Genomic DNA, 57,671 nt, shown 5'->3' on the forward strand with positions numbered 1-57,671 from the left:
CGGATAATTCCCATCGGTGTATAATTCTAAACCTCTGTAAAAAAGTACTTTTTGGTACGCTAATTTGTTTTCTGGTGATTTATTTTTTTCCAATAAAACTAAGGCTTCTTTGTAGTTTTTAGACGAAATATAAGAATCTATCAATAATTTCTCCACCTCTGAACGGCTTGCATTATCTGGATATTTTTTCAAAAAAGCTTGCAAAACAGCTGGTACACTTTGATACGAATTCCCTAATTCATAACTTAATTTTGCATAATTTAAGCTCGCATCTTCTTGAATAGCCAAATCAAAATCCATTTCAGAAGCGTTTTTGAAAGCATTCAAAGCTTGTTGTTTTTTATCGGTATTCAGGTAACTTTCTCCCAAATGATAATAGGCATTTTGTGCTACAAAATCTTTCCCTCCAATGATTTTATTGAACTGAGAAATCGCGTTTTCGTAGTCTTTTTGTTTGTAATACGCATATCCCAATTGATAGAAATCCGTATTATTCCATTTTCCTTTTTTTCCTTTATAATCTACTAAATATGGAATTGCTTTATCATATTGTTTCAAATTGAAGTAGCTTTCGCCAATGATTTTACTCAGTTCTGATTTTTCCAAAGGAGTTGATTTAGCCATTGCTTTCTGTCCTAAATCAATTGCTTTTTGGAAATTCCCCAACTTAAAATTCATGTCAGCCTGATAATACGAAAGCTTTTCTTTGTACTTTTCTTCGCCTGAAACTTCGTCAAAATATTTTGTAGCTTGCTTGTAATCATCACCTTCATACGCCATAAATCCCAAATAATATTTGGCTTGAGAACCATATTCGGCAGAGTTTACGACTTTATTCAAATACACTGTAGCTTCTTTTTTCTTTTTGGCATTAAAAAAACTATATCCTTTCTGAAAATTGAATTTATCTTGGTCGTTTCTGCTTAAACTGCTTTCGTCCACTTTATCAAACCATTGTAACGCTTGCGGATAATTTCCTTGATTAAAATGATAATGTGCCACTTCAATGTACGCCTGATTTTGTTTTACACTCGTAGGATAATCCGAAACAAATTGCTCCATCAATTCATCCGCATTGGATTGATTGGTTCGAATGGCGCAATTAGCGGCATAATAGGCACAATCTGATTTTAGTTCTTCAGTAGTCGCTGTTTCCTTTACTTTATTAAAAATTAGTTGCGCCGATGCATATTGCGCATCTTTAAATAAAGAAACCGCTTTATTGAAATCTTTTGAATCGTGAGTGTAAATTGTTGATTTTTGTGCCGAAACAGAGGCAGTTATAATGAAAATTGGAATAAAGAAGAGCCAAGAAATTTTACGCATTGTGATTTTATTTTAATAATTCAAATGTATCATATTCTGAAGTCTATAACGAATCGTTATCGGCTTTTATTATGAACATTTTTTTTAACACTGAAGAATTTAACTTTATTCATCCCTTTAAACTCCGCTACTTTCACTTATTATTTATAATTATCAGAATTCTATCTAATTGAATAGAATTTATTTTGAATAGAACCGTTATCTTATTACTTTTACCCAATAAACAAATGCAAATTATGTCACAATCCGTACTGTCTCTAAAAAATGTAAATATTTATCAAGAAGGTAAATCTATTTTATCCCAAGTAAACTTGGAGGTAAAACATGGTGAATTCCTTTATATTATTGGAAAAACAGGCTCCGGAAAAAGTAGTTTAATGAAAACTTTATATGCTGATTTACCTTTAACAGAAGGAGAAGGAAATATTGTAGATTTTGATTTAGCCACTTTAAAAGAAGATGACATTCCGTTTTTGAGAAGAAAGATTGGAATCGTTTTTCAAGATTTCAAATTATTACCGGATAGAACTGTAAAAGACAATATGTTATTTGTTCTAAAAGCTACCGGCTGGATTGACAACGTAGAAATGCAAAACAAGATTGACGAGGTTTTAAATAAAGTAGGGATGAGAGAATTTGGCAATAAAATGCCGCATCAACTTTCTGGAGGAGAACAACAACGTGTTGCCATTGCCAGAGCTTTACTGAACGACCCTGAATTAATCCTTGCTGACGAACCAACAGGAAACCTTGACCCACAAACCAGTGCCGAAGTTTTAGAAGTATTAAAAAGCATCAATGCTAACGGAAAAACCATCATTATGGCCACACACGATTATGCATTATTGATGAAATTCCCATCTAAAACATTGAAATGTGAAGATGCAAAAATCTTTGAAGTGGTTCAGAGAACAGCATAATGCTTTCCATTCTTGTTCCAATATACAATTACAATGTTTATCCTCTTGTTTTAGAGTTGTACAAACAATGTATGGATTGCGAAATAGATTTTGAAATTCTATGTCAAGACGATGCTTCAAAATCAAGTTTGAATGTACTTAATGAAAATGTGAATGCATTATCAAATTGCAGTTTTGTCTCCTTAAAAGAAAATCTGGCACATCGTGAAAACAGAAATTCCCTTGCCGAACAAGCAAAATTTGATTATTTGCTTTTCATTGACGGAGATTCAATTATTATTCATGACCATTACATAAAAAAATACATTGACAATATCCTTGATTTTGATGTTGTTTATGGCGGAAGGTTACATCCTGAAAAATGTCCTTCCGACAACCAAAAACTACGTTGGAAATACGGAAGGTTTATTGAGGATAAATCTGCAATAAACCGAAAGAAAAAACCGTATCAATCGTTACTTTTTAATAATACCGTAATTAGAAAAGACTGTTTCAACAAAGTAAAATTTGACAAAAACAGAAAGAAATACGGTCATGATGACACCCAACTTTCATATCAATTGAGTTTATTAAAATCTAAAGTAAATCACATTGAAAATCCTGTTGAACACGGAGATATTGATAGCAATTTGATTTATTTGAACAAAACCAAAGAGTCTTTAGAAAATTTGATTTCACTGTACGAAGAAGAAAAAATTGATATTGAATTTGTAAGACTGATTCAATTGTATCATTTTTTAAAAAGAACAAAATCCACTTTTATCATTTCAAAAATACATACCTTTTTAGAGAAACATCTATTGCAAAATTTGACTGGAAAAAATCCTGATTTATTTCTTTTTAATTGGTTTCGAGTTGGCTATTTATGTTCGATAAATGATAAAAATCAATCCTTTTTGAGTCCAATAAATAATTGATTCCAAGTTTGCATAATAGCATCTATATTGTATTTTTCGCTGGATAACTTTGCCTTTTTCCCCATTTCTTTTCTTAATGTCGCATTTTCGATTAAAGTCTCAACACCCTTTACACAATCTGATTCATTACCGTTTTCAATTAAAAAACCGTCTTCACCATGAGACAAAATTCCTCTTGGCCCACACGGACAATCATAAGCAACACAAGGCAATCCGGAAGCCATCGCCTCAATTAAAACCATCCCAAAACCTTCAAATCGAGACGTCATCAGATAAAATGAAGCTTCTAAATATTTCTTATCAATATCCTGAACCGGTTCATAAAAAACAACATTGTCTGAAATATTCAGGTTTTCAGCCAACAATTCTAAATCGATATTTTTAGCTGATTTTCCATAAATTTCCAAAGTCCAATCCGGGTGTTTTGCAACAACTTTTTTCCAGATTTGCAACATTCTGTCAAATCCTTTTTCATACGTATGACGGCCAACAGCTATGACTTTTTTACTTTCTAAAGCACTCGATTTTTCTGAAGTAAACCACAAGGGATTTGGAATAACAATTGTATTATCTATATTCCATTCTGCAATGCTTTCGCTCGTTACAACAACAAATCGATCGTATTCCTTTATCCCGTTTTTTTTTAAAGTATGAATACCATTAGACACAACTTTGGTCAAGAAATCATCCTTTAATTCTCTTTCTTCAACAAACTTAGAACTGTGCATTTCTAGAACAAGAGGAACTTTATTTTTTAAAATAAAAGGAATTGAATATGCCTTTAAACCATTATCACAAACAACAACAATATCGGGTTGAATTGCTTTAATTTTACTTTTTAACCCTTTCGCAAAAGAATTAAAAAACTGAAAAAAATTACCTTTCAATGGTAAATCGTGAAAAACAATATTGGAATTAAAAGAATAAAACAAAGGATAGAAACCCTCGTTTTGAGTCAGAATATGAACTTCATATCCCAATTTTTCAACCAGATAATTAGCTTTTATCGAAAGGACTCTGGCTACACCCCCTTCGTTATTTATGTTGGGAACTATATAAAGAAGCTTCATTTTTTTGATTCCAAAAATTCATCAAAATCCCTAATATAATCTTCTTCTTTGAAAACACCAGATGCCAAAACCAAACAAACGGCTCCAGAAGAAAAATTTTGCAATTCTCTCCAAATGCCTGTTGGGATAAGCAATCCAACATTTGGCTTGTTCAATATAAATGATTTTTTTTCTAATCCATCCTGAAGAACAACCTCAAAACTTCCGCTCAAAGCAATCAGCGTTTCTTGCTGCGCAATGTGCGAATGCCCACCTCTGTATGCATTACTCGGCACATCAAAAAGATAATACACACGTTTGAATTCAAATGGCAAAACATCCTCTTGAATAAATGCCAGATTCCCACGTGTATCTTCCACAACAGGGATTTTTAATAATTGTATGGCGTTAAGAGTTGTTTTCATTTAGTAATTTGTAAAAAATCTTCTTTTCCTTTGTTTGCGCTTTTTAGTGCTGCAAAAACTTGGTTTATTTTAATCTTGCTTTGTTTAATATCAAAGAACAACTTCAAAAAAACCCCTTTAAGATAATTATAATTTGAAACTCTGGTCAAGAAAGCACCGAGTACATAATACCTTTGTTCCAAATTTAATTTATCATCTGTTGAAACCGCCGGATGAACTGCTATAACCTTAGGAACAATGATTATGTTTTGTTTTTGATTTTTCAAATCTGACAAAAAAATAGCTTCTTCTCCCATCATAAATGAACTTCCAAGTCCGAAATTAGTATCAAAATTAATCTTTAGTTGATCGAATACCGCTTTTTTTAAACTTATTTCAATCGACAAAATATTAAAAATATCTAGATTATTTAGTTGCAATTTTGTTTGAGAAGGATATTTTTTAAATAACAAACCATTTGAACCTTCAATTGCAAAACAAATGCTGGCTGCCTCAGGATAATTATTGTGGGCTTTAAGAATATTGCTTTCAAAATCTTCCTTGAAAACTTCATCGTCATCGGCTAATAAAACAATTTTTCCATGAGCATTTTGTAAGCCTAAATTCCTGCTTTTCGACAACCCTTTTTCAAATGAATTTACAACTCTAACGGAAGGAAAATCTGAAACCAACAGCTTATTTTCAGAGGTTTGATTGATAATTAAAATTGAAAATTCTGAAAAATGACAGAAAGGAAACATAGGAATCAAAAAATCCAAAGAATCCCTATTCATCGTAGCCATTACTATTTCAAGATCTCCTTTTTTAAATTCTTTTATCAATTTGTTACTATATTTACACAAATATAAATAATTCAGCTTTGTAAATGAAAATACTTTTGATTGGCGAATACAGTCGATTGCATAATTCTTTAAAAGAAGGATTGATAATGCTGGGACATGAAGTTATTTTGTTGTCATCAGGAGATCATTTCAAAAAATTCGATAGCGATTATTCGTTCCATCCAGCATTTTTATCGGGTTATTGGCTGACTCGAAAAATCAAAAATATCCTTTATAAACTCACGGGTATCAATTTAGAGAAAGCTGAAAGAGGTCTTCGATTTTTCCTTTTATTACCACAATTAAAAAACTTTGATCACGTACAGCTCATTAATTCGGACGCAATTGAAACGTTCCCTTTTTTGTCCCGAATACTCTACAAAAAGATATTCAAAAAAATTAAAAACAAGAGCTTATTAATCTGTGGTGACGAAACCCCGGTTATTGATTATTTACTCAAAAAAGAGTCTGCTTACAGTATTCTGACTCCTTATTTCGAGGATAATTCGTTAAAAGAACATTTTGAATATCCATTAAAGTACACCACAAAAAACTATCGAAAAACCTTTGATTGGTTGGTCGAAAACTGCCAAAATCTAGTTGCCTCCGATTTAGATTATAAAATTCCGATGGAGAAAATGGGATATTCCGTTCATTTCATTCCAAATCCGGTTAACACCCTAAAAATTGAATTTCAAGAACAAAAAATTAATACTAAAATTGTTATTTTTCTTGGTATAAATCGTTCCAGTTACATCAAAAAAGGAATTGCTTATTTTGAAAAAGCATTGCAAATTATTCAGGAAAAATATGCTGAAAAAGTAGCTGTAATAATCACCGAAAACCTTCCTTATGAAGATTATATACATTTATACAATAGCGCACAAATCGTTTTAGATCAAATCTATGCTAACGACCAAGGGTACAACGCCCTGGAAGCTATGGCAAAAGGAAAAGTAGTTTTTACGGGCGGTGGAAAAGAATTTATGGATCATTATAATTTAAAGGAACGAATCAATATAAATGCATTACCAGATGTAGATTCTTTGGTAAATGAACTTTCCTTTTTGATTGAAAATCCAGAATCCATTATTACTATTGGAAAACGTGCCAGAGCATTTATCGAAAAAGAGCATGATTATATTAATATTGCGAATCAGTACTTGGCGTCTTGGAATTCAAAAACAATTTCCTGAACATAAATAGAATCAGGACGAACACTATTAAATTGGCAAAAAAATACGCCTGTAAAGCTCCTTCAAAAGAAAAAAGCGGTACTAAACAAAAAGACAATAAAAGATACGCTACATTAAACACTATTTCAAGAATAAAATATTTTTTAATATTGGCTTTAACAACGATTTGATACCCAAAAGCTAATGTCATTATCCTTAAAAAATCACCTAAAAGCTGCCAAATCAACACATCATTCACTTTTAAAAACGCTGAAGTAAAAGCTATGTTCAATATAACTCCTTTCAACAAAAAAACAGCCACTAATGCCAATAAACATAACGGAACAAAAACTTTAAAATAGGATTTCAATTCCGTTTTAAAAGCTGCATCTGTTGTCAAAGAAGCTAATTTAGGCATGTAGTACAATGATAATCCAGAACTAAAAACTAACATATAAAAACTAGAAAATTTATTCGTTGCATCCCAGATTCCAGCTTCTTGAATGGAATGTGTTTCAATAATAAAATTCCGTATCAGCATTAATGTTGCGGGAGCAATTATAGCACTCAATAATGCCATGGAAGAAAATCGCTTGATGACATCCAGGTATTTTTTTTCTAAAATTTTTTGGAGATTGAATTGAAAATAGCTTTTGTCTTTTATAACAAATCCAAACGTTACTAAAACCATTATTAATTCGCCCAAGGCGACAGCAAGTAATCCTCCATTTACAGCATGATTCACAATTAAAAAAGCTGTAAAAACAAAAATCAGCACATTGGAAACAATCTGTAGAATAACAATCCTTTTATACTTTTCTAAGGCGTTGTAGATTGCCATCCAAAATATATTGATAACAATTAAAGGGAGCAGCAATCCAAAAAAACGAATGGGATTGGTAAACGAATTGGTGAAAAATAAAAATTCGGAAATATTATTGGCAAAGAGTAAAATAAGCAACCCCATGACTGATGAAACCAGGAGGAAAAACCAAAAAAAAGTAGAATAAATAATGCCTATTTCTTTCTTATCCTCTTTATTCTCAACAAATAACTTTATAAATGAATTGTTTATACCTAATGTAGTTACAGACTTCATCATTCCTGTAAAATTCCTGAAACTCCCCAATAATGCCATTCCTGAAGTTCCTAAATAAACGGACACAATCTTTGTAGAAATTATTCCCAAAACAAAACTCACCACTACGGAAATAGAATTAAGTGATACTACTTTTAGAAGTGTATTTTGTTTTATGAATTTCAACATTATAAATTTCTTATTACTTTAGCTGGATTCCCTGCTGCAACAACATTTTTAGGAATATTTTTAGTCACTACAGATCCATTTCCTATAACCGAATTATCCCCTATTTCAACACCTTTTAAAATAGACACATTCGAACCAATGAAAACATTTTCACCAATGTACACTGGAAAGGAATCTGGATTTCCCTCATTCCTTTTATCAATATTCAAATCATGTCCATCATTATCAATAATAGTGCAATTACCGCCTATTAAAACATTGTCTTTGATGGTAACTTTAGAAAAACAAACAATAGAAAAAGCATTATTAATAGCAACATTGTTTCCAATGTTAATTTCGCTATTTTCATTTCTGGCTTCTAAATAGGTATAGCCTGAAAAAAAGCAAGGAGAGGAAACTACACCGATTTGAACATTGTTCCCAAAATGAATCTTCCCATTTCCTTTCAACAATAATGGATAGAAAAGATTTGGTTTACCAAAAACTCTTTTACAATCTGAAAGAAATTCATACTTTTTGATTCGAAAAGTAACAAAACACAATTGTTTAATTCTACTAAATAATCCCATCTAATATTTATTTAAAACTGAAACAATATAACTCACTTCATCCATCGTCAAAACTGGGCTTATAGGCAAACTCAACACTTCATTATGAATTTTTTCGGTGATTGGAAAAGATAAATGATTCCATCCCGAAGCTTCGGAAGAAAATGCTTTTTGTTTGTGTGGCGGAACTGGATAATGTATTACGGTTTGAATACCATTTTGGTGTAAATAGTCTTGTAAATCGATTCTGTTTTGTGTTCGAATGACAAACAAATGAAAAACATGGTTATTTGATAAATCCCAATTTGGCACTATTATTTTATCGTTTTTAATTTCAGACAAATAACGTCTGGCAATAGTTCTTCGCCATTGATTTTCAGTGTCTAAATTGGGTAATTTCACGTTAAGGAAAGCCGCTTGCAATTCATCTAATCTTGAATTTACTCCAATATAATCATTATAATATTTTGTTTCCGAACCATAATTACGAAGTGACCGAATGACTTCTGCTAAGTCCGAATCATTTGTGATAACGGCACCGGCATCTCCTAATGTTCCCAGATTTTTTCCGGGATAAAAACTATACGCTACGCTTGATTTTTGATTGCTGATTCTTGATTTCTGATTTCTGATTGCACCATGAGCCTGAGCCGCATCTTCGATAACCAACAAATAATTGGCAACAGCAATCTCATGTATCGCACTCATTTCAGCCAATTGACCATAAAGATGAACGACTAAAATTGCTTTGGTTTTCGAAGTGATTTTTTCTGAAATTAAATCGGGGTTAATGTTGTAAGTTTCCAACTTTGGCTCAACCAAAATAGGAATTAAATCTGCTTGTAAAATAGCCAGAATACTCGCAATATAGGTATTTGCAGGAACAATAACTTCGTCTCCTTTTTGTAATTTCCCTAATTGAATATACCCTTTAAAAATTAAAACTAGGGCATCAAAACCATTTCCCGTACCGATGCAATGCTTTGTACCGCAATAATTGGCAAAACTAGTTTCAAATTCCTTGACTTCATTCCCTAAAATATACCAGCCATTGTCTAAAACCGCTTTCATTTTTTCCTGAAATGCAGTTTCATACGGTTCGTTAATTTTTTTCAAATCAAGAAATGGTATCATATGAGATTCATTTTATAAAAATCCTGACTATAAACAGAGCATCCAAATTCTTCTTTTTGTTTCAAAAGTCCTGCATTATACCCTTTTTCATTGTCATCAGCAACGATACCCATATCAAAAAAAAGCTTTCCTTCGCTCTTGTATTTTTGTATCAAACGAATGAATAAAAAATCCAATGCGCGCAGCTCCTCGCCTTTTTTGGTGGTAGCTCCATATTGCGATTTTACGACAGTTTCTGTCTCGAATAACGTAATACCAGCAATAATAACGCCCTCATAATACACTGAAAACTGTTTGATGTTATTGGGGAACATTTCCTTTAATTTTGTAATTTCCTGTAGGGTATGAACCGGTTTTGCATTATGTTTCTTGAATAGCCTTGGCTTTAAAACCAATTCCCAAAAAGATTCAAATCGATGTTCTTCCACTAGTTTGAGATCGAGCGCTTCAGTTTTTCTGAAATGCTTTAATTTACTTTTTGAAATCGTCAAAGGCATTGCCAAATTTATTGCGAGATTCATTTCTTTTTTCTCCAAAGAAGCGCCTCTTTTAAGTAAAAAGAAGTCGGTTTCATGATTCCCGCCAGAAGAGTAGAAAAATGGAATTGGTTTACAATAAAAAGATTGTATCCCATTTTCTTTAAAAAAAGACAAAAAAGAATCCAAAATTATTTCTACTTTTTCTCCATTTATTTTAGCAGAATAAACTAATCCGCCGTACGTCAAACCTTGATGTGAAAAAACTTTTGCTCCAGCTTTATTTGCCGGCAAAACAGCAATCAGTTTTTCATCCTCAAAAACCATCAAGGAGAAATCCTCAAATCGCTCTTTGTGGTATTCCATAAAATCACGGTGAAATAAAAAGGTAGCGTTTTTGGCTTGACCAATAAAGGCATTCCAATTTGTATAATCGCTTTCCTGGTATTGTTTGACGGAATAATTTTTCACTATTTAGTTTTAGACTTCGTGAAATTAAGCATTTTTTATTTATGTTCTAGAGTGGGCAAATACCATTTGAATTTCACCGCCATCAAACGAACCGAAATGATAACTAAAGAGGTTGTCAGGTATAAAACATCATTTTCTAAATTAAATTCCCGAAGGATAAAGAAAACAATTCCGCCCAAAATACAGATCGTTGCATAAATTTCCCTTCTGAAAATAACGGGGATTTCAGTACACAAAATATCTCGAATAACACCTCCAAAACAAGCTGTCATGGTTCCTAAAGCCACACAAATAACTGGATGAAGTCCAATATTTATTCCTTTTTCGAGACCTATCAAAGTAAAAACGCCCAACCCAATAGTATCAAATAAAAACAAAGAAGTTCGCAATCTGTCGAATTTTTTTCTAAAAATAATGGCTAATATGAATCCGATGATTATAACATAAACGTATTTTAAGTCCAGCATCCATCCCACCGGCGTTCTGCCAATCATGATGTCTCGCAAGGTTCCGCCACCCACGGCAGTTACAAATGCAATAATAAATACACCAAAAGGATCCATTTTTTTATTCATTGCCGTCAAAGCGCCAGACATGGCAAAAGCCATCGTACCGATGATGTCTAATAAATGGAACATACTGTTTTTTTGGATTTAAAAATGGATAAAAAGAATGCTTTTAATTGAATCTAATTCAGGCAAAATTAAAGAAAATACTCGTGTAACCAACTCCTATTGGCTACATTTAATCAACGTACATTACAGCAGATAAATATTCGAATCCAAATATAGAAAACTGAATTTTCTCTATGTATCTTTGTTTTCTATAAATTAAATAGTTGTACCTCTTGAAACAAATCACTTCGATACAAAATCCATATATAAAATCTTTAGTGCAATTGCAAGAAAAAGCAAAAGCACGTAAACAATCCGGAACCTTTTTAATTGAGGGGAAACGCGAAATTTCTATTGCCAGCAAGGGCGGTTACGAAATGGAAACGCTGCTATTTTTACCTGAAATTTGTTCGGAAAACGAAGCCCGTCAATTATCTAAAAATGCCGAGCTTATAGAAATCAATAAAGAAATCTATCAAAAACTCGCTTACAGAGATACCACTGAAGGCATTTTGGCTGTAGCCAAAACCAAATCGATGCAATTATCTGATTTGAAATTATCTGAAAACCCATTGATTCTTATTGCCGAAGCGCCGGAAAAACCAGGGAATATTGGAGCTTTGCTTCGTACTGCCGATGCTGCTAATCTTGATGCGGTAATTATTGCCAATCCAAAAAGCGATTTATACAATCCAAATATTGTGCGTTCCAGCGTGGGTTGTTTGTTTACCAACCAAATTGCAACCGGAACAACATCCGAAATTATTACTTTTTTGAAAGAAAGAAAAATCAATTTTTATTGTGCGACTTTACAAAACTCGACTTCGTATCACACGCAAGATTATACTACGTCAACAGCGTTGGTTGTAGGAACAGAAGCCACCGGATTGACGGAAGAATGGCGAAAAGAAGCAACCCAAAATATTATTATTCCAATGCAAGGCGAGATCGATTCCATGAATGTTTCGGTTGCCGCAGCTATCTTAATTTTTGAAGCCAAAAGACAGAGAGGGTTTTAGATTAACAATTTTTGATTGCATATTTTAAAACAATAAAATATAAATACTATGAAAAATAAACTCTTACTTGTAATCACTTTAATTACTACGACACTTTCTTTCGCGCAAATCAGTTCCACTCAAGTCGATGAATTAGTAAATCGCACCTTAAAAACATTTGATGTACCTGGAATTGCTGTCGCCATTGTAAAGGACGGAAAAATCATTCATGCCAAAGGATATGGCGTAAAATCAATTTTAACAAACGAAAAAGTGGATGCAAATACGCTTTTTGGAGTTGCATCCAATAGTAAAGCGTTTACGAGTGCCGCTTTGGCAATATTAGTAGATGAAGGAAAAGTGAAATGGGATGATAAAGTAATCAAATACCTTCCTAATTTCAAGATGTATAATGAGTACGTAACGAATGAATTTACGATTCGGGATTTATTGACACACCGTAGCGGATTGGGGCTTGGTGCAGGCGATTTAATGATGTGGCCTGGAGGCGGTAACTTTACACCAACAGATATTATTGAGAATTTACAATATTTGAAACCAACTTCGGCTTTTAGAACCAAATATGATTATGATAATTTACTTTATATCGTTGCCGGAGAAGTAATACAATCGGCAAGTGGAAAAAGCTGGTGCGATTTTATAGAAGAGCGTATTATAAAACCATTGGAAATGAATAATAGTGCCGCTTCTTTTGTTCGATTGAAAGACACGACAAATGTAATTGCACCGCATGTACCTATTGATGGGAAACTGCATGTGATAAAACGCTATAAAGATCCAATTTTAGATGCAGCCGGCGGTATTTATTCCAGCGTTAACGACATGAGCAAATGGGTAATCATGCAAATGAACAGTGGAAAATATGGCTCTGCTAATAAGCAACTATTTTCAGAAAAAGAACACAATGAGATGTGGCAATTGCAAACTATAATTCCTGTAACTACGAGAGCACCATACAATACTCATTTTAGCGGATACGGATTAGGCTGGTTTTTGAGTGATGTAAAAGGCTACAAACAAGTAAGTCATACTGGAGGATTAGAGGGTATTGTTACCCAAGTAACACTTTTACCTGAATTAAACCTTGGAATTATTGTTCTAACCAATCAACAATCAGGAGCTGCATTTTCAGCGATTACCAACACTATAAAAGACAGTTTTTTAGGAATACAATCAGAAGATTATGTGACTAAATACAGCACTAGTTTAAAAGAATATGAAACCTCTGCTGATAAAGTAACCGATGATGTTTGGGCTACTGTATCAAAAAATAAAAAAGAGAAAATCAAAATTGATTTCAAAAGTTTCATTGGAACATACAAAGACAATTGGCTAGGTGAAGTAGTACTTTCAGAAAGAAAAGGAAGATTGTATTTTGCTTCAAAACGATCTCCACAACTTACTGGTGAAGTTTTTTTCTACAAAGACACAAATTATGTAGTAAAATGGGATAATACCTATTTTCATGCAGATGCACATTTGTTTTTTGAATGCGACACAACCGGAAAAGCAATTATGATAAAAATGAAGCCCATTTCTGAATTGACTGATTTTAGTTATGATTTTCAGGATTTAGATTTAAAAAGAATAAATTAGAGAGAAACCCTTGTTTCTTTAGCCTTAAATTCAAATATACATTTGCATATCTCCCAACTTATTCTTATTTTTAGGAAATGAACAATGCCGTTATGACAGAAATAGATTTAGAAAAAGAAAACAAGGCAATTGCCCAAGAATATAAAGAATTGCTTCGCATAAGTTACCAAACTTTAACCCCTGAAGACAAAAAATTAATCCGGAAAGCATTTGATGTTTCCGTAGAAGCTCATAAAGAGCAACGCAGAAAATCAGGTGAAGCCTATATCTTCCACCCAATTGCTGTGGCAAAAATTGTTGCTTCCGAAATAGGTTTGGGAGCTACATCCATCGCTGCTGCATTATTGCATGATGTGGTTGAAGATACACCAACTACCATACAAGATATCGAACGTTTATTTAATCCTAAAGTGGCTCAAATCGTTGAGGGATTAACCAAAATATCCATGGTTCAAAAAGATTTGAATGCCTCGTTACAAGCAGAGAATTTCAGGAAAATGATTCTTACACTGAATGATGACGTTCGAGTGATTTTGATTAAACTAGCCGATCGTTTGCACAATATGCAAACTATGGAATCGATGCAGGAGGACAAACAAACTAAAATTGCATCGGAAACTTTATACATATACGCACCATTAGCGCATCGACTGGGGTTATACAACATAAAAACGAAGCTTGAAGATTTAGGATTAAAGTACACTGAACCTGCAGTTTACAACGACATTGTAAGTAAGATAAAAGAAACCAAAGAAGAACAAGATGCTTACATCGCTGATATTACTGCCGTTCTAAAAACAGCTTTGGATGAAGAAGGGATTGAGTACATTATAAAAGGTCGTCCAAAATCTATCTATTCTATTCGTCGAAAAATGAAGGCGCAAAACGTAAGCTTCGATGAAGTGTATGATAAGTTTGCCTTGCGAATCGTTTACAAATCAAATCCCCACGACGAAAAATTTCTAGCCTGGAAGATTTATTCTATCGTAACGGATCATTACAGACCAAGCCCAAGTCGTTTACGCGACTGGATTTCGTCACCAAAATCTACTGGCTACGAAGCGTTACATATTACAGTAATGGGACCAAAAGGACGCTGGGTTGAAGTGCAGGTTCGAAGTGAACGCATGGACGAAATTGCAGAAAAAGGATACGCAGCGCACTACAAATATAAAAATGGCGCTACTGAAGAAAGCGGTCTGGATGTTTGGCTAAATTTACTAAAAGAAGCTCTGGAAAATTCAGAAACTAATGCCGTAGATTTTGTGGAAGATTTCAAAATGAATTTATATTCTAAAGAAATCTTTGTATTTACCCCAAAAGGAGAAATAAAATCATTGCCAAAAGGCGCCACTTCGCTTGATTTTGCTTTCAGCATTCACTCTGAAATAGGAATTAGAACGAGAGGAACACGTGTTAATGGGAAATTAGTTCCTTTGAATTTCGAATTAAAAAGTGGTGACCAAATTGAAGTCATTACTTCGCAACATCAAAAACCTACGGTCAACTGGCTGGATTACGTAACTACATCCAGAGCCAAAACGAAAATAAAAAATGTTTTAAACGAAAACACCAAGAAAATTGGCGAAGAAGGAAAAGAACTCCTAACTCGAAAACTAAAGCATTTAAAAATAACATTGAACGAATCAGTGGTTAACGAATTGGTTAACTTTTTCAAACTAAAAACCAGTTTAGATTTATTTTACAGAGTGGGAATTGGTGCCATTGAAAACCAACAACTCAAGGATTACGCAGCCCAAAAAAGCAATACTTTCATTAATTTTTTCAAAAATAAAATGAAACGTTCGCCAAGCACCGCTGACGAAGATATCCATAAGCCAATCATTAGCAGCAGTTACGACATGCTTGTTTTTGGTAAAGAACACGACAAACTTGATTACAAATTATCACCTTGTTGCAACCCAATACCCGGTGATGATGTATTTGGATTTGTAACCATCAACGAAGGAATAAAAGTGCATAAAAAAGATTGCCCGAACGCGATTGGGATGCAATCCAACTATGCCTACCGAATAATGACAGCTAAATGGATTGACTCTTCACAAGAAGAATTCAAAGCCATCATAAACATAACCGGAATGGATGTTTTAGGACTCACAAACCAGTTAACAAAGGTAATTTCAAACAATATGCATGTTAATATTCAGAGTATTTCTTTGAGTACCGATGCAGGAATTTTTCATGGCCAAGTTGCGGTAATTGTTCAAAACAATACCATTTTGAAAAAAATGATCAACAACATCAAAAAAATTGACGGAATCGATAAAGTAACAAGGGTTTATAAAACATAGAAAAAAATCCAGTTTTTAGTTTCAAATCTCAATTTGTTCAACGTGAAACTAAAAAACTTGAAACTAAACAAACCTTAAACTTTATACTTTAAACTAAAAAATTTATCTTTGCCCGCATATGACACTCATTTCCACAGATAACACCAAAAACCAAGAAATTGTAAAAAATGTTTTTACAATGTATCTTGAAAAAAAAGGACATCGCAAAACTCCTGAACGTTATGCTATCCTTCAGGAAATTTACGATAGCGAAGAACATTTTGATGTAGAGAACCTTTATATCAAAATGAAAAATAAAAACTATCGTGTGAGTAGAGCAACACTTTACAACACGATTGAATTGCTATTGGATTGTGCTTTAGTACGTAAACACCAATTTGGACAAAATCAAGCACATTATGAAAAATCATATTTTGACAAACAGCACGATCATATTATAATGACGGATACTGGCGAAGTAATTGAGTTTTGTGATCCAAGAATTCAAAGTATCAAAAAAACAATCGAAGAAATATTCGACATAGAGATTACCAACCATTCCTTATATTTATATGGAATAAAAAAACAAAAATAGTACGGATAACTTACTAGTTGTCCCTTCAATATATCACTAACTACAAAATAACAGATAGAATGACCGTAGATTTATTACTAGGATTACAATGGGGAGATGAAGGAAAAGGAAAAATTGTTGATGTTCTAACTTCAAATTATGATATTATTGCTCGTTTTCAAGGAGGTCCAAATGCAGGACACACTTTGGAATTTGACGGAATAAAACATGTTCTTAGAACTATTCCTTCTGGTATTTTTCATAAAACTGCTGTAAACATCATTGGAAATGGAGTAGTAATTGATCCTGTTGTTTTTCAAAAAGAAATTGAAGGTCTTGAAAAATTTAATTTAGACATCAAAAGCAAATTAATCATTTCAAGAAAAGCACATTTAATTTTACCAACACACCGTTTATTAGATGCAGCTTCTGAGGCTTCTAAAGGAAAAGCAAAAATTGGTTCTACATTAAAAGGAATTGGCCCTACTTACATGGACAAAACCGGAAGAAACGGTCTTCGTGTAGGTGATATTGAATTAGAAGATTTTGCAGATCGTTACAGAGCTTTGGCTGACAAGCATGAAGCAATGATTAAATTCTACGATGTTGCTATCCAATACAATTTAGAGGAATTAGAAAAAGAATTTTTTGAAGCCATCGAAGAACTAAAAAAATTAGATTTCATCGATAGTGAAGAATATTTACACCAAGCTCAAAAAGCGGGTAAATCAATATTATGTGAGGGTGCTCAAGGTTCATTATTGGACGTTGATTTTGGAACGTATCCATTTGTAACTTCATCTAACACAACTGCTGCAGGTGCTTGTACCGGTTTAGGGATTGCTCCAAATAAAATCAAGGAAGTATACGGAATTTTCAAAGCGTATGTAACTCGCGTAGGAAGTGGTCCGTTCCCTACTGAACTTTTTGACGAAGATGGTGCAACTATGGCACGTGTAGGAAATGAATTTGGATCGGTAACCGGAAGACAAAGACGTTGTGGCTGGTTAGACTTAGTAGCACTTAAATATGCTGTTCAGGTTAATGGTGTAACGCAACTGATGATGATGAAAGGCGATGTACTTTCAGGATTTGAAACGTTGAAAGTATGTACGGAATACAATTATAAAGGAGAGAAAATTTCTCATTTCCCATATAACATCGAACCAGAAAATGTAACTCCGGTTTATCAAGATTTCAAAGGTTGGAAACAAGATTTAACGGGTATGACTACGTATGATGAATTACCGACAGAGTTGAAAGAATACATTCAATTCATTGAAAAAGAAGTTGAAGTTCCTATCAAAATAGTTTCTGTAGGTCCAGATAGAAAGCAAACTATTCTAAAATAAGATTACTAAACGCTCTGAAATTCAGAGCGTTTTTTTTAGTTTAAAAATCAATACAACCGAATGAAAAATCCAGCTATTAAAATCCAAAAAACCGAATTGCTATCAGACAATTGGTACATCTTAAACAAAGTAACTTTTGACTATCAAAAAAAAGACGACTCCTGGATTACCCAAAGAAGAGAAGTTTATGATAGAGGAAATGGCGCCGCTATTTTGCTTTATAACACCCAACAAAAAACAGTTATTCTAACACGACAGTTTCGCCTCCCAACCTATCTTAACGGAAATGAAACCGGAATGATGATTGAGGTTTGTGCTGGACTTTTGGACGCAGACAATCCGGAGCAATGCATTATTCGAGAAACCGAAGAAGAAACAGGATACCGCATTTCTAAAGTAAAGAAGGTAATGGAAACGTATATGTCTCCGGGTGCAGTAACAGAAATTTTATATTTATTTGTAGGTGAATATGATGAATCCATGAAAGTGAGTGACGGTGGTGGAGTAGCACATGAAGAAGAAAATATAGATGTAATGGAAATGTCTTTTGACGAAGCCTATGCTATGATTGAATCCGGTCAAATGCAAGATGCAAAGACCATTATGTTGTTACAATATGCCAAAATAAACAGTCTTATTTAATGAACAACACAACTAAAGGGATTTTATTTGCACTGTTAGCTACCTTTCTTTGGTCCGTAAATATGGTAATCGCCAGTGGAATAAAAGGTCATATTCCTCCTATTGGATTGGCTTTTTGGCGCTGGACAGTTGCTTGTATTGTTTTGGCACCATTTGCCATAAAAAGCACTATTGAAAATTTCAAAATTGTAAAAAAACACATTCGGTATCTTACGCTTACCGCTGTATTAGGCATTACTATTTTTAACACGCTGATTTATTTTGCAGGAAAAACAACAAGTGCTGTCAATTTATCATTAATCGCCATTTCGATTCCGTTGTTTATTGTTGTCCTCTCCAGAATTATTTTTAAAGAGAAAGTTTCCAATGTAAAAATAGTGGGAATTGCAACCATAATTACAGGAGTTTTAGTGCTTATTTCCAAAGGTTCCTTACAAGCATTACTCCATATCAACTTCACAATCGGGGATGTATTGATGCTTGTGGCTTGCTTCTTTTTTGCTTATTACACTATTTTAGTACGTAAAAAACCAGACGAATTAAGCCCAAAAGTATTTTTGTTTAGTGTTTTCGTAATTGGTACAATTTTACTGTTCCCTTTTTATCTGTATGAACACATCTATTATAAAAAAGTGATTTTTGACACTAAAACAGTCTTAGTAACTACATACGTTGGCGTTTGCGCTTCCTTAATTTCTTTTTATTTATGGAACGAAGCCATTCGATTAATTGGAACCTCAAAAACAGCATTGATTTATTATTTGATTCCGGTATTCAGTGGGATTCTGGCGTATTTTTTTCTAAATCAAGCTATTTTGCTAACCCAAATCATAAGTATGGGAATCATTATTTCCGGGTTATTAATTACCAATAAAAAATAAAAATTATGCTTTTTACAAAATAAAAAAGCAGGATGAAGATAAATTCATTCTGCTTTTCTATTTAAAAGATATACTGAAAACCACTATTTATTAGGCTGCGGTGTCATTCTTAAATACGGCTTTACCCTTTCGTAGCCTTTTGGAAATTTAGCAGCAATATCTTCATCTTTAACTGCAGTCGAGATTACTACTTTATCACCATCTTTCCAGTTGGCCGGCGTTGCAACGCTGTAATTAGCCGTCAATTGCAAACTATCAACTACACGCAAAAGTTCATCAAAATTTCTACCGGTTGACGCAGGATAGGTCATCATTAATTTTATTTTCTTGTCTGGTCCAATTATAAAAACCGAACGAACCGTGAAACTCTCACTTGCGTTGGGATGAATCATATCGTATAATTCAGCAATACGCTTGTCTTCATCGGCAATTATAGGGAAATTTACAGTTGTATTTTGAGTTTCGTTGATGTCTTTGATCCACTCCATGTGCGAATCTACTCCATCAACACTCAATGCGATTACTTTTACATTTCGTTTTTCAAATTCAGGATAATAGTTCGCAACTGTTCCTAACTCCGTGGTACAAACAGGTGTAAAATCAGCTGGATGAGAGAACAAAATACCCCAAGAATCTCCCAACCAATCATGAAATTTTATTTTTCCTTGTGACGTTTCTGCTTCAAAATCAGGAGCAATATCGCCTAATCGTAATGTTGCCATAGTAGTTTATTTTATTAATTAGTAACACTGTAAGTTATTGAAATAAAAGCAATAAAGGAGGAAACTAATCTTAAAATTGTACTAATTTTTGTAAAACCCAGAAAGCAATACTTCCCAAAAATGTCATTAGGAAACCAAATGCCCTAGCCCTGATCGTCCCAAATTTCGGGAGCAATCCTTTTGTTTTTTTTCTTAAAAAAACAAAAGATATAGTGTAGAGCAGGACACGAGCGAAGCGAACTGACGAAGTAAAAAGCTCCTGAAAAGACGTCTTATTTTTTCTTTAAATTTGGTAAAAAGAGCGCTATAACCCCTATCAAAGGCAAATACGCACAAAGATAATACACGTACGTTATGCTGGTGTGATCTGCAAGATTCCCCAATAAAGCAGAACCTAAACCGCCCATTCCAAAGGCAAAACCATAGAAAAGACCAGAAACCATTCCGAGTTTTTTAGGCAATAATTCTTGTGCATAAACTAAGATTGCCGGAAATGCAGAGGAGATTATGATTCCTATTAAGACTGATAAAACGCCTGTCCAAAACAAATCGACATACGGCAACAATAAAGTAAAAGGTGCGGCTCCCAACACCGAAAACCAAATCACATATTTTCTTCCGAATTTATCGCCTAACGGTCCTCCGATTAAGGTTCCAATGGCACAAGAAGCCAAAAATAAAACCAAATGAAACTGCGCTTCCTGAACCGATAATCCAAATTTTTCGATTAAATAAAACGTAAAATAACTGGACATACTGGCCATGTAAAAGAATTTTGAAAATATCAAAACCAGCAAAATTCCCACCGAAATTACAATCTTCTTTTGGGACAAATTGGGCAAATCGATTACGGCTTTCTTGGCACTTCTTAAAATCAAATGATTTTGGTACCACAACGCAATTCTACTCAAGACAATCAATCCGATGATGGCAACAACCACAAACCAAATGATGTAATATTGTGAATTAGGAACCACAATTAAGGCGACCAACAAAGGCCCGATGGCAGTTCCGGCATTGCCTCCCAACTGAAAAATGGATTGTGCCAAACCACGCTTTCCACCAGATGCTAAAAAGGAGATTCTGGAAGCTTCAGGATGAAAAATCGAAGAACCAATACCAACCAAAACAACCGAAATTATAATCATTGAAAAACTGGAAGCATACGATAAACACACAATTCCAGATAAGGTAAACAGCATTCCGAAAATTTGAGAAAAAGGCTTTGGCCTTTTGTCCGTATACAAACCAACCAAAGGCTGTAATATAGAAGCCGCCAATTGATACGCCAAGGTGATTAACCCGATTTGTGTGAAGGTTAAATTGAAATTTTCCTTTAAAATAGGATACGCTGCCGGAATTACGGCTTGTAATAAATCATTCAATAAATGGGCGAATGCAATAGAAAATAATATAGAATAAACGGTTTGCTGAGCAATAGGAGTTGTATCTATTTTTGATACAGTATCAAGAGATGAATTCATATTTTTAAAAAAACTATATTACTAATTATTGATCCATATTCGATTAAAAAAATTAAACAAACTGAACCACAAAATACCAAAATAACAAGGTGATAAACGACAATGGGATTCCAAAACCTATCATCATACTGCTTAAACGAGGTTTTAAACCGTGAGTAGAAGCTAAAATACAAGCGGTAATCATGGGTGCCATCGCTGACTCTAATATGGCAACTTGAATAATTTTAGAATGCTGTTGCAAAATTACGACATACAACACGTAAATGAGAGCCGGAGTCAATATTAATTTATACAAAAGTCCGAGTCCTAAAAACTTCCAATGCTGGCTTTTCCGGTCAAAACGCAGTTGCAAACCAACAGAAAGCAAAGCCAAAGGTGTCACTCCACTTCCCAGTTTTTGCAATAAAAGCTGAACGTAATCCTGAAAATCGAAATTAAAAACATTCATCAAACAGGCAATTAAAAAAGTTATAAATGGAGGAAAAAAAAGAATTTTTTTGGCGATTTGAAAACCGCTTGGGTTGCCACTGGAATATAAAGTTGCTACCAGAATTCCTAAGGTAGAAAGTACCACAAAAGAACCGGGCTGATCGACTAGAATAGCCGTTTTCAAACCTTCTTCTCCGTATAATGCTTCAATTATTGGGTAACCTAAAAAGGAAGTATTGCCCAAACCTGCCGTTAAAATCAAACATCCAATGAGTTTTTTAGACCAGCCAAATTTGCTGCCTAAAAAACTAAAAAATAAATAGGATACAACAAATCCAATCCAAGCAACTCCAATTGGGAATAACAATTCATTACTCCATTTTATTTTTGGAATATAATACAAGGCCAGCGCTGGGAGACAGATATAAATAACAATCTTGTTTAATAGCTTGTAAACAGTTACAGGAAACCCTTTTATATTTTGGAATACAATACCTAGGAATAAAAAAACAAAGATTAGGATGAAATTAGTCATAGCTTAATTTGATTACAAAAATACCATTTAAATTTATTTTGAGAAGTAGAAAAAACTGCTTTAGATGCTACAATATGTTAAAAAAGCAACAATAATTGGAAATTACAATTTTAGACGTATACTTGTAATATATTTTATTACAGTATGATTTCAGGTAAATTTGCAATAACAATACATATCCTCACCTTACTCACTAAATTCCCAGATGAATATTTATCTTCAGAATTTATAGCGGGAAGCATGAACTTACATCCAGTTTTGGTAAGGAAAGAAATTGCAAACCTAAAAAAAAATAATATTGTAGAAAGTAAAGAAGGCAAAAACGGCGGTACAAAATTATTAAAATCGGCATCAAACATTTCGTTAGACACTATTTTCAAAATGACTTTGGACACTGTTACTTTGGGATTTTCAAAAAACACACCCAATCCAAATTGCCCTGTCGGAAAAAAAATAAATGAAAATTTAGAAAATTTATATGAAAATATCAATGAAAAAATCAGCTTACAATTAAGCGGTATTACATTGGAAAATTTTTCTAATCAATTTTAAAACTATTTTTTTTAATTAAACTGTAACATTTTTTATTACTTTTAAATACATATAATTATGAAAATCGCAATTATCGGAGCCACAGGATTTGTAGGTTCAGCAATTTTAAATGAATTAGCAAATCGTAATCACCAAATTACAGCAATAGCCAGAAATCCAAAAAAAGATGAAAACACAGCTGTCAAATGGGAAAAAGCAGATATCAATAACGTTGATGAACTGTCTAAAATTATTGCAGGAAATGATGTGATTGTAAATGCTTTCAGCGCAGGTTGGACTAATCCAAATTTATATACCGATTTCCTTGAAGGTTCAAAAGCGATTCAAGAAGCTGTTAAAAAATCCGGTGTAAAAAGATTCATCACCATTGGTGGCGGAGGAAGTTTGTTTATAGGTCCAAATCTACAAGCAGTAGACACTCCGGATTTTCCAAAGGAATATTATGCAGGAGCAACTGCAGCAAGAGATTATTTGAATATTATTAGAGAAGAAAAAGAGTTGGACTGGGCATTTTTCAGTCCTGCATTTGAAATGCATCAAGGCATCACAACAGGAAGAACAGGTAAATACCGTCTAGGGTTAGAAAACCCAGTTTTTGATGAAAATCAGAGAAGTATTTTATCCGTTGAAGATTTAGCAGTTGTTATTGCTGATGAAATTGAAACTCCAAAACACCATCAAGTGCGTTTTACAGCAGCATATTAATTCTGTATGTTTTCTAAAATAAAACAGTTTCATAAGGCAGTTGCTTTTTGAAACTGTTTTTGTTTTCACTACTTTTACTATTCTAAAAAATAGTTTTGTCAAATAAAAAACACCATCCAAGCGCGTTAAACGAAAAACCCGGAATTTCTGCTCCAGAAATTATCAGCACCGTTGCTGTTGAACATATTCAGCAATTTAGAAAGATACAACCTTCGGCAAAAGAACTCGTTAAAGGGATTTTAGAAGAAAATATAACTGCTCTGAGTCGTGCGATTACTTTAGTGGAAAGTACGAATGTAAGTCATTTGGCGAAAGCCAATGAAGTGATAAATGCTTGTTTGCCTTATGCCAACAAATCAGTTAGAATAGGAATTACAGGAGTTCCCGGTGTTGGAAAAAGTACCTTCATTGAAGCTTTTGGAAAATATTTGACTGGTTTAGGAAAAAAAGTAGCGGTGCTTGCCGTTGATCCCAGCAGTACGATTTCGCATGGAAGTATTTTGGGTGATAAAACCCGAATGGAAGAACTCGTTAAAGATGAAAATGCTTTTATACGACCTTCAGCTTCAGGGGAAACATTAGGTGGTGTCGCTCGAAAAACCCGTGAAACCATTACACTTTGTGAGGCTGCCGGTTTTGATACCATCATCATAGAAACGGTTGGCGTGGGCCAAAGTGAAACTGCCGTTCACAGCATGGTAGATTTTTTTCTTCTATTAAAAATTTCTGGTGCAGGTGATGAATTGCAAGGCATCAAACGCGGCATTATGGAAATGGCCGATGCTATTGTCATCAATAAAGCGGATGGTGACAATATAAAAAGAGCTCATCTTGCTAAACTGGAATTTAATAGAGCATTGCATCTTTTCCCTGCCAAAAAATCAGGTTGGACTCCTACAACTGCTGCCTGCAGCGCTATTACCCATGAAGGAATACCTGATGTTTGGGAAACCATTCAAAAATTTCTGGGACTGACTAAAGGCAATAATTACTTTTTTGAAAAGCGAAAAGAACAGAATCAATATTGGATGCTGGAGACCATCAACGTGCAATTGAAAACCAATTTTTACAGCAATGCTGAAATTCAAAAATCATTGGATTCAACTAAAAAAGCGGTGCAAAATGATGAAATTTCACCCTTTGCAGCCGCTCAAAAATTATTGGAAAAGTATTTTAAAAAAGACTAATCTATTCTGTTCTTCTTTTTCCTTCTAAATAAGTTTGGTATCCATACTTTAACATTAAAACACCAAGAGCAATCTTACCAAATTTACCAATAATATATCCTACAATATGTCCAGAATTATAGGCTTCACTTGCGTTTATATTTGATTTAATTTCAAACGGAAAAAAGTTAAAAACCCCTTTAATTATGAGTATTGTGCCAAAAATAAACATGAAATACATAAATAAATTTTTCATTTGGATATAGATTAGGTAAGACAAAAAGTTAACTACTCCTCGTAAAGTTTAATTTCTCTATCATAAAACTCATTGGCAAGAACTATTAATCCTTCCATTTCTGCATTTAATTCTGCTTCGTCAAGATCCTCTGCTTCTTCCATAAACTCTACCTCATCATCTTTCAGATTGATTATAAATCTAGGGTAATCAAGGTGTATGATGAAAATATCCTCAGGGAAATCAGTATTGTCGCCTAGTAAAAATTTTGGTAATTCCATGAATTTAATATTTAAGTATTTATTATTTTATTTGTTATGATTTTGCAACACCAACTTTCTTGTTAATCTCGCAAAGCGAATATACAAAAATAAAGCGGCAGCAGTTAATCCCGCCAGAAGTCCTATCCAGATTCCAACGGCTTTAAGTTCCGTATATTTTCCTAAATAATAGGAAATAGGAAAACCAATAACCCAATAGGCCACAAAGGTAATGTACATAGGGATTTTTACATCTTGCAGACCACGTAATGCTCCCAAAACAACGACTTGAATTCCATCCGAGATTTGGAAAATAGCTGCAATCAATAGTAATTTTGAAGTGATTATGATGATTTCTTCGTTATCCAGCATCTGAGCTGAATCTGTCATATTCAAGAATAAATGCGGTAAAAAATTATGGAATACCACAAAGATTATCGCAAAAAAAGTTTCAAGTATAATCGCCAATAGAAAAATAGATCGTGCTACAACAATCAACTTTTTAAAATCATTCATTCCCTTAGTATGACTCACTCGAATCATTGCCGTAACACTTAAACCCATTGCAACCATAAACGTGGAGGATGCCAGAATAAGTGCAATCTGATTGGCAGCCTGACTATTTTTACCCAAAGAGCCTGAAAGCCAAATTGCAGCGGTAAATAAAGTTACTTCAAACAACATTTGCATAGCTGAAGGCATACCCAGATTGATAATCTTTTTCAAAATTGATTTTCTGATTTCTTTGAAACTGAAATTCTTAAAATATTTTTTCAATGCCGAATTCTTTTTCATTAGGTAATGCATGAAAACCACCATCATTATTCTTGACAAGACCGTTCCTAATGCAGCTCCCAGAATTCCTAATTTTGGAAAAAACCAAATTCCGTAAATCAGTACATAATTAAAAAAGACATGCACTACGTTAGCCATAAATATGGCGTACATGGAGTATTTTGTTTTAGACAATCCATCAGCAAATTGTTTGTACCCCTGATACATAATCACCGGAATTAAAGAAAAAGCAACCCAATCAATATAAGGAGCAGCCATTTCAGCCACTTCTTTGGGTTGGTGCATGAAATACATAATTTGTTTAGACAATACGGTCAAAATAAATAATGCAACTCCTAAAATCGTACATAAAAGCAATCCGTGATGAAAAGTAGTACGGATTTTTTGATCATTTTTTTCGGCATCAGCCTCAGCCACTAATGGAGTAATTGCCGTAGAAAAACCTATCCCTAAAGACAAAGCAATGAATATAAAGCTATTACCCAATGAAACTGCTGCCAATTCAGTTGAACCTAATTTTCCAACCATGAAATTATCAACGATTCCTATTAATGTATGTCCTAGCATTCCCAGAACTACAGGATACGCTAATTTAATATTATAAGAAAACTCTTTGAAGTATTGAGATAAATTCACTTTTGCTTTTTTTTGATGGCAAAGATAATTAGAAGCTTTCAATTGCATCAATACTATTACATATATAACACTTCTTTTTTAGTGCATAATTGCACCCAACAAGGAATTCTATAACAAAACCAAGTAATTCTATAACAAAACAGGCTTATGAGGGCTATACATTTGTAACGTTGTTTAGAATTAAATAAAATCAAGACAACACCAAAAAAAATTATTAATAAAAAATATTACAATTATGAAAACGACAGGAAAAATCAAAATGTTATTTGTATTCGCAATAGCAATGATGTTTGCTAACAATGTACAAGCACAAGAAACAACAACTACAGCTACAAATTACGATCAAGGATTCCGTTTAGGATTTGGTGCAAATGCAGGATATTCAACTAGCGACCCATACAAATTAGCACTAGGAGCTGATGTAAGAGGTCAATACGATTTATCAAAAAGATACTCTTTAACTTTAACAACTGGTTACACTAATTTATTTGTAAGCAAAGCTGATACGTTTCCTGGACAAACAGAAGGAAAAGATTTAGGTATCATCCCAGCTAAAGCAGGTTTTAAAGCTTTCGTATGGAATGACCAATTTTATGTAATGGGAGAAGCTGGTGCAGCATTTGCAGTAAGTAATGTAGACAATACCAGAGATAAAACTTCTTTATTGTTATCTCCAAGTATAGGTTATGCAACGAAATACATAGATATTTCTTTGAACTATACACACTACAATCATTTTGATCGTTTAAATAACAACGGTTCTCTCGGAAAAGGTGTTGGACAAGTAGGTGTTCGTTTGGCTTACGGTTTTGAACTATAAATTTTTTTTGAATTAGTTAAAAAAATGCGCTGAAATTCAGCGCATTTTTTGTTTACTATCGGGAGTACTTTTTATCTGTCAATGTTTTCATAAAGGAGATAAGCTGTTTTTTTTCCAAGTCAGTAAGATTCAGTTTGTCTTCGGGTAACGTTTGATTTTGTAAATTAAACCCCAATCCGTTTCCACCGCCGTCATTGTAAAAATCAATCACTTCTTCCAGTGTTTTAAAAACACCATTGTGCATGTAAGGCGCCGTCAATTCTACATTTCTTATCGTTGGTGTTTTGAAAGAATTACGATGAATTTCGGCTTTCGTTAATTCAAATTTACCCAAATCAGCATCTAATTTTTTATATTTATCAGGAACGCCTAATACTTCACTTTCTGATTTCATAAAACTTGGTGGTACAGTTCCGTTTGTTAATGGAATAAAATGACAGGTAGCACATTTTGCTTTTCCGGTGAATAAATTAAACCCTGCAATTTCATCTAAATCAAATTTTTCCTCTCCCTGCATAAATCCATCAAACTTTGAATCATAATTACTCAATGATCTTATGTAGGATGCTAATGCATTTTTTATTCCAAATTCATCTATTGCTGTTTTAGGAAACGCCTTTTGGAACTTGGCAACATAACTCGCATCTTTTTTTAAAGCTGCTACTGATTTTGCTAAAGAACCGTGCATTTCATTTTCATTGATAATTACCGCTACAGCCTGATCTTCTAGATAATTGACTCTGGAATCTGAGAAGAAAGCACGCTGAAATGCAATATGGGTAAGCGTAGGCGTATTTCTTTTTACCAAAGATTTACCATCCAATGAAACTGATTTCTCCAGACCATCCGTAAATGCTTTGTCTGAATGGTGACAAGAAGCACAAGAACGAGCATTATTTCCCGATAAAACAGGATCATTAAACAATAACTTTCCCAATTCTATTTTTTCAGGCGTTGTTTCATAATCTGGAAATGCGGAGAAAGCTTCGGCATCAAAAGCAGTTGCATCAAAAAGTGTCTGTGCAGTTGTTTTCAGTCCTCTTGTTTCTTTTATAAAAGGAATCTTCAAGCTGACTTGTGTTTTATGCAAACCGATACTTAACGGATTGGCGATTTCTCGAATAAAAAAAGCGCGGTCAAATGCATTAAAGTTGGCATTTGTTTTTAAATATTCCTTGCCTTTTTTAATCGTTTTTAAAACCTTTTGAAATGATTCATCGGCTGAATTATCCGCATAGATTTTATAATATTTCTCGATACTTTCTAATGCTGATGCTGCTTCCGGAATAGATTTTTGAGCAATCGGGGAATCAAATCCGGTTATTCCCAAGGTTATGATTCTAAAAACTTCCAAACGCATGGCATCAAAAACATGGGAATCTGTCAACTCATTCGTTTGTGACACTTTGTCCAAACGCTTTAAATTTGCCGATAGAATACCCATTTCTTTCAGTAATTCCGCTTTTGATTTTGGATTATATCCCGGAAAAATAAATTCTTCAATCACTTGAAATCCTTCGGGAGACAAAGTCTTTCCATCATTTTCTTCAAATTCTGCTAAGGCTGGACCATTTATAGCTTTAGAAACAACCGGAAAATAATATTCACTCATCGTTTCCACTTGTTTGTAACTACTATGCGCCTTTAGAAATTGTTTCTGGAGCTGAACTGTTGAGGAATTCAACTTTATTAAATGCTCCAGTTTAGAAACCTCATCTATGCCTTTTAGAATATCTGATTTGAATATATTATTTACCGTTTCATGCTTAGGAATAGCATTTTGGCAAGAGAACAATACAATTAGAACCAATAAAATGAAACAGTTTTTCATGATAAATGCGAGTAACTTTAAAAAATTATAAAAAACAAAAACCACGGTTCCTACTAAGAAACCGTGGATATTTGTAACTATTTGATTGGGTTTATTATCGTGCTAATCCTTTGATTAAAACAATTTGGCTTGCCTGATCTTCATTTGGACGATTTGTTCCTCCATCAACGCCTTTGTATTTTGTTCCTCTCCAAGTATGAGGCTGAACACTTAGTAAAAAGGTATCATCAATCCCTAATTGTTCTGAAACATCAATCATGGCTCCGTATTCCCAATCCCCTAATTTACTTGTTCCTCCTACATTATATTTAGTAGCATCTGTAGCCGTACGACGGTGGTCTAACTCAACAACCACTTTCAATTGTTTAGTCGCTATATTGTATTGGTAGATGTAAGCATCATGCGTTTCATCACCATATCCATTCGCATCTTCCTGAACATAAACGTAGTTTTTTGTCACACAGATGTTATCCGGATTTTGGAATTTCCCTGCAATTCCGGTACGGTCATCTCCGTCAAGAATTACTTCAAGAGTACCAGCCAAAGGATTATTTGCATCCAAGTTCAATTTGTAAACTCTACCGTATTTTGTTCTTGAAGCATCTGCATTTGCACCAGAAGTATTTTGTCCTGTAACATTAAAATAAATTTCTCTTGCTCCGGCATCTGTACCTTTTTTATAATCCAAATCCTCTACTCTTCCAAATTTTATTCCTTTCAATGTATTTACAGATGCATTTATAGCCGCACCAGTCATTGTAGTGTGGTTCTCAATTTTCACAAAAGAAACACCGTACGATTGATTGACAACCATATCTTTCTCTCTCTGATTATTATCCGTTCTTTTCATCATGTACAAAGAACCGTTCGTTAAATCACCTACAGTGTTTGAAACATACATAAACACTTGGCCACCATACGTTCCTGAATCATCATCTCCAATCACAACCACCGTTTTTCCTGCAAATGCAGACGCTTTTAACGGTAAAGCATTTTCAGCACTTATTCTTCCTAAAGCAGGTAATTCTTTAGAAACTGAAGCAGAAGCAACATCTCCAAAAGGATTTATGGCATGAGTACGCGATTCTTCACCAGATTCTCCACAAGTCAAATACAATGGACCAAAACCATTTTCGGCAACTGTTGCCATTGTAGCACCACATAACCTCCAAGTTCCACCATTAGAATTCAATAAATATTCTCCTTTTGTAGGTTTGAATGTTTTGTCAAAAGTTACTCTTGATACCGCAAAATTATCTTCGTGATTCACCAAAAAAGTAAAAGTACCATCAGCATTTTTCAATAATCCTGATCCATCTGCAGATCCTCCAAAAACAAAATTTGGGCTTCCTGCCAAAACATCGTCAGAACCAATCAATGAAAAAAGCTCTAAGCTTTCAAAACCAGCTTGCTTTTTCAATAACACTGGAGTCGCTGATTGATTCACTAAAACAACACTCGTTGTTTCATTAGAAGATTTAGCATCATTCTCACATGAGATTAAGGATACTAAAAATAACATTGGTAAAATAATTCTTTTCATCTTGGTTGATTGTTTAAATTTCAAGCAAAGTAATGCCGTGAATTTAAACTCTGAATGAATTGAATATTAACAAAAAGCCAAGAGTTGGCTTTATTTTAAAGGCGAGAAAAACAATAATTTTACATACTAACAGTACCGTAATGCAATGATAAACTTCAAGTAACTTTCGCAAGAAAATCTATTACATTAATTCTCTTTCTTCAACATCTCTTTATACATTTCAAAATTAGCTTTAACTTTTTCGTCTAATTGCGGTTCTTTAATATCAGTACGTTTTTGCATTTCTTCCCAAATAATTTTGGCAACAATATAACGTGCCATTTCCTTATCATCCGCAGGAATAATATACCAAGGTGCATTTTCGGTAGCAGTTTTATTAATTGCCTCTTCATAATACTGCATGTATTCCTCCCAATGCTCACGCTCTTTCAAATCTCCGGGCGAAAATTTCCAATGGTGTTCTACTTCTTCCAGTCGGCGTAGTAACCGTTTGCGTTGTTCTTCCTTACTCATGTGAAAGTAAAACTTCAAAACAATCGTTCCGTTTTGCGTGATGTGTTTTTCAAAATTATTGATTTGCTCCATCCTATTTTCCCAAAACTGTGGTGTTATATCAGCCACTTTTTCGATTCCCGGCAAATTTTCATTCATAATATACTCCGGATGCACACGGGTAACCAAAACATTCTCATAATGCGTTCTGTTAAAAACAGCAAATTTCCCTTTTTCAGGCAAAGCCAAATAATGTCGCCACAAATAATCGTGTTCCAGCTCCGTAGAATTGGGTGTTTTAAAACTATGCACCACAACCCCACGCGGATTAAATTCCTTAAAAACTTCCCGAATCAGGCTATCCTTCCCAGATGTGTCCATGCCTTGCAAACAAATCAAAACGCCGTATCGATTATGCGCATACATTACATCCTGCAACTCGCTCAATTTCGTCTGAACCTTATCCAGTTTTTCCTCTTTATCATCTTCACTGGCTCCATTAAACAAGTTCGTAGGGATTTTAGACAAATCAATTTTGCCAATCACTTTAAAATCATCGGGATTTATAGACTTCATAAGAAATATTTTATCTTTGTAAACTCAAATATAACAAATAATGAGGATTAATCCTGATGAATTTCAGGAGCATTTTCCAGCTATTCGTTGCAATCTTTCTAATCCTGAAACAAGTTCAGGACTAGAAAGGATTTCCACTACTATCTGGGCTAGGCACTCGTTTTCAAAACAAATACAATGGAAAAATTTACACTCGAATTACTATTTCAAATCATCGGCATTGGTTCAGCATCAGGGCTTATTTACAAAGACAATTCCCTACTAATTATTGGTGACAACAGCGGTTTCCTTTATGAATATCAAATGGATTCCAAAGATTTAAAACGCCATCCATTACTCGAAAACCCAACAGAAAACACGCTAAAAAAAGACAAAGCTGATTTTGAAGCCATAACCCATTTTGGGGACAGTTTGTATGTTTTTGGATCCGGTTCCACCGAGAAAAGGAACAAAATGATACAAGTCAATTCTATTGATAAAAAGATAATCGCCACAAATGACCTCACCGATTTGTATGCAGTCATGCAAAATTTCGGAGAAATAAAACCCGAAGATTTCAACCTCGAAGGCGCTATCTATAATGGCGAAAGTTGGTTTTTATTGAATCGTGGCAACGGAAGTTCCAATAAAAATGTTCTTTTTACCATCGAAGGAAAAAACCTGACCAATGATTTTACTATTCTTTCTAACGCCTACAAACTCCCTAAAATAAAAGGAGTCCGCAGTAGTTTTACTGATGCTATTTTAGTCGACAACAGCATTTATTTTTTGGCTACAGCCGAAGATACCGAATCTACGTATGATGATGGCGAAGTTTTAGGAAGTCTTATTGGGAGAATCAACCTGAAAACCATGAAAATAGATTTCACTCAAAAAATTAGCAGCACCCATAAATTCGAAGGATTGACTTTGTACACTGATTCAAAAGAAAAAATCGAGTTCCTGCTTTGTGAAGATAAAGACACCGAAGTTTTAGAAACAGATATTTACAAATTGAGTTTGGACAAAAAATAAAATCCATTCCATTAAAAATATTCCTTTTATCCAAAATAACAGAACGTTAAATTTAGATTAAATAGAAAATCAAAATAGATTTCAAATTTAAAACGAGGTACTTTTACAATAAACCAAGCCTTTTATTGGCTTAAATAATTTATAAAATGACAGATTTAAAAAATAAAAATGCCCTAATAACCGGCGCAGGAAAAGGAATTGGAAAAGCAATCGCGATTGCTTTAGCAAAAGAAGGTGTAAATGTAATTTTGGTAGCACGAACTCAGGAGGAAATAGACAGTGTAGCTGCCAAAGTACGTTCGTTACGAGTAAAAGCACTGGCGATAACCGCTGATGTTGCCGACATTAATTCAGTAAACGCTGCTGTTGCTAAAGCCTTAGCAGAATTTGGAACCATTGATATTTTAATCAACAATGCAGGAATAGCTGCTTTTGGGAAATTCTTAGAATTAGAACCAACGGATTGGGAACGCATCATTCAGGTAAACTTAATGGGAACCTATTATGTAACGCGTGCCGTTTTGCCTAATATGATTGAAAGACAAACAGGTGATATCATCAATATTTCTTCAACAGCAGGATTAAGCGGAAATGCGTTAACAAGTGCTTATAGTGCTTCAAAATTTGCTGTTTTAGGATTAACAGAATCGTTGATGCAGGAAGTTCGCAAGCATAATATTCGTGTAACGGCATTAACGCCAAGCACTGTTGCCACTGACATGGCCAAAGAATTAAACTTAACAGACGGTAATCCGGATAAAGTCATGCAAGCAGAAGACATGGCCGAATTAATCATCGCACAACTCAAATTAAACCGACGCGTTTTTATCAAAAATAGCAGTATTTGGTCTACGAATCCGTAATTTTTTTATTTTTAAACATACAAGGCTTAAAAGATAAAACCATTAAGAAATTAAGTTTCATTAAGTTATTCGCTTAATTTTCTTAATTTCTTAATGGTTTAAAAACTTAAATGACTTATATGGTTGAAAAAAACTTACACCAAAGCCGAAGCAAATTCCATTCGTACGCTTCCGTCTTCATCAATTTTTGTCAAATTAATTTCGTGTAGGGTATTCACTAATTCTGGATTCCAGGGCGTTTTCACTTTCACGTAATTTTCGGTAAACCCGTGAATATAGCCTTCTTTATTTTCACTTTCGAACAAAACAGTTCTATTGGTTCCCAATTGACTTTCATAAAAAGCACGGCGTTTTTTAACTGACAAACCGCGTAACATCTTACTTCGTTTGGCGCGAACATTAGCAGGAACAACACCTTCCATCGCAGCTGCTTCGGTATTATCACGTTCTGAATATGTGAATACGTGTAAATACGAAATATTCATTTCATTCAAGAAATGATAGGTTTCCAGAAAATGTTCATCTGTTTCACCCGGAAAACCCACAATCACATCCACACCAATACAAGCGTGTGGCATCACTTCCCGAATTTTATTGACTCTTTCGGTATAAACTTCACGTTGGTAACGACGTTTCATCAACTTCAAAATGTCATTGCTTCCAGATTGCAACGGAATATGAAAATGAGGCACAAAAGTTCTGCTTTTTGATACAAATTCTATCGTTTCATTTTTCAATAAATTTGGTTCAATAGATGAAATTCGCAATCTTTCGATGCCTTCCACTTTGTCTAATTCTTGAACTAATTCCAGAAAAGTATGTTCGTGTTTTTTATTTCCAAATTCCCCTTTACCGTAATCACCAATATTGACACCGGTAAGAACAATTTCTTTAATATTTTGTTTCGAGATTTCTGAAGCATTTTTCAATACATTTTTCAGCTCATCACTTCTTGAAATTCCTCTTGCTAACGGAATCGTGCAATAGGTACATTTGTAATCACAACCATCCTGCACTTTCAAGAAAGCACGGGTTCTGTCTCCTATTGAGTAACTTCCCACATAAAAATCAGCTTCGGCGATTTCGCAGGAATGCACTTCGCCAAAATCATTTTTAGACAAATCATTGATATAATCAGCCAATTTGAATTTTTCTGTTGCACCAAGAACCAAATCTACTCCATCTACACTCGCTAATTCTTCCGGTTTCAATTGCGCATAACATCCTACTGCCGCTACAAATGCTTTGTCATTCAATTTCATTGCTTTTCGCACCACTTGCTTGAACTGCTTATCTGCATTTTCAGTAACTGAACAGGTATTAATCACATACATATCAGCAACTTCCTCAAAATCTACCCGATCAAAACCTTCGTCTTGAAGATTACGCGCAATCGTAGAGGTTTCTGAAAAATTCAGTTTACAACCCAGCGTATAAAAAGCAACTTTTTTTCTATTTTCCATAAGATAACTCAATTAATGAAATCGTTGTCAAAAAATTGAGTGCGCAAATTTACAAACAATATTCTGGAAAATGAAATCAATAATTTTCTATATATTAGCATCTTGAAGGCAAATAATTTAGACTCTAAAAGATGAAAAAAATAATTTCAATTACATTCCTTTTGATTGCAATTCAAGCAAATGCTCAAAACACCATTGAATGGGATGGAAAATACCAATTACAACTTTCCGATTTTCAATCTAGCGCTACTCAAATTGGGAATGTGAAAATCAATAGTATTCATACCGCTTCAAGTCTTAATTTTGCATTTCAAATGAGTAATATTGAGTTCATGTTTACCAAGAATTTTAATTCAAAAGTGACTTCTACATTCAAGCGTGATGCCGCATCCATTATTGCAATTGATACTAATACAGCAAACTATTTAGTGAATTTCGCTCAATATGAATTTGATTTATCCGAACTCTATGCACGAAAATTGCGAAAAGAAATTTACGACCAAAAAGGGACTTTTTCTGACGCCAGTTTTTTACAAGTTCTTTATGATGCCGTTCAGAAACAATACGCGGAGGAACATGCAATAGCTTCAAAAACCACAGACCTTGGACAAAATGAGAAAAAACTTTTAGAAATCCAAACAGATATCCTAAAAAGAATACAAGAATACCCTGATTTTTGTAAAAGTTGTAAACCTCCTAAAAAAAAATCTTAGTTCAAAATAAATCTTCTTGAAGTAGCGAAGGATTTGATCGAGTACCAACATACTTCTATAAACAAGAAAAAGCGTTTGCAACTCGACTACTTTCTAAAAAACAAAAACCATTAAGAAATTAAGTGTATTAAGAACTGCTCTTAAATTACCTTAATTTCTTAATGGTTTTAATTATAATTTGAAAAATATTAGTTCAAGATAAATCGTCTCACCACTTCAGCTACGCCATGATTATTATTTGAGGCTACAATAACATCTCCTTTATCTCTCAATTCTGGCGTTACATTATCAACCCAAACACCCAATCCTGCATATTCAATCATGGTTAAATCATTTCCTGCGTTTCCAACAGCAATAATTTCACTTTGATGTATATCCAGTTTTTCTGCTAAAATTTTTATGCTGGCGGCTTTATCAATCCCATTTTGCGCTACTTCAAGAAAAAATGGCTTTGACATGCTCACACTAAGATGTGGCATAGCGGCTTTCAAATCTTTTTCAACTTCTTTTAAATAACTTGGCTCTTCCAATAAAATACATTTTACAGCGGAAGACTGAACCTCATCTTTAAAACTAAGGACTTTATTGTGTTCTAAACCTGTGATATTTTTTTCGATTTCAATAAATTCCGAATTTGTCTCACTCACAATTTTCCCATCAACATAAGTAATAATATGGGTATTACTTTTTAAACTGTAATCATACAATTCATGAATTTGTTCCTGGGTCAACGTTTGTTCAAAAATGACTTTATCTTCCTTTAAATCTGTAATGACAGCGCCATTATACGATATCATAAACGAATTGTCCAGTTGTAATTCTTTGGCATAAGCAGTCATTGCTGGTGTTGGCCTTCCGGAAGCCAAAATAACATAAACACCCAATTCCTGTGCCTTAAACAACATTTCTTTATTCTCGTCTGAAATAGTATGGTCATCGGTCAACAAAGTGTCATCCATGTCCAAAACCAACATTTTATATTTCATTTTTATTTCTTTTTTTTCGAATGTGTTAAATACTCATTCTGAATTCCTCAATAACTGGGTTCACTTTTGCAAACTCGGTTTCCTGAACGAATAATTCAACTGCTAAATCTGAATTTCCAAATCCTCCCAATCGAGCTGATTGTATGTTGTTTTTCAAAACGGTATCTACTCCTATTGCTTCAATTCTCTCTTGCAACGCTAAAGCTAAAATTTCACTTCCCGAAAACACTTTCATTAATCCCATTTTACTCTTTATTTAATTATTTATTACCGTTTTCTTCATCACCTTCTTGCTCTTCAAAATCATCCTCTTCATCTGCCTCAAAGTTTTCTTCCTCTTCGAAATCTTCATCCTCATCCTCTTCTTCGTCTTCGTCTTCGTCATCAAAATCGAATTCAAAAGGCTCTACTAACATTTTTTCAGCAAGGACTTCTATTCGTTCTGTGAATTGTTCCGAGAAAATAATACGCTGGGTTCTCACAATGCTATTCGAAATACGCATGATTTTAGTTTCATGACGCAATTTCAAAATTGGATCTGCATCATCAAGGATAAACATTTTCAATCGGTTTACATTATAACCGGCAGTAGTGAACATTTCACTTAACTTATTTGGTGTCCCAATCAACACGTCAATTCCGCTGGAAATATAATTTTTATCGTATTCCATATCGCCTTTATCATGAACACCGTAGACTTCTAAATTAGAATTCTTGCCGTATTTTTCAAAAAGTGATTCCATTTCTAATACTTTGGCTTTGTCTTCCACAATAATCAAAGCCCTAGGTGACTCTTCGTTTGCGCCTGCCAATCTCTGAATTACATTCAGCACAATTGTTGTCGATTTTCCGCTTCCTTTTGGCGCAATAACAATACAATCCGAACCACTTTTCATGGTCGAAAATGTTTCTTTTTGCATCGCATTGGCTTCAGTCAAACCGTTTTCAATTAGAGCTTGTTGTAACTCTTCGTTTATTTTTTTTAGTTTCATTTCTTATGATTGAAAGATTAAAAATTAAAAGATTTAAACTATTACCAAATCTTTTAATTTTTAATCATTAAATTAATTTTATTTCGATGCAAATAACTTCACATCATTCTCGGAAATTTCGCTTCCGCCAAGGATAATCAAACGTTCCACTACATTTCTCAATTCGCGGATATTTCCAGTCCAATCGTATTCCTTCAATAAATTAATCGCTGCTGCAGAGAATTTTTTGACCGCATTTCCTTGCTCCGAAGCAATTTTATCTGCAAAATGTGAAATCAACATCGGGATGTCATCACGTCTTTCATTCAACGCAGGAACTTTTATCAAAATTACTGCCAAACGATGGTATAAATCTTCACGAAAACGACCTTCGGCAATTTCCTTTTTCAAATCTTTATTAGTAGCCGCAACCACACGAACATCAACTTTGATGTCCTTATCTGCTCCCACTCTGGTAATCATACTTTCTTGTAAAGCACGCAATACTTTGGCTTGCGCCGAAAGGCTCATATCCCCAATTTCATCCAAGAAAATAGTTCCTTTATCAGCAGCTTCAAATTTTCCTGCGCGGTCTTTTACTGCCGATGTAAACGCTCCTTTTACGTGACCGAATAATTCGCTTTCTATCAATTCAGACGGAATAGCAGCGCAATTCACTTCGATTAAAGGGAAATTAGCTCTTTCGCTTTTTTCGTGTAATTGATGCGCAACGAGTTCTTTTCCGGTTCCGTTTGGACCTGTGATTAAAACTCTGGCTTCGGTTTGTGCTACTTTCTCAATCATCACTTTGATGTGATTAATAGCTTCGCTTTCGCCAATCATTTCGTAGTTCTTGCTGACTTTTTTCTTCAGAATTTTATTTTCAACTACAAGTTGTTTTTTGTCTAAAGCATTTCGAACCGTATTCAACAATCGGTTTAAATCCGGTGGTTTTGAGATGTAATCAAACGCTCCCAAACGCATCGTATTGATAGCCGTTTCCATATCGCCATGACCGGAAATCATCACCATAGGAATTTCGGGTTTGATTTTTTTGACTGCTTCCAGTACCTCAACACCGTCCATTTTTGGCATTTTGATATCGCACAAAACCAAATCGTAATCGTTGTTTTTTATTTTTTCAAAACCTGCAACACCATCTTCGGCTTCTTCAACTTGATACGTATCGTTTTCTTCGGTGAGTATCTTTGTAAGCACTCTTCGAATTGCAGCTTCGTCTTCTATGATTAGTATTTTTGACATATTTTTTGATTCGATTATTTGCTCATTCGGTTAATCGGTTAAACAAATAACCAAATCCACGAATTAACTTCTATTAATATTTTAACCAGCGGTACATTTCACCCCAGGTTGGTTTTTTGCCGTACATGAGTATTCCTATTCGGTATATTTTTGCGGCGAACCAAACTACAAAAAAGAAGGTTCCAAATAATAATGTTACCGATATTGCAATTTGCCACAAAGGTACGCCAAACGGAATTCGCATCAGCATCACGATTGGTGAGGTTAGCGGAATCATTGAAAAAACGACTGCTATTGTTCCATGCGGATCATTGATAACCGTGAAAAAACCAACGTAAACGCTCAACATTAATGGCATAATGATAGGCAACAGAAACTGTTGTGAATCCGTTTGATTATCAACTGCAGCGCCAATTGCCGCGTAAAATGAACTGTATAAAAAATAACCTCCTATGAAATAAATCACAAATCCAATAAGGATACTTACAATGGGTAAATTCCATAATTCCTTAATATACATTTGCGCAGTTCCAGTCATTTCTTGCTGTGCAGAGTGCATCAATTCCGGTGAAACGCTGGCTGTTGGCCCCACATTTACACCAAAAAAAACGGAGGCTGCAAACATTAATGACATTCCGATTATTGCCCAAATAAGGAATTGCAACAATCCTGCCAATGAAGTTCCTATGATTTTCCCCATCATCAACTGAAATGGTTTAACCGAGGAAATTATAATTTCTACTATTCGGCTGGTTTTTTCCTCGATGACACTTCGCATCACCATGTTTCCGTAGATGATGATAAACATCATTATAAGATATCCAAATGCACCACCAATCCCGATTTTGATTTCGTTAAGCCCTTTGACGCTTTCTTCACCAGATGCTTTTGTCAAGCTGATATTCACTTTTGACTGGGCATTTTTAATTGCCAATGTATCCAAATGTGCTTTTTCTAAATTGTTTTTGGTTAGTTTACTTGCAATTACATCCTGAACATTTTCAATGAATGAAATACTTGGGCTGCTGTTTGAAATAAACTGGATTTTACTTTCAAAATCCTTGGAATTACTCGCTTTTGGAATGTATAACAATCCTTCATAGCTTTCATTTGTAATACTGTCTTTGAGGAATTTTAAATCTATTAAAGACAAATCAAGATATTTGTATGCTTTATCTTTATTGTTTTGTGATGTAAATTCCTTTACAAACATACCCGATTCGTCATGAATAGCGATTCGTTTGGTGTCAGCTTTCATGGAACTTAAATATGCTACAAAAACGGCGATTCCCACAAATAGTAACGGACTTAAAAAAGTCATAACAATAAAAGATTTATTGCGCACTTTGGCAATAAACTCTCTTTTTATAATTAATGATACTATAGACATTTTAGATGGTTAGATGGTTAAACTACTTAGACTTTTAGACTTCTTAGATTTTAGATTCGATCTAACCATCTAAGAAGTCTAAAAATCTATTGTGTTACTGTTTGAATAAAAATATCATTGACACTTGGTATTTTCTCTACAAAGTGCGTTACCTGGCCGCATTGCGTCAAGATATTCAATAACTCATTTGGCGTGGCATTCCCGAGTTGAATTTCCAATTTTAACTCGTTGTTCAGTGATTTAAAATTAGCTGGACCAACAGTAAATTTTTGTGTAATAGCATACATCAACCCTTCTACATTCTCCGATAAAATACCCACTTCAAAACTATTGGTTTTAAATTGTCTTTTGACATCGTCCAGTTTTCCTTCAATGAGTTTATTTGATTTGTGAATCAAAGCGATGTGATCACATAATTCTTCTACGCTTTCCATTCGGTGTGTCGAAAAAATTATGGTAGCACCTTCTTCACGCAATGCCAGAATTTCATCTTTGATAATATTGGCATTTACGGGATCAAAACCAGAAAAAGGTTCGTCAAAAATCAACAGTTTTGGTTTGTGCAAAACGCAAACCACAAACTGAATTTTCTGAGCCATTCCTTTAGAAAGTTCCTGGATTTTCTTGTTCCACCAACCTTGAATTTCTAATCTTTCAAACCAATACTCCAGTTGTTTTTTGGCTTCAGCCTTAGAAAGTCCTTTCATTTGTGCCAAATACAAGCATTGTTCCCCTACTTTCATAGTGTTGTACAATCCTCTTTCTTCCGGTAAATAGCCTATATATTGAACATGTTTGGGTTGTAATTTTTCACCATCCAAAATAATTTCACCACTGTCAGGCAATGTAATTTGATTTATAATTCGGATAAGTGATGTTTTTCCGGCTCCATTTGGACCTAAAAGTCCGTAGATACTTCCTTTTGGAACCATTAATGAAACCTCGTTAAGCGCCACATAATCACCGTATTGCTTGACAACTTTATTCACTTCAAGAATATTACTCATGCTCATTTTTTAATTGGTGTAAAAGTAAATAATTAGTATCGAAATACTTAGAATAGTTTCATATATGTAGCATTTAATTTTTTGAGGTCCTATATGTTATCGCCTTATATTTATTGGTGTTTATCTCACAATATTTTATTTTCATCGGAGTTCGATGATTTTCAATTGTTTGTAACAAACAAATTATTAGTGGCGATTTCATAAAAAACCCATCCTTATTTTAACAAGGATGGGAAATATATTTTTAAAACAGCATCGATAAATTGTATCGCTACTTTTTACTATGAAAACATGTCTTTCACTTTCTCAAAAAATGATTTGTCTGATTTTTCAGGATTTGGAATAAAATTCTCATCGGTAAGATTTTTTTCGAAAAACTGTTTTTGCTCTTTGCTCAGTGTTTTTGGAGTCCAAACATTTACATGTACCAATAAATCGCCGTTTCCGTACCCATTGATACTAGGAATTCCTTTTCCTTTTAATCTCAGAATTTTACCGGATTGAATTCCCTCTTCCAGTTTGATTCTTACTTTTCCGTTTATAGCTTCGATGTCTTTGGAAATTCCAAGAACAGCTTCAGCGAAACTGATGTATAAATCGTAGTGTAAATTCTCTCCTTCACGTTTCAAGAACTCATGCTCCAATTCTTCAATAGCAACAATCAAATCTCCCGGGATACTGTTTCCCGGAGCATCGTTTCCTTTATTAGAAACTTTCAACTGCATTCCGTCCACAACACCCGCTGGAATTTTTATTGAAACCGTTTCATCTTCAAGAATCATTCCTTGTGAATCTGCTTCTGATGGTTTTTTATCTAAAATTTGACCTGAACCACTACATGTTGGACATGTAGAAGCAGATTGCATTCTACCCAAAATGGTATTCGTAACGCGCATTACTTGTCCTTGACCGTTACATGTAGAACATGTTTTATAGGTAACTCCAGGTGCTTGAACTTTACGTTTTACTTTTACTTTTTTCTCAACGCCATTGGCAATTTCCTCCAATGTCAATTTTACTTTGATACGAAGGTTGCTTCCTTTAGCACGACGAACGCCGCCGCCACCACCGCCTCCGAAACCACCAAAACCGCCTCCGAAAATATCACCAAACTGACTGAAAATGTCATCCATATTCATTCCGCCGTGACCACCTCCGCCAAAACCGCCAGAACCATCAAAAGCTTGATGACCATATTGATCGTATTTTGCTTTTTTCTGAGGATCGCTTAATACTTCGTAAGCTTCAGCAGCCAATTTAAATTTATCTTCTGCCGATTTGTCTCCAGGATTTTTGTCAGGATGAAATTGTAGTGCGTTTTTTCGGTATGCTTTTTTAATTTCAGCAGCATCAGCATTTTTTGAAATGCCTAATATTTCGTAAAAATCTTTTTTCATTTTTATTTTTTCTTTTGTTGAGTCGCACTGCAGTGCGCTTCTACGCGTGATATAAATACGCGATTAATCGCGAATCTATTACTGCCCTATAACAACTTTTGGAAAACGGATAATCTTGTCTCCTAATTTATATCCTTTTTCAAGAACGTCGACAATTTTACCTTTCAACTTATCTGACGGCGCAGGAATTTGAGTTATCGCTTCAGCAAAATCAGCATCAAAAGCGTCTCCAGCCTTAACCTCAACTTGCTCTAGTCCTTTAGAAACTAATGTACTTTTTAATTTTTCATGGATAAGTTCCACACCTTTAGTCAACAATTCGTCATCTGATTTGTTTATTTCAACCATAGCTCTGTCGAAATCATCCAATACAGGAAGCATCGCTAACAAAACTTCTTGATTAGCCGTTTTAAACAACTCGATACGCTCTTTTGTAGTTCTACGTTTGTAATTTTCAAATTCAGCAAATAATCTTAAATACTTATCTTTCTCTTTGGCTAAGTCTTGAGTCAATTGCTCTTCCAGACTTAATTCCTCAATAATGATTTGCTCTCCATTTGCATTATTTTCTAATGTCACATCATCTATTTCTTGATCAATTTCTGTATTTTCAGTAGTCATATTACTTGTATTTTTAAAAATATTCTTAAACTTCATTTTTATTCTTTTCTTTGGATTGCAAAAGTACTGCCAATTCTCTTAAAATGTCAAATTGTCATCTTTTTATTGAATTTATAATTTTTTTAGACTTTACACTCTTTAAAACAAATTTTACCTACTCAAAATTTTAATATAATTTTAAGACTATCTCGATATAGTTTACATAAATTTGTTTCGATTATTTACAGTTAATTTTCTGTAAATGAAAATTAAAGAATCCCTACAAATTATTAATTCACCATTATTTTATATTAAAAAAAGCTTCGTTTAGTAGACGAAGCTTTTTTTATGCTTTTAAAATAGAACTATACTAACGCGTTTTTCAAACCTTCAAAATCCACTGAAGTCTGTTCTCCGCTCACTAAATTTTTAAGAGAAAAAGAATTGGAAGCCATTTCCTGTTCCCCTACGATTACCGCAAAAGGAATTCCTCTTTTATCTGCATGTTGGAACTGCTTCGCCACTTTCGCATTATCCGGATACAATTCTACTTTTACACCTGAATTTCTTAATTCTTTTATCGCTTTCATCGCATAAAAAGCTTCTTTTTCACCGTAATTAATAAACAACGCTTTAGAAGTTGCCGTTACGGTTTCAGGAAATAAATTTAATTCTTCGACAACCAAATAAATTCGATCCAATCCAAAAGAAATTCCCACACCGCTCATATTTTTCAATCCGAAAATTCCGGTCAAATCATCATATCGTCCGCCACCGCCAATGGAACCCATCGAAACTGATTTTGGCGGAGCCACTTCAAAAATAGCACCCGTATAATAATTTAATCCTCTGGCCAAAGTCACATCCAAATCTAAAATTGCTGTTGTCAATCCGAGTTCCGTAACGTTGTCACAAATAAAACGCAGCTCTTCAACTCCTTTCATTCCTTCATTGGACTCCGCAAGCAAAACAGAAAGTTGGTTTATTTTCTCAGAAATAGTTCCTGTGAAATTAAATAGCGGCTGTACTTTCAGAATCGCTTCTTCCGAAATTCCTTTCTCCATCATTTCTTTTTTCACGCCGTCCTCGCCTATTTTGTCGAGTTTGTCTAATGCTACTGTGAAATCTATTAATTTATCTGATGCGCCAATCACTTCAGCAATTCCAGATAATATTTTTCTGTTATTGATTTTGATGGTTACCCCTTCTAAACCTAAAGCGGTAAAAACAGTATCATACAATTGAACCAATTCTACTTCCTGCCACAATGATTTAGAACCTACCACATCAGCATCACATTGAAAAAATTCTCTGAAACGTCCTTTTTGCGGGCGGTCTGCTCTCCAAACGGGTTGAATTTGATATCTTTTAAATGGAAACTCTATATCGTTTTGATGTTGTACCACATAACGTGCAAACGGAACGGTTAAGTCATAACGCAAGGCTTTCTCAGAAATACTTGACGTTAATTTCGTACTGTCTTTACTTTCTAAATGAGTTGCATTGGCTTTCGCCAAATAATCTCCTGAATTTAATATTTTAAAAATCAAACGATCGCCTTCTTCTCCGTATTTCCCCATTAAAGTTTCGGAGTTTTCAAACGAAGGAGTTTCTATCGGTTGAAAACCAAACTTCTCGAAATTACTTTTTATAATCTGAATGATATATTGACGCTTTGCCACCTCAGTTGGTGAAAAATCTCTGGTTCCTTTTGGAATGCTCGGTTTTGATGCCATTTTTTGATTATTGGATTTTTAGATTTTCAGATTTAGGAATTCTTGAAAAACTCCAAATTCTAATTCTTTGCAAATATCTTATTTTTAAAATAAATCTGTTTACAAATTTCATCATTTTATTGCCCGATGCCTAGCCCAGATTGCAGCGAAAACATGGAAGTGAAAAATAATATTGTTTTCTTGCCTGAAAGAGCGACCAAAGTAAGCTCCTTTTAGGCAATTAAAAACAAATTATTTTCACTGACAGGTTGTAGCGAAAAGCTGGAAAAAGCTCCTAAAAAATAAATTAGGATTTTTGAAAAGGAAATTTGTAACAAAAATTGTATTTTCGTGTCAAACTGCTATGATGTTAAAATTATTCAAAGAAAATATTCGAATTGCATTCGGTTCCATTAGGACACAATTGTTGAGAACCGTTCTTACTGTGTTGATTATCGCTATTGGAATCACAGCTTTAGTTAGTATTCTTACTGTTGTTTCTGCTTTGGAAAACACTATTTCCTCTGATTTTGCATCGATGGGAGCCAATACTTTTAACATTAATCAATACGAAAACACCACTCGTAATCGTGGTGGTGGAGAAAGAGAAATCATAAATCCAATCATTTCTTACCCTGAAGCGGTTGCTTTCAAAAACAAATACAAATATCCTTTTACCGAAACTTCGCTTTCTTTTACCGCAACTTCTGTTGCTGAAGTAAAATATGAGTCTTCTAAGACGGATCCCGAAAATACGGTTGTTGGTGTCGATGAATTTTTCGTTACTAACTCCGGATTAGAAACCAGTTCAGGACGTAATTTCACCAGATTTGACATCGATAATAATGCGTATGTATGTATTGTAGGTTCTGATTTTGAGAAAGGATTATTAAAAGACGTAAACCCTATTGATAAACTAATCTCGATTCGAGGAGCTAAATTTAAAGTTATCGGAGTACTGAAAGAAAAAGGATCAACCTTTGGGAATAGTCAGGATTTAAGGATTTTAATCCCTATTCAAGTGGCCCGTTCCATGTTTACCGCGCCAAGCATAAATTACACCATGAGTGTCATGGTTTCTAAAAAAGAATTACTAGACGAAGCCATAGACAATGCGACAAGCACCATGCGCCGCGTTCGTAAATTAAGTCCGGTAAAAGACAATAATTTTGGCGTAGTTCGCAGTGATGACCTTATCAACAGAATCCTTGGAATCACAAAATATCTTGGACTTGCCTCGTGGCTTATCGGTATCATTACCGTCCTTGGTTCTTCAATTGCTTTGATGAATATTATGATTGTTTCGGTAACGGAACGCACACGGGAAATAGGCGTTCGAAAAGCCTTGGGAGCCAAAAAAACAACGATTGCCTTTCAGTTTTTCATAGAAACATTACTTATTGGTCAATTGGGCGGATTAGTAGGAATAATTTTTGGAATCTTAATTGGTTTTGGTATTGCAACTGCCATGAGTTTTGCATTTGTAATTCCGTGGAGCGCAATTATGGCGGCATTCATAACCAGTTTTATGGTTGCTATCGCTTCAGGATTATATCCTGCGATAAAAGCAGCAATGCTGGACCCAATTGAAGCATTGCGATATGAGTAGTTTGCAGTAATCAACTTCATTGCGAGCAACAAAGCAATCACATTTAATATTTTTCAAAACAATTTGGGCGTGACCACATTAAAAAAAGGGGCTAACTAATCATACGTGTTAGTTGCCCCTTTTTTTAATGCCGTCGGGTCATCCGCGTTACAAGGTAACTCGCTTCTACCCCTCACGCAAACCCCGTAAATCCATAACTTTTGCATACACAATAACCAAAGTTAAATGCGATTGCTTCATTCCTTGCAATGACAGCTAATCATCCTGTCATTTCCGTAAATATCTTTTCGTAATTCAATATTTTTGAAATTCATTTTTTCAAGTAAATCAACCGTTTCTTTGCCTAGATATTGATTAATTTCAAAATACAATTGCCCGTTTTCAGACAGGTTTTTCCGAGCCAATTCGGCTATTTTTTTATAAAAAATCAACGCATCATTATCCTCTACAAAAAGCGCCAAATGCGGCTCATTGTCCAATACGTTTTTCTTGATTTCTTCCTTTTCTAAATTTCGAACATAAGGCGGATTAGAAACAATAATATCAAATTGTTGCCTTAAATCTTCCGTTTCAAGAATGTTTTGATTGATAAAAGTAACTTCCACAGCATTGTGTTCAGCATTTTTTTTGGCTGTAGCCAAAGCCTTTTCAGAAACATCAATGGCAAAAACCTGAGCATTTGGAATATTCTTCGCCAATGAAATGGCAATACAACCGCTTCCGGTTCCAATATCAAGAATCTTTAGTCCCGAAGTTTCGGGATTAGACTTTTGGATTATTAGATTATTAGATAAAATCCATTCGACCAACTCTTCCGTTTCGGGTCTTGGAATCAAGACATTCTCATTGACTTCAAAATCCAATCCATAAAAACTCGTTTTTCCTAAAAGATATTGTACTGGAATTTCCAGTTTCAATTGTTCCAAAATCGAATCCCAAACTACAATTTCTGCTTCCGAAAAAACCAAATCAGGATGCAACGCCAAGTCTATTCTTTTCAATTGATGCTTTTCTTGTAAAATTAAATAGAAAAAACTCTCTGCTTCACCCGCATCATAAATTGGAGTTAGTTCCTGAATAAATTGGATTCTGTATTCTTTAATTTTAAAAGAGCTGTTTTTCATTTAAAATTTATGATTTAAAATTTATAGTTTTTTGAGCATCCAAACAGGACAACTGGTATGACCGGTGCTTCCCATTGGGGAACAAATGTATTCAAAACCTACTTTCTTGTACAGTTTTTGAGCATCAAGCATAAAAGGCATTGTTTCCAAATAGCATTTTTCGAAACCAAAATCTTTGGCACTTTGCAAACATTTGGCCATCATTTGGCTTCCTATTCCTAAGCCTCTGGTTTCCGGCAGAAAATACATTTTTTGCAGTTCACAGATGGTTTCCGCTTCATTTTCAAGTGGTGCAACACCGGCAGAACCAATGATTTTTCCGTCCTTTTCTACAACATAATAAACTGATTTTGGCTTACTGTATTCCTCAAACATTAAATCCAAATACGGATCTTCATAAGCTGTTCCTACTTTTGGAATATTTAATTCGTCAAAAACGGCTCTTATCAATTGCGCAACTGCTTGATTGTCTTCTTTTTTTATTTTTCTAATGCTGTAATTTTCCATTTTTATCAAAAACTAATTTTATATACAAAAGTAGAAATTGTTTATTGTTATTTTAGAAAGTTTCAAAACTAATCCCGAAGTTTCGAGGCTAAACCCAAAATAACTACTTTTGTGTTGTGAAAATACATGAAAAATACATCCGACGCTGCATCGAATTAGCCAGAAATGGTTTGGGAACAACGTATCCAAATCCTTTGGTAGGCAGTGTTATTGTTTATGACGACAAAATCATTGGCGAAGGCTGGCATAAAAAAGCTGGAGAACCACACGCCGAGGTAAACGCTGTGAATTCCGTAAAAGATAAATCGTTATTGAAAAAAGCGACTATTTATGTGAGTTTAGAACCGTGCAGTCATTTTGGCAAAACGCCGCCTTGTTGTGATTTGATAATCAAAAATAAAATTCCAAATGTAGTTATTGGAACTGTTGACCCCAATGTAAAAGTGGCAGGAAACGGAATCAAAAAACTAATGGAAGCCGGAATACAGGTAACCGTAGGAATTCTTGAAGAAGAATGCAATGAACTTAATAAAAGGTTTTTTACATTTCATGAAAAGAAAAGACCTTATATTATTTTGAAATGGGCCGAAAGTCAAGATGGTTTTATTGCGCCAAAGGAAAAATCAGAAAAAAAACCGGTCTGGATTACAAATCAGTATTCAAGACAATTGGTACATAAATGGAGAACGGAGGAACAAGCTATTTTGGTGGGAACTCAAACCGCCATTGATGACAATCCAAAATTAAACGCACGGGATTGGTACGGAAACAATCCGATTAGAGTAGTTCTAGACCAAAATAATCGCATTCCCAAAGACAATCATGTGTTTGATAGTCAAGTTAAAACAATCCTATTTTCTAAATCGAAACAATCTATTGAGAAAGAAAACTGTATCTTTGAGTATATTGATTTTGAACAAAACATAGCAACACAAGTAATACAATCGCTATATAAAGATCAAATTCAATCCATTATAATTGAAGGCGGACGGCAAACTTTACAGACATTTATTGATGCCAATCTTTGGGACGAAGCTAGAATATTTGTTGGGAGTGTCGAATTCAAGCAAGGAACTAAGGCTCCAAATTTTGCTAAAAACCAGTTCAAAAAACAATCTATTGGTAATGATCAATTAATACTATCTAGAAACTATGATTAATACTATAATTTTTGATTTTGGAGATATTTTTATCAACTTAGACAAAGAAGCTCCTATTGTTGCCTTTACTAAATTGGGCTTAAAAGAATGGACTGAGGATTTAGATGAACTCAATCTATCATTTGAAAAAGGAAAAATTTCTGAGCGTCAATTCATTGAAGGCTTCCAGAAACACATGCCTAATGCTTCAATAGACGAGATTAGAAGCGCTTGGAATACCATTTTATTGGATTTCCCATTATACAGACTTGAATTTTTACAAATGCTTTCGCAAAAATACCGCTTGTTCTTACTAAGTAATACAGATGCAATTCACATCGATAAATTTCAGCACACAGCCGGAATGACCTTTTACAGAGAGTTTTATCAATGTTTTGAAAAAGTTTATTTTTCTTTTGAGTTAGGCATGCGAAAACCCGACGCTGAAATTTTCAATTATTTGGTAAAAAAACATGAGTTAACGCCAAAACGCACTTTGTTTATTGATGACAAAAAAGAAAATACCGACGCCGCACTTGCATTAGGATTTCAAGTATGGAATTTACAAGTAGGAGAAGAAGATGTTGTTCATTTATTTGACAAAAAAATAATTTAGAAAAGTAGCTTTTGGAATTTAAAGACACCTACAACACTATTGATTTTCCCTCTTCAGCAGTATTATTCAAAGAAAAAAACAGTAAGTTTTTTGGTTATGCCTTTCCTATTCAATCAGAGGAAGATGTAAAACCAATCATCGAAACCTTACGAAAACAACACCCTAATGCAGGCCATTTTTGTTATGCCTATCAAATAGGTGCTGACATCGTAACCTACAGAGCAAATGATGATGGTGAACCCAGTAATAGTGCAGGAATGCCTATTTATGGACAAATTCAGTCTTTTTCAGTAACCAATGTGCTTATTGTTGTCGTCCGAATATTTGGCGGTGTGAAATTAGGCGTTGGAGGATTAATCACCGCTTACAAAACAACCGCACAAATGGTTCTTGAGACCTGTGAAATTGTCGAAAAAACGATAGATATTCATTTTACAATCACATTTGATTATAAGAATATGAATAAAGTAATGCGGGTAATTAAGGAAAAAAAGCTTGAAATTGTAAATCAAGAAATGGAAATAAATGAAGAATCAGGACTTCCGATAGGCAAAATTGGAATAAAAACCAGAAAAAAAAATGCCGAAATGGTATTCGACATTTTTAATTCAATGTTTGAAATCGATCTAAAACGACTCTAATTTCTACTCAAAATTGCTGTTTTTATAATTTATTCTATTGTTTTTAAGAGTTCTAAAATATAATCCGGCGGAGCGGTAGGACGACCTGTTTTTAAGGACACAAAAACAAGGATAAATTGGGCAGTTGTTAATAACTCATCAGACTCATTATAAATAGCGCAATCAAATTCTATCTTCACAGAACTCTGACTTTTGAAAATCGTATGAACGGTAAGCAACTCATCATAGCGAGCTGATTTTTTATAATTTATATTCATGGAAACTATTGGAAGCGCAATTCCACTTTCCTCCATGCTTTTATACGAAATCCCTTTGTTTCTAAGCCATTCCACTCTTCCTATCTCAAAATAAGGGATGTAATTTCCATGATAAACAACGCCCATTTGATCCGTTTCGGAGTATCGTACCCTAACTTGTATTTGATGATCTTTCATTAATTATGTATTAAAATTTTTAAATTTAAAAAGCTCCTTACAACAATAATTTGGAAAATTATTGTCCAATATATTTTTTTTTACAGAAATTTGTTCACATATTTGTTACCCCGATAAATAATAAAAAAACATCTTTTTTTTTGTAAGATAACAATTACCAATTAAAAATAATTTAACAGAATATATGAACAAAACTGCTCAATCAGTATGGGAAAACTGTTTGTCTTTTATAAAAGACAACATTCAGGATCAAGCTTACAAAACTTGGTTCGAACCAATCAAATCAGTTGAACTTACCGATAACGCATTATATATTCAAGTTCCAAGTAAATTTTTCTACGAATGGCTAGAAGAACACTACGTGAAATTATTAAAAGTGGCGCTTACCAAAGAACTGGGTAAAAACGCAAAGTTACTCTATAAAATCAGAATGGAAAACACTTATGGCAACAAACAACCGTTTACGGAGCAATTGCCAAGTGCCAACAGAGTTCCTATGAAGCCGCAAGAAGTTGATGCTCCATTCAAAAACTTAAATCCAGAATTAAAAAATCCTTTTGTAATCCCGGGAATCCGAAATTTAAAAATTGAATCTCAACTGAATGCAAATTACAGTTTTGATAATTTTCTGGAAGGTGATTCTAATAGATTAGCGCGTTCTGCAGGTATGGCTGTTGCCAATAAACCTGGAGGAACTTCGTTTAATCCGCTATTGATTTTTGGAGGAGTTGGACTAGGAAAAACACACTTAGCACATGCTATTGGTGTGGAAATAAAAGACAAATACCCTGAAAAAACAGTTTTATACATATCAGCTGAGATTTTCACACAACAATATATTGACTCGGTAAAGAAAAACAACCGAAATGATTTCATCCACTTCTATCAATTAATTGACGTTTTAATTATTGATGATGTCCAGTTCCTTTCCGGAAAATCTGGAACGCAGGATGTTTTCTTCCATATTTTCAATTATTTACATCAAAATGGCAAACAGGTAATCTTGACATCAGACAAGGCGCCAGTTGACATGCAAGATATTGAACAACGATTGTTATCTCGTTTCAAATGGGGATTGTCTGCTGAATTGCACCAACCGGATTATGAAACCAGAATTTCTATCCTAAAAAATATATTGTACAGAGATGGTGTTGAAATCCCTGAAGAAATAATAGAATATGTTGCCCGCAACATCAAATCCAATGTAAGAGAACTGGAAGGAGCCATCATTTCCTTGATTGCACAATCTTCATTCAATAAAAAAGAAGTTACACTTGAACTTGCTAAAAGTGTTGTGGAAAAATTTGTTAAAAATGTAAAACGAGAAATTTCTATCGATTACATTCAAAAAATTGTTTCGGATTATTTCCAATTGGATTTAGAAACATTACAATCAAAAACCAGAAAAAGGCACGTTGTTCAGGCCAGACAATTGGCAATGTTTTTTGCAAAAAAATTCACAAAAGCATCTTTAGCAAATATTGGTTCTCAAATTGGGGACAGAGATCACGCTACCGTATTACACGCCTGTAAAACCGTTGATAATTTAGTTGCTACTGACAAACAATTCAAGAAATTTGTTGAGGATATCAATAAAAAATTAACGCTGTAAACGCATCATGCCCGTGAAAATTTTAATGGTTTGTTTAGGCAATATTTGCCGATCACCCTTGGCCGAAGGCATATTGGCCTCAAAGCTCCCAAAAAATAAATTCAAAGTTGATTCAGCAGGAACTGGTTCTTGGCATGTTGGCCATAAACCTGATGATCGATCCGTTGCTGTAGCAAAAAAAAATAAAATAAACATTTCAGATCAAAAGGGAAGACAATTCAGTAAATCTGATTTCGATTCATTTGATTACATCTATGTAATGGATAATTCTAATTACGACGATGTTATTGAACTTGCCGAAAGTCAAGAACATAAACAGAAAGTCCAACTCATTTTGGATGAATTATTTCCAAACGAAAAAGTAGATGTTCCAGATCCTTATTTTGGTTTACCCAATGGATTTGAAATAGTGTATAATATGCTTGATGAAGTTTGCGATGTAATTGCAAAAAAGCTAATAGACAAACATCAATAATCTTTGGATTTAAAATTTTCAGAAGAAACCAACAGGAAATTTACTTTAGAAACGTAAAACTACAGCAATGCAAACAACTACTTTATTAGGAAAACTGTACTTAATCCCTACTACAATGGGCGATTGCGATCCAATGGATGTGTTGCCTCAAACCGTAAAAAGAAGTATTGATTTCATTGATTATTATATTGTTGAAAACGAAAAAACAGCCCGAAAATCTATTAAAGGCGTACATCCTGAAAAGAAACAATCGGAGCTAAAGCTTTTTGTATTAAACAAACATACCGAAACCAAAGAGCATTTAGATTTCATTAAACCTTTATTAGAAGGGAAAAATATGGGATTAATGAGCGAAGCAGGATGCCCTGGTGTTGCTGATCCCGGTGCAGTTATTGTAAAATTAGCACATGAAAAAGGAATTCAAGTTATACCGTTAGTTGGACCTTCTTCAATTCTTTTGGCGATGATGGCTTCCGGAATGAATGGACAAAGTTTTACGTTTAATGGTTATTTACCAATCGAAAAAGGAGAAAAAAAGACAGCTCTGAAAAATTTGGAAAAATTATCTCAGGAGAAAAACCAATCTCAAATATTCATAGAAACTCCGTATCGAAATAATAAAATGCTGGAGGATATCTTACAGGCTATTAATCCCGCGACTCACCTTTGTATTGCTACTGACATCACTTTACCTACAGAATATATCAAAACCCTGAGAGCTTCTGATTGGAAAAAAGTAAAAGTGGATTTACACAACCGCCCTACTATTTTCATCATTCACAAAATGTAACATTTCTTATTTTGGAATTTAAAAATGGGTTTTTAAATCTCATTTAAAGACCAATCGCTTTTCCAAATAGTATAAAAACACTTCTTTTTTAGTGCTGCAATTTCATTTCAAAATTAAATATTTTGAAAGGTTTCCTCATGTCAATTAGACAACCTAAAAAATTCCTTACTAAAAGATCCTTTTTTATATCGAATGAGTAAATATGGCTTTGTTTCCTCGCTATTGCAAATGGATTTTCCTGCTAAAAAACTCCCATAAAACGGCTATTTATATTAACATTAATTACAAAAAAATTAACCTGCGTACCTATAAAAAAAAACTAATTTTACTAATGCCCACAGTCATTTTTTGATTCAAAATTCAAAAAATAAAACTACTGATGTTATGAATTATAATGATCTAAATAAATTACAAACAACAAAAAGGGGAAGAAATGAATTAAGCCTTACTAATTATTTTTATCATTAATGTATTATGTATTAGACCATTAATTCAAAAACAAAGTATCATGAAATCATATATAATTGTTTTATTTTTTTTATGCATAAGCACACTATCTTATTCCCAAGATAAAGAAGTTAATTCAGGGCAAGGAAATATTAAAATGGAAAATTTACCGGGAGTTGTTATTAAAAGTGCCGGTAAGGATTTTTCCATATACCTACCTGATAGAAACCCAGATAAAAGTGTAAGAGCACTTGAAGAAAAATTCATAGCCTATGATTTAGGGAGAGATTATGAAGGATTTGAAAATTATTTGGTGATTATGGAAACCAGTAAAGGCACATTGACTGCAACATATAATGAAAATGGTAAATTGACTAGTGTAATTGAAAACTATAAAAATATAAAACTCCCTAATAGTGTAATTTATTCCATTTACAAAACATACCCAGGTTGGCAGATTATAAATGACAAGTATCTATATTCTCAAAAAGAAGGTGATATTATTAAAAAAGAGTACAATCTTAAGATAAAAAAGGGCAATGAAGTTCGAAAATTAATTGTCAAACCAGATGGTGAAATTGTCAAAGGAAATTAAACTACTAACAACCATAAAGAAAAAGCTACCAAATTGGTGGCTTTTTTTTAGCATACGATTTGGCAAATAAATACAAAAACGCAATAACTTAAATTTTTGATAATTATCAGTTCCCAAAAAATTAAAATTAGGATTAAACTACTACTTTTATAAAGTAATCAACGTTATTTTTTTATGAGTAAACTACCAAATATCAGTACGAGTATTTTTACGGTTATGTCAAAAATGGCAGCTGAATATAACGCCATCAATCTTTCACAAGGTTTTCCAAACTTTCCCGTTGACGAAAGATTAACTGATATTGTTGCCAAACTGGCGAAAGAAAATGTGCATCAATACACTCCAATGTCTGGTTATCCTCCATTATTATCAAAAATAGCGACACTCGTTAAACACTCCTATGGAAGAACTATTCAGCCCGAAACGGAATTGCTGGTTACTGCCGGAGCAACACAAGCTATTTTTACCACTATAACGGCTTTGGTAAAAAATAATGATGACGTAATTATCTTAGATCCAAGTTATGATTGCTATGAAGCACCCGTCTTATTGTGCAACGCAAATCCAGTTCGGGTAGCGCTGAATAATGATTATACTCCAAATTGGGAAATTATCGAAAAAGCGTGTACTGCAAAAACTAAAATGATTATCATTAATAATCCGCATAATCCAACGGGGAAAATCTTGGCGAAATCTGATTTTGAATCGTTGGAAATCCTACTCGAAAAATATCCGGATATCGTACTTCTTTCTGATGAAGTCTATGAATACATCACTTTCGAAGAAAAACATATTTCGGCTCATACACGTGAGAAATTATTAAATCGTAGTGTGATGGTTTCCTCATTTGGGAAATCGTTCCATGTTACGGGTTGGAAGGTTGGTTATTTAGTAGCGCCGGAATACCTAATGAAGGAAATCAAAAAAGTACATCAGTTTTTAGTTTTTAGCGTAAATAGTATTTCTCAAATTGCCATTAGCGAGTATCTAGATATCGTTTCTATTGCTGAAATCGGGAAATTATATCAGGAAAAACGGGATTACTTTAGACAATTATTAAAAAATAGTCGGTTCAAACTCATGCCTTGCGAGGGAACTTATTTTCAGGTGGCTTCTTATGCAGCTATATCAAATGAGAGCGATGTTGATTTCTGTAAACGCCTCATTACTGAACATGGCGTAGCTGCAATTCCTATTTCTACTTTTTATGCCGATGGAAAAGACCTGAAATTAATTCGGTTTTGTTTTGCCAAAGACAATGCTACGCTGGAAGAAGCTGCTAAAAGATTGTGTGCGATTTAAAAGAAACGATTTTGTTTTTTTATTATGCATGCATACTATTTAATTTATTATATTTACAATAAAAAAATATCAACAATATGAGTTATACAGATAAAATGTTACGCGACGATGCCCTAAAAGGCAAAGTGATTGCAGTAACCGGAGGCGGAAGCGGTTTAGGAAAAGCAATGACTAAATATTTCTTAGAATTAGGGGCGCAAGTTGCCATTACATCCAGAGATTTAGAAAAACTGAAAAACACTGCTGCAGAACTGGAAACGGAAACAGGCGGAACTTGCCTTCCTATTCAATGTGATGTACGCCATTATGAAGAAGTGGAAAATATGCTCCAAGAAGTTTTGAAAGCTTTTGGTAAAGTGGATGTTTTACTGAATAATGCTGCCGGAAACTTTATTTCTCCAACCGAAAGATTATCTGCTAATGCTTTTGATACTGTAATTGATATTGTTTTAAAAGGCACCAAAAACTGTACCCTTGCTTTTGGAAAACATTGGATTGACACCAAACAAAAATCATCTACCATCTTAAATATTGTTACGACTTACGCTTGGACAGGTTCTGCTTATGTGGTGCCAAGTGCTACTGCAAAAGCCGGAGTTCTTGCTATGACACGAAGTCTTGCGGTAGAATGGGCAAAATACGGAATTCGTTCTAATGCAATTGCTCCGGGACCGTTCCCAACTAAAGGAGCGTGGGACCGATTATTACCAGGAGATTTA

The 57,671-nt window shown here is 34.1% G+C and carries 58 protein-coding genes (2 of these 58 only partly in view); 27 read left to right on the top strand and 31 right to left on the bottom strand.

Annotation, left to right across the window (positions count from 1 at the left end):
• Positions 1 to 1,326 carry the 5' portion of a tetratricopeptide repeat protein gene (locus C8C87_RS11010; RefSeq protein ID WP_121342639.1) on the bottom strand. Its footprint begins 1,689 nt before the window's first position, so 1,326 of the gene's 3,015 nt are visible here — the first part of the coding sequence; the start codon lies at positions 1,324 to 1,326; its stop codon lies beyond the left edge, outside the window.
• A 236-nt stretch (positions 1,327 to 1,562) separates the two neighbouring features.
• Here C8C87_RS11010 and C8C87_RS11015 point away from each other — a divergent pair, with 236 nt between their 5' ends.
• Both C8C87_RS11015 and C8C87_RS11020 read left to right on the top strand, forming a co-directional pair.
• Complete coding sequence (locus C8C87_RS11015) at positions 1,563 to 2,246, top strand: cell division ATP-binding protein FtsE (RefSeq protein ID WP_099714636.1); 684 nt, start codon at positions 1,563 to 1,565, stop codon at positions 2,244 to 2,246.
• The gene (locus tag C8C87_RS11020; RefSeq protein ID WP_121342640.1) at positions 2,246 to 3,163 is read left to right on the top strand and encodes a glycosyltransferase; all 918 of its coding nucleotides are present in this window, start codon (positions 2,246 to 2,248) and stop codon (positions 3,161 to 3,163) included. The genes C8C87_RS11015 and C8C87_RS11020 overlap by 1 nt, the downstream gene beginning before the upstream one ends.
• Here the strand turns inward: C8C87_RS11020 and C8C87_RS11025 are convergent.
• From C8C87_RS11025 to C8C87_RS11035, 3 genes are read right to left on the bottom strand one after another with little or no spacing between them, the layout of a single operon-like run.
• Positions 3,133 to 4,233 (bottom strand): glycosyltransferase family 4 protein, encoded by a 1,101-nt coding sequence (locus C8C87_RS11025; protein ID WP_121342641.1) that lies wholly within the window; start codon positions 4,231 to 4,233, stop codon positions 3,133 to 3,135. The genes C8C87_RS11020 and C8C87_RS11025 overlap by 31 nt on opposite strands.
• A complete protein-coding gene (locus C8C87_RS11030; protein ID WP_121342642.1) occupies positions 4,230 to 4,637 on the bottom strand; it encodes an FdtA/QdtA family cupin domain-containing protein in 408 nt (135 codons plus the stop codon). Before C8C87_RS11030 ends, C8C87_RS11025 begins: the two co-directional genes overlap by 4 nt.
• Entirely contained in the window at positions 4,634 to 5,458 is an 825-nt protein-coding gene (locus C8C87_RS11035) for a glycosyltransferase family 2 protein (protein WP_121342643.1), read from the bottom strand. The genes C8C87_RS11030 and C8C87_RS11035 overlap by 4 nt, the downstream gene beginning before the upstream one ends.
• A gap of 44 nt (positions 5,459 to 5,502) precedes the next feature.
• Between C8C87_RS11035 and C8C87_RS11040 the strand changes: the two genes are divergently transcribed.
• Entirely contained in the window at positions 5,503 to 6,654 is a 1,152-nt protein-coding gene (locus C8C87_RS11040; protein ID WP_121342644.1) for a glycosyltransferase, read from the top strand.
• Here the strand turns inward: C8C87_RS11040 and C8C87_RS11045 are convergent.
• The 5 genes from C8C87_RS11045 to C8C87_RS11065 are packed head-to-tail and all read right to left on the bottom strand — an operon-like array spanning position 6,602 to position 11,167.
• Positions 6,602 to 7,900 carry an O-antigen translocase gene (locus tag C8C87_RS11045; protein WP_121342645.1) on the bottom strand — a complete coding sequence of 433 codons (1,299 nt, stop codon included), beginning with the start codon at positions 7,898 to 7,900 and terminating at the stop codon, positions 6,602 to 6,604. The two genes, C8C87_RS11040 and C8C87_RS11045, sit on opposite strands and share 53 nt — an antisense overlap.
• Positions 7,900 to 8,469, bottom strand: coding sequence for an acyltransferase (locus C8C87_RS11050; RefSeq protein WP_121342646.1), 570 nt, complete (start codon positions 8,467 to 8,469; stop codon positions 7,900 to 7,902). The genes C8C87_RS11045 and C8C87_RS11050 overlap by 1 nt, the downstream gene beginning before the upstream one ends.
• A complete protein-coding gene (locus C8C87_RS11055) occupies positions 8,470 to 9,582 on the bottom strand; it encodes a DegT/DnrJ/EryC1/StrS aminotransferase family protein (RefSeq protein WP_121342647.1) in 1,113 nt (370 codons plus the stop codon). It lies immediately after the preceding gene.
• The gene (locus C8C87_RS11060) at positions 9,579 to 10,529 is read right to left on the bottom strand and encodes a FemAB family protein (RefSeq protein ID WP_121342648.1); all 951 of its coding nucleotides are present in this window, start codon (positions 10,527 to 10,529) and stop codon (positions 9,579 to 9,581) included. Before C8C87_RS11060 ends, C8C87_RS11055 begins: the two co-directional genes overlap by 4 nt.
• Positions 10,530 to 10,564: 35 nt before the next feature.
• On the bottom strand, positions 10,565 to 11,167 hold the full coding sequence (locus C8C87_RS11065; RefSeq protein WP_099714626.1) for a trimeric intracellular cation channel family protein: 603 nt from the start codon (positions 11,165 to 11,167) through the stop codon (positions 10,565 to 10,567).
• 209 nt (positions 11,168 to 11,376) lie between these two features.
• On the opposite strand from C8C87_RS11065, the gene C8C87_RS11070 reads away from it, so the two are divergent.
• The 7 genes from C8C87_RS11070 to C8C87_RS11100 all read left to right on the top strand — a co-directional run bounded on the left by C8C87_RS11070 (position 11,377) and on the right by C8C87_RS11100 (position 19,498).
• Positions 11,377 to 12,162, top strand: a complete 786-nt coding sequence (locus C8C87_RS11070; protein WP_121342649.1) for an RNA methyltransferase — start codon at positions 11,377 to 11,379, stop codon at positions 12,160 to 12,162.
• A gap of 48 nt (positions 12,163 to 12,210) precedes the next feature.
• Complete coding sequence (locus tag C8C87_RS11075) at positions 12,211 to 13,758, top strand: serine hydrolase (RefSeq protein ID WP_121342650.1); 1,548 nt, start codon at positions 12,211 to 12,213, stop codon at positions 13,756 to 13,758.
• A 92-nt stretch (positions 13,759 to 13,850) separates the two neighbouring features.
• Positions 13,851 to 16,070, top strand: coding sequence for a bifunctional (p)ppGpp synthetase/guanosine-3',5'-bis(diphosphate) 3'-pyrophosphohydrolase (locus C8C87_RS11080; protein WP_099716282.1), 2,220 nt, complete (start codon positions 13,851 to 13,853; stop codon positions 16,068 to 16,070).
• A gap of 118 nt (positions 16,071 to 16,188) precedes the next feature.
• A complete protein-coding gene (locus C8C87_RS11085) occupies positions 16,189 to 16,644 on the top strand; it encodes a Fur family transcriptional regulator (protein ID WP_035670620.1) in 456 nt (151 codons plus the stop codon).
• A gap of 59 nt (positions 16,645 to 16,703) precedes the next feature.
• On the top strand, positions 16,704 to 17,975 hold the full coding sequence (locus C8C87_RS11090; RefSeq protein ID WP_099714624.1) for an adenylosuccinate synthase: 1,272 nt from the start codon (positions 16,704 to 16,706) through the stop codon (positions 17,973 to 17,975).
• A gap of 60 nt (positions 17,976 to 18,035) precedes the next feature.
• Positions 18,036 to 18,617 carry a GDP-mannose pyrophosphatase NudK gene (gene nudK / locus C8C87_RS11095; RefSeq protein WP_121342651.1) on the top strand — a complete coding sequence of 194 codons (582 nt, stop codon included), beginning with the start codon at positions 18,036 to 18,038 and terminating at the stop codon, positions 18,615 to 18,617.
• Positions 18,617 to 19,498 carry a DMT family transporter gene (locus tag C8C87_RS11100; protein ID WP_121342652.1) on the top strand — a complete coding sequence of 294 codons (882 nt, stop codon included), beginning with the start codon at positions 18,617 to 18,619 and terminating at the stop codon, positions 19,496 to 19,498. The genes nudK and C8C87_RS11100 overlap by 1 nt, the downstream gene beginning before the upstream one ends.
• Positions 19,499 to 19,581: 83 nt before the next feature.
• On the opposite strand, the gene C8C87_RS11105 is transcribed toward C8C87_RS11100, so the two are convergent.
• From C8C87_RS11105 to C8C87_RS11115, 3 genes are all read right to left on the bottom strand, one after another.
• Complete coding sequence (locus C8C87_RS11105; protein ID WP_099714621.1) at positions 19,582 to 20,220, bottom strand: peroxiredoxin; 639 nt, start codon at positions 20,218 to 20,220, stop codon at positions 19,582 to 19,584.
• Between the two features lie 272 nt (positions 20,221 to 20,492).
• Entirely contained in the window at positions 20,493 to 21,704 is a 1,212-nt protein-coding gene (locus tag C8C87_RS11110) for an MFS transporter (protein ID WP_121342653.1), read from the bottom strand.
• Between the two features lie 52 nt (positions 21,705 to 21,756).
• Positions 21,757 to 22,668, bottom strand: a complete 912-nt coding sequence (locus C8C87_RS11115) for an AEC family transporter (RefSeq protein ID WP_099714619.1) — start codon at positions 22,666 to 22,668, stop codon at positions 21,757 to 21,759.
• A 144-nt stretch (positions 22,669 to 22,812) separates the two neighbouring features.
• On the opposite strand from C8C87_RS11115, the gene C8C87_RS11120 reads away from it, so the two are divergent.
• The 3 genes from C8C87_RS11120 to meaB all read left to right on the top strand — a co-directional run bounded on the left by C8C87_RS11120 (position 22,813) and on the right by meaB (position 25,112).
• Complete coding sequence (locus C8C87_RS11120) at positions 22,813 to 23,220, top strand: Rrf2 family transcriptional regulator (RefSeq protein WP_121342654.1); 408 nt, start codon at positions 22,813 to 22,815, stop codon at positions 23,218 to 23,220.
• Between the two features lie 57 nt (positions 23,221 to 23,277).
• Entirely contained in the window at positions 23,278 to 23,925 is a 648-nt protein-coding gene (locus C8C87_RS11125) for an NAD(P)-dependent oxidoreductase (protein WP_121342655.1), read from the top strand.
• Between the two features lie 95 nt (positions 23,926 to 24,020).
• Positions 24,021 to 25,112 (top strand): methylmalonyl Co-A mutase-associated GTPase MeaB, encoded by a 1,092-nt coding sequence (gene meaB / locus C8C87_RS11130; RefSeq protein ID WP_199716380.1) that lies wholly within the window; start codon positions 24,021 to 24,023, stop codon positions 25,110 to 25,112.
• Between the two features lies 1 nt (position 25,113).
• On the opposite strand, the gene C8C87_RS11135 is transcribed toward meaB, so the two are convergent.
• The 3 genes from C8C87_RS11135 to C8C87_RS11145 are packed head-to-tail and all read right to left on the bottom strand — an operon-like array spanning position 25,114 to position 27,017.
• Positions 25,114 to 25,347: a hypothetical protein gene (locus C8C87_RS11135; protein ID WP_121342657.1), complete on the bottom strand. Its 234-nt coding sequence runs from the start codon at positions 25,345 to 25,347 to the stop codon at positions 25,114 to 25,116.
• 32 nt (positions 25,348 to 25,379) lie between these two features.
• A complete protein-coding gene (locus tag C8C87_RS11140) occupies positions 25,380 to 25,607 on the bottom strand; it encodes a hypothetical protein (protein WP_091204000.1) in 228 nt (75 codons plus the stop codon).
• Positions 25,608 to 25,634: 27 nt separating this feature from the next.
• Entirely contained in the window at positions 25,635 to 27,017 is a 1,383-nt protein-coding gene (locus C8C87_RS11145) for an MATE family efflux transporter (RefSeq protein WP_099716281.1), read from the bottom strand.
• 235 nt (positions 27,018 to 27,252) lie between these two features.
• Between C8C87_RS11145 and C8C87_RS11150 the strand changes: the two genes are divergently transcribed.
• Positions 27,253 to 27,837 (top strand): hypothetical protein, encoded by a 585-nt coding sequence (locus C8C87_RS11150; RefSeq protein WP_099714614.1) that lies wholly within the window; start codon positions 27,253 to 27,255, stop codon positions 27,835 to 27,837.
• A 55-nt stretch (positions 27,838 to 27,892) separates the two neighbouring features.
• Here the strand turns inward: C8C87_RS11150 and C8C87_RS11155 are convergent, their stop codons facing one another.
• The 3 genes from C8C87_RS11155 to C8C87_RS11165 all read right to left on the bottom strand — a co-directional run bounded on the left by C8C87_RS11155 (position 27,893) and on the right by C8C87_RS11165 (position 32,279).
• A complete protein-coding gene (locus tag C8C87_RS11155) occupies positions 27,893 to 29,668 on the bottom strand; it encodes a cytochrome c peroxidase (protein WP_121342658.1) in 1,776 nt (591 codons plus the stop codon).
• Between the two features lie 94 nt (positions 29,669 to 29,762).
• Positions 29,763 to 31,211: a hypothetical protein gene (locus C8C87_RS11160; RefSeq protein WP_099714612.1), complete on the bottom strand. Its 1,449-nt coding sequence runs from the start codon at positions 31,209 to 31,211 to the stop codon at positions 29,763 to 29,765.
• A gap of 186 nt (positions 31,212 to 31,397) precedes the next feature.
• Entirely contained in the window at positions 31,398 to 32,279 is an 882-nt protein-coding gene (locus C8C87_RS11165; RefSeq protein ID WP_099714611.1) for a PPK2 family polyphosphate kinase, read from the bottom strand.
• A 177-nt stretch (positions 32,280 to 32,456) separates the two neighbouring features.
• Here C8C87_RS11165 and C8C87_RS11170 point away from each other — a divergent pair, with 177 nt between their 5' ends.
• Together C8C87_RS11170 and C8C87_RS11175 are read left to right on the top strand one after the other, a co-directional pair.
• Positions 32,457 to 33,293, top strand: coding sequence for a hypothetical protein (locus C8C87_RS11170; protein WP_121342659.1), 837 nt, complete (start codon positions 32,457 to 32,459; stop codon positions 33,291 to 33,293).
• A 146-nt stretch (positions 33,294 to 33,439) separates the two neighbouring features.
• The gene (locus C8C87_RS11175; protein WP_121342660.1) at positions 33,440 to 34,156 is read left to right on the top strand and encodes a 3-ketoacyl-ACP reductase; all 717 of its coding nucleotides are present in this window, start codon (positions 33,440 to 33,442) and stop codon (positions 34,154 to 34,156) included.
• 134 nt (positions 34,157 to 34,290) lie between these two features.
• Here C8C87_RS11175 and mtaB read toward each other — a convergent pair whose 3' ends face one another.
• A complete protein-coding gene (mtaB, locus tag C8C87_RS11180; RefSeq protein WP_121342661.1) occupies positions 34,291 to 35,619 on the bottom strand; it encodes a tRNA (N(6)-L-threonylcarbamoyladenosine(37)-C(2))-methylthiotransferase MtaB in 1,329 nt (442 codons plus the stop codon).
• Between the two features lie 131 nt (positions 35,620 to 35,750).
• Between mtaB and C8C87_RS11185 the strand changes: the two genes are divergently transcribed.
• On the top strand, positions 35,751 to 36,332 hold the full coding sequence (locus tag C8C87_RS11185; protein WP_121342662.1) for a hypothetical protein: 582 nt from the start codon (positions 35,751 to 35,753) through the stop codon (positions 36,330 to 36,332).
• Positions 36,333 to 36,520: 188 nt separating this feature from the next.
• On the opposite strand, the gene C8C87_RS11190 is transcribed toward C8C87_RS11185, so the two are convergent.
• The 9 genes from C8C87_RS11190 to hisS form a co-directional block, all read right to left on the bottom strand.
• Positions 36,521 to 37,318, bottom strand: coding sequence for a Cof-type HAD-IIB family hydrolase (locus tag C8C87_RS11190; RefSeq protein ID WP_121342663.1), 798 nt, complete (start codon positions 37,316 to 37,318; stop codon positions 36,521 to 36,523).
• Positions 37,319 to 37,343: 25 nt separating this feature from the next.
• Complete coding sequence (locus tag C8C87_RS11195; protein ID WP_039110017.1) at positions 37,344 to 37,562, bottom strand: DUF2007 domain-containing protein; 219 nt, start codon at positions 37,560 to 37,562, stop codon at positions 37,344 to 37,346.
• 16 nt (positions 37,563 to 37,578) lie between these two features.
• Complete coding sequence (locus tag C8C87_RS11200) at positions 37,579 to 38,310, bottom strand: DEAD/DEAH box helicase (RefSeq protein ID WP_121342664.1); 732 nt, start codon at positions 38,308 to 38,310, stop codon at positions 37,579 to 37,581.
• Between the two features lie 78 nt (positions 38,311 to 38,388).
• Positions 38,389 to 39,552, bottom strand: a complete 1,164-nt coding sequence (locus tag C8C87_RS11205) for a sigma-54 dependent transcriptional regulator (RefSeq protein ID WP_099714603.1) — start codon at positions 39,550 to 39,552, stop codon at positions 38,389 to 38,391.
• Between the two features lie 73 nt (positions 39,553 to 39,625).
• Positions 39,626 to 40,942 carry an ABC transporter permease gene (locus C8C87_RS11210; protein WP_121342665.1) on the bottom strand — a complete coding sequence of 439 codons (1,317 nt, stop codon included), beginning with the start codon at positions 40,940 to 40,942 and terminating at the stop codon, positions 39,626 to 39,628.
• An 86-nt stretch (positions 40,943 to 41,028) separates the two neighbouring features.
• Entirely contained in the window at positions 41,029 to 41,949 is a 921-nt protein-coding gene (locus C8C87_RS11215) for an ABC transporter ATP-binding protein (RefSeq protein ID WP_121342666.1), read from the bottom strand.
• Positions 41,950 to 42,230: 281 nt separating this feature from the next.
• Positions 42,231 to 43,346 (bottom strand): molecular chaperone DnaJ, encoded by a 1,116-nt coding sequence (gene dnaJ / locus C8C87_RS11220; RefSeq protein ID WP_121342667.1) that lies wholly within the window; start codon positions 43,344 to 43,346, stop codon positions 42,231 to 42,233.
• 78 nt (positions 43,347 to 43,424) lie between these two features.
• Complete coding sequence (locus C8C87_RS11225; RefSeq protein ID WP_099714599.1) at positions 43,425 to 44,003, bottom strand: nucleotide exchange factor GrpE; 579 nt, start codon at positions 44,001 to 44,003, stop codon at positions 43,425 to 43,427.
• A 308-nt stretch (positions 44,004 to 44,311) separates the two neighbouring features.
• Positions 44,312 to 45,682 (bottom strand): histidine--tRNA ligase, encoded by a 1,371-nt coding sequence (gene hisS, locus C8C87_RS11230; RefSeq protein WP_121342668.1) that lies wholly within the window; start codon positions 45,680 to 45,682, stop codon positions 44,312 to 44,314.
• Positions 45,683 to 46,025: 343 nt separating this feature from the next.
• On the opposite strand from hisS, the gene C8C87_RS11235 reads away from it, so the two are divergent.
• A complete protein-coding gene (locus C8C87_RS11235; protein ID WP_199074771.1) occupies positions 46,026 to 47,270 on the top strand; it encodes an ABC transporter permease in 1,245 nt (414 codons plus the stop codon).
• Between the two features lie 236 nt (positions 47,271 to 47,506).
• Here the strand turns inward: C8C87_RS11235 and prmC are convergent, their stop codons facing one another.
• Together prmC and C8C87_RS11245 are read right to left on the bottom strand one after the other, a co-directional pair.
• Complete coding sequence (prmC, locus tag C8C87_RS11240; protein WP_121342669.1) at positions 47,507 to 48,394, bottom strand: peptide chain release factor N(5)-glutamine methyltransferase; 888 nt, start codon at positions 48,392 to 48,394, stop codon at positions 47,507 to 47,509.
• 21 nt (positions 48,395 to 48,415) lie between these two features.
• Complete coding sequence (locus tag C8C87_RS11245) at positions 48,416 to 48,901, bottom strand: GNAT family N-acetyltransferase (protein ID WP_121342670.1); 486 nt, start codon at positions 48,899 to 48,901, stop codon at positions 48,416 to 48,418.
• A gap of 116 nt (positions 48,902 to 49,017) precedes the next feature.
• Here C8C87_RS11245 and ribD point away from each other — a divergent pair, with 116 nt between their 5' ends.
• From ribD to C8C87_RS11260, 3 genes are read left to right on the top strand one after another with little or no spacing between them, the layout of a single operon-like run.
• Entirely contained in the window at positions 49,018 to 50,061 is a 1,044-nt protein-coding gene (gene ribD, locus C8C87_RS11250) for a bifunctional diaminohydroxyphosphoribosylaminopyrimidine deaminase/5-amino-6-(5-phosphoribosylamino)uracil reductase RibD (RefSeq protein ID WP_121342671.1), read from the top strand.
• On the top strand, positions 50,054 to 50,656 hold the full coding sequence (locus C8C87_RS11255; protein ID WP_121342672.1) for an HAD family phosphatase: 603 nt from the start codon (positions 50,054 to 50,056) through the stop codon (positions 50,654 to 50,656). The genes ribD and C8C87_RS11255 overlap by 8 nt, the downstream gene beginning before the upstream one ends.
• 11 nt (positions 50,657 to 50,667) lie before the next feature.
• The gene (locus C8C87_RS11260) at positions 50,668 to 51,297 is read left to right on the top strand and encodes a YigZ family protein (RefSeq protein WP_121342673.1); all 630 of its coding nucleotides are present in this window, start codon (positions 50,668 to 50,670) and stop codon (positions 51,295 to 51,297) included.
• 29 nt (positions 51,298 to 51,326) lie between these two features.
• On the opposite strand, the gene C8C87_RS11265 is transcribed toward C8C87_RS11260, so the two are convergent.
• Entirely contained in the window at positions 51,327 to 51,731 is a 405-nt protein-coding gene (locus C8C87_RS11265) for a thioesterase family protein (RefSeq protein ID WP_099714591.1), read from the bottom strand.
• Positions 51,732 to 51,915: 184 nt separating this feature from the next.
• Here C8C87_RS11265 and dnaA point away from each other — a divergent pair, with 184 nt between their 5' ends.
• The 6 genes from dnaA to C8C87_RS11295 form a co-directional block, all read left to right on the top strand.
• Positions 51,916 to 53,343, top strand: coding sequence for a chromosomal replication initiator protein DnaA (gene dnaA / locus C8C87_RS11270; protein WP_035674283.1), 1,428 nt, complete (start codon positions 51,916 to 51,918; stop codon positions 53,341 to 53,343).
• A 7-nt stretch (positions 53,344 to 53,350) separates the two neighbouring features.
• A complete protein-coding gene (locus C8C87_RS11275) occupies positions 53,351 to 53,818 on the top strand; it encodes a low molecular weight protein-tyrosine-phosphatase (protein ID WP_099714590.1) in 468 nt (155 codons plus the stop codon).
• 67 nt (positions 53,819 to 53,885) lie between these two features.
• On the top strand, positions 53,886 to 54,608 hold the full coding sequence (locus tag C8C87_RS11280) for an SAM-dependent methyltransferase (protein ID WP_121342674.1): 723 nt from the start codon (positions 53,886 to 53,888) through the stop codon (positions 54,606 to 54,608).
• A gap of 508 nt (positions 54,609 to 55,116) precedes the next feature.
• Positions 55,117 to 55,650 carry a hypothetical protein gene (locus C8C87_RS11285; protein ID WP_099714588.1) on the top strand — a complete coding sequence of 178 codons (534 nt, stop codon included), beginning with the start codon at positions 55,117 to 55,119 and terminating at the stop codon, positions 55,648 to 55,650.
• 174 nt (positions 55,651 to 55,824) lie between these two features.
• Entirely contained in the window at positions 55,825 to 56,952 is a 1,128-nt protein-coding gene (locus C8C87_RS11290; RefSeq protein ID WP_121342675.1) for a methionine aminotransferase, read from the top strand.
• 77 nt (positions 56,953 to 57,029) lie between these two features.
• Positions 57,030 to 57,671: the 5' portion of an SDR family oxidoreductase gene (locus C8C87_RS11295; protein ID WP_199716381.1), read on the top strand. Its footprint extends 240 nt past the window's final position; only the first 642 of its 882 coding nucleotides appear in the window; it begins with the start codon at positions 57,030 to 57,032; its stop codon lies beyond the right edge, outside the window.

The organism is Flavobacterium sp. 120 (assembly GCF_003633605.1).
Lineage (GTDB): Bacteria > Bacteroidota > Bacteroidia > Flavobacteriales > Flavobacteriaceae > Flavobacterium > Flavobacterium algoritolerans.

Coding starts and splice junctions, on each gene's coding strand:
- C8C87_RS11015 (WP_099714636.1), top strand. CDS start 1,563: ATGTCACAATCCGTACTGTCTCTAAAAAATGTAAATATTTATCAAGAA.
- C8C87_RS11020 (WP_121342640.1), top strand. CDS start 2,246: ATGCTTTCCATTCTTGTTCCAATATACAATTACAATGTTTATCCTCTT.
- C8C87_RS11025 (WP_121342641.1), bottom strand. CDS start 4,233: ATGAAGCTTCTTTATATAGTTCCCAACATAAATAACGAAGGGGGTGTA.
- C8C87_RS11030 (WP_121342642.1), bottom strand. CDS start 4,637: ATGAAAACAACTCTTAACGCCATACAATTATTAAAAATCCCTGTTGTG.
- C8C87_RS11040 (WP_121342644.1), top strand. CDS start 5,503: ATGAAAATACTTTTGATTGGCGAATACAGTCGATTGCATAATTCTTTA.
- C8C87_RS11045 (WP_121342645.1), bottom strand. CDS start 7,900: ATGTTGAAATTCATAAAACAAAATACACTTCTAAAAGTAGTATCACTT.
- C8C87_RS11050 (WP_121342646.1), bottom strand. CDS start 8,469: ATGGGATTATTTAGTAGAATTAAACAATTGTGTTTTGTTACTTTTCGA.
- C8C87_RS11055 (WP_121342647.1), bottom strand. CDS start 9,582: ATGATACCATTTCTTGATTTGAAAAAAATTAACGAACCGTATGAAACT.
- C8C87_RS11065 (WP_099714626.1), bottom strand. CDS start 11,167: ATGTTCCATTTATTAGACATCATCGGTACGATGGCTTTTGCCATGTCT.
- C8C87_RS11075 (WP_121342650.1), top strand. CDS start 12,211: ATGAAAAATAAACTCTTACTTGTAATCACTTTAATTACTACGACACTT.
- C8C87_RS11080 (WP_099716282.1), top strand. CDS start 13,851: ATGACAGAAATAGATTTAGAAAAAGAAAACAAGGCAATTGCCCAAGAA.
- C8C87_RS11085 (WP_035670620.1), top strand. CDS start 16,189: ATGACACTCATTTCCACAGATAACACCAAAAACCAAGAAATTGTAAAA.
- C8C87_RS11090 (WP_099714624.1), top strand. CDS start 16,704: ATGACCGTAGATTTATTACTAGGATTACAATGGGGAGATGAAGGAAAA.
- nudK (WP_121342651.1), top strand. CDS start 18,036: ATGAAAAATCCAGCTATTAAAATCCAAAAAACCGAATTGCTATCAGAC.
- C8C87_RS11100 (WP_121342652.1), top strand. CDS start 18,617: ATGAACAACACAACTAAAGGGATTTTATTTGCACTGTTAGCTACCTTT.
- C8C87_RS11105 (WP_099714621.1), bottom strand. CDS start 20,220: ATGGCAACATTACGATTAGGCGATATTGCTCCTGATTTTGAAGCAGAA.
- C8C87_RS11110 (WP_121342653.1), bottom strand. CDS start 21,704: ATGAATTCATCTCTTGATACTGTATCAAAAATAGATACAACTCCTATT.
- C8C87_RS11115 (WP_099714619.1), bottom strand. CDS start 22,668: ATGACTAATTTCATCCTAATCTTTGTTTTTTTATTCCTAGGTATTGTA.
- C8C87_RS11120 (WP_121342654.1), top strand. CDS start 22,813: ATGATTTCAGGTAAATTTGCAATAACAATACATATCCTCACCTTACTC.
- C8C87_RS11125 (WP_121342655.1), top strand. CDS start 23,278: ATGAAAATCGCAATTATCGGAGCCACAGGATTTGTAGGTTCAGCAATT.
- C8C87_RS11135 (WP_121342657.1), bottom strand. CDS start 25,347: ATGAAAAATTTATTTATGTATTTCATGTTTATTTTTGGCACAATACTC.
- C8C87_RS11140 (WP_091204000.1), bottom strand. CDS start 25,607: ATGGAATTACCAAAATTTTTACTAGGCGACAATACTGATTTCCCTGAG.
- C8C87_RS11150 (WP_099714614.1), top strand. CDS start 27,253: ATGAAAACGACAGGAAAAATCAAAATGTTATTTGTATTCGCAATAGCA.
- C8C87_RS11155 (WP_121342658.1), bottom strand. CDS start 29,668: ATGAAAAACTGTTTCATTTTATTGGTTCTAATTGTATTGTTCTCTTGC.
- C8C87_RS11160 (WP_099714612.1), bottom strand. CDS start 31,211: ATGAAAAGAATTATTTTACCAATGTTATTTTTAGTATCCTTAATCTCA.
- C8C87_RS11165 (WP_099714611.1), bottom strand. CDS start 32,279: ATGAAGTCTATAAATCCCGATGATTTTAAAGTGATTGGCAAAATTGAT.
- C8C87_RS11170 (WP_121342659.1), top strand. CDS start 32,457: ATGGAAAAATTTACACTCGAATTACTATTTCAAATCATCGGCATTGGT.
- C8C87_RS11175 (WP_121342660.1), top strand. CDS start 33,440: ATGACAGATTTAAAAAATAAAAATGCCCTAATAACCGGCGCAGGAAAA.
- mtaB (WP_121342661.1), bottom strand. CDS start 35,619: ATGGAAAATAGAAAAAAAGTTGCTTTTTATACGCTGGGTTGTAAACTG.
- C8C87_RS11185 (WP_121342662.1), top strand. CDS start 35,751: ATGAAAAAAATAATTTCAATTACATTCCTTTTGATTGCAATTCAAGCA.
- C8C87_RS11190 (WP_121342663.1), bottom strand. CDS start 37,318: ATGAAATATAAAATGTTGGTTTTGGACATGGATGACACTTTGTTGACC.
- C8C87_RS11195 (WP_039110017.1), bottom strand. CDS start 37,562: ATGGGATTAATGAAAGTGTTTTCGGGAAGTGAAATTTTAGCTTTAGCG.
- C8C87_RS11200 (WP_121342664.1), bottom strand. CDS start 38,310: ATGAAACTAAAAAAAATAAACGAAGAGTTACAACAAGCTCTAATTGAA.
- C8C87_RS11205 (WP_099714603.1), bottom strand. CDS start 39,552: ATGTCAAAAATACTAATCATAGAAGACGAAGCTGCAATTCGAAGAGTG.
- C8C87_RS11210 (WP_121342665.1), bottom strand. CDS start 40,942: ATGTCTATAGTATCATTAATTATAAAAAGAGAGTTTATTGCCAAAGTG.
- C8C87_RS11215 (WP_121342666.1), bottom strand. CDS start 41,949: ATGAGTAATATTCTTGAAGTGAATAAAGTTGTCAAGCAATACGGTGAT.
- dnaJ (WP_121342667.1), bottom strand. CDS start 43,346: ATGAAAAAAGATTTTTACGAAATATTAGGCATTTCAAAAAATGCTGAT.
- C8C87_RS11225 (WP_099714599.1), bottom strand. CDS start 44,003: ATGAAGTTTAAGAATATTTTTAAAAATACAAGTAATATGACTACTGAA.
- hisS (WP_121342668.1), bottom strand. CDS start 45,682: ATGGCATCAAAACCGAGCATTCCAAAAGGAACCAGAGATTTTTCACCA.
- C8C87_RS11235 (WP_199074771.1), top strand. CDS start 46,026: ATGATGTTAAAATTATTCAAAGAAAATATTCGAATTGCATTCGGTTCC.
- prmC (WP_121342669.1), bottom strand. CDS start 48,394: ATGAAAAACAGCTCTTTTAAAATTAAAGAATACAGAATCCAATTTATT.
- C8C87_RS11245 (WP_121342670.1), bottom strand. CDS start 48,901: ATGGAAAATTACAGCATTAGAAAAATAAAAAAAGAAGACAATCAAGCA.
- C8C87_RS11255 (WP_121342672.1), top strand. CDS start 50,054: ATGATTAATACTATAATTTTTGATTTTGGAGATATTTTTATCAACTTA.
- C8C87_RS11265 (WP_099714591.1), bottom strand. CDS start 51,731: ATGAAAGATCATCAAATACAAGTTAGGGTACGATACTCCGAAACGGAT.
- dnaA (WP_035674283.1), top strand. CDS start 51,916: ATGAACAAAACTGCTCAATCAGTATGGGAAAACTGTTTGTCTTTTATA.
- C8C87_RS11275 (WP_099714590.1), top strand. CDS start 53,351: ATGCCCGTGAAAATTTTAATGGTTTGTTTAGGCAATATTTGCCGATCA.
- C8C87_RS11280 (WP_121342674.1), top strand. CDS start 53,886: ATGCAAACAACTACTTTATTAGGAAAACTGTACTTAATCCCTACTACA.
- C8C87_RS11285 (WP_099714588.1), top strand. CDS start 55,117: ATGAAATCATATATAATTGTTTTATTTTTTTTATGCATAAGCACACTA.
- C8C87_RS11290 (WP_121342675.1), top strand. CDS start 55,825: ATGAGTAAACTACCAAATATCAGTACGAGTATTTTTACGGTTATGTCA.